Source organism: Sphingobium sp. SG1 (genome assembly GCF_057063145.1).
Genome location: NZ_JBVVOJ010000001.1, coordinates 436,782 through 489,173, shown reverse-complemented (window position 1 = coordinate 489,173; position 52,392 = coordinate 436,782). Strand labels below are relative to the sequence as shown.

71 protein-coding genes and 8 tRNA genes (1 of these 79 cut by a window edge) are annotated in these 52,392 nt (G+C 54.4%); 57 read left to right on the top strand and 22 right to left on the bottom strand.

The genetic code is table 11. The features are described 5' to 3' along the window. Window positions 1–227 precede the first annotated feature (227 nt). From AC0KVN_RS02905 to AC0KVN_RS02840, 14 genes are all read left to right on the top strand, one after another. Window positions 228–782, top strand: coding sequence for a hypothetical protein (locus AC0KVN_RS02905; protein ID WP_483655640.1), 555 nt, complete (start codon window positions 228–230; stop codon window positions 780–782). Further along, complete coding sequence (locus tag AC0KVN_RS02900; protein ID WP_483655639.1) at window positions 766–1,149, top strand: hypothetical protein; 384 nt, start codon at window positions 766–768, stop codon at window positions 1,147–1,149. The genes AC0KVN_RS02905 and AC0KVN_RS02900 overlap by 17 nt, the downstream gene beginning before the upstream one ends. Window positions 1,150–1,190: 41 nt before the next feature. Further along, a complete protein-coding gene (locus AC0KVN_RS02895) occupies window positions 1,191–1,379 on the top strand; it encodes a hypothetical protein (protein ID WP_483655638.1) in 189 nt (62 codons plus the stop codon). 1 nt (window position 1,380) lies between these two features. Beyond that, a complete protein-coding gene (locus AC0KVN_RS02890) occupies window positions 1,381–1,602 on the top strand; it encodes a hypothetical protein (protein WP_483655637.1) in 222 nt (73 codons plus the stop codon). Then, window positions 1,599–2,105, top strand: coding sequence for a hypothetical protein (locus AC0KVN_RS02885; protein WP_483655636.1), 507 nt, complete (start codon window positions 1,599–1,601; stop codon window positions 2,103–2,105). The genes AC0KVN_RS02890 and AC0KVN_RS02885 overlap by 4 nt, the downstream gene beginning before the upstream one ends. Beyond that, window positions 2,095–2,400, top strand: coding sequence for a hypothetical protein (locus AC0KVN_RS02880; protein WP_483655635.1), 306 nt, complete (start codon window positions 2,095–2,097; stop codon window positions 2,398–2,400). Before AC0KVN_RS02885 ends, AC0KVN_RS02880 begins: the two co-directional genes overlap by 11 nt. Continuing rightward, window positions 2,397–2,639 carry a hypothetical protein gene (locus tag AC0KVN_RS02875; RefSeq protein WP_483655634.1) on the top strand — a complete coding sequence of 81 codons (243 nt, stop codon included), beginning with the start codon at window positions 2,397–2,399 and terminating at the stop codon, window positions 2,637–2,639. The genes AC0KVN_RS02880 and AC0KVN_RS02875 overlap by 4 nt, the downstream gene beginning before the upstream one ends. Before the next feature lie 127 nt (window positions 2,640–2,766). Next, on the top strand, window positions 2,767–3,030 hold the full coding sequence (locus AC0KVN_RS02870; RefSeq protein ID WP_483655633.1) for a hypothetical protein: 264 nt from the start codon (window positions 2,767–2,769) through the stop codon (window positions 3,028–3,030). A 43-nt stretch (window positions 3,031–3,073) separates the two neighbouring features. Then, entirely contained in the window at window positions 3,074–3,418 is a 345-nt protein-coding gene (locus AC0KVN_RS02865; protein WP_483655632.1) for a hypothetical protein, read from the top strand. A 294-nt stretch (window positions 3,419–3,712) separates the two neighbouring features. Then, on the top strand, window positions 3,713–4,069 hold the full coding sequence (locus AC0KVN_RS02860; protein WP_483655631.1) for a hypothetical protein: 357 nt from the start codon (window positions 3,713–3,715) through the stop codon (window positions 4,067–4,069). A 34-nt stretch (window positions 4,070–4,103) separates the two neighbouring features. Next, window positions 4,104–4,508 carry a hypothetical protein gene (locus AC0KVN_RS02855; RefSeq protein ID WP_483655630.1) on the top strand — a complete coding sequence of 135 codons (405 nt, stop codon included), beginning with the start codon at window positions 4,104–4,106 and terminating at the stop codon, window positions 4,506–4,508. 14 nt (window positions 4,509–4,522) lie between these two features. After that, window positions 4,523–5,140: a hypothetical protein gene (locus AC0KVN_RS02850; protein ID WP_483655629.1), complete on the top strand. Its 618-nt coding sequence runs from the start codon at window positions 4,523–4,525 to the stop codon at window positions 5,138–5,140. Then, window positions 5,133–5,600, top strand: a complete 468-nt coding sequence (locus tag AC0KVN_RS02845; RefSeq protein WP_483655628.1) for a hypothetical protein — start codon at window positions 5,133–5,135, stop codon at window positions 5,598–5,600. Before AC0KVN_RS02850 ends, AC0KVN_RS02845 begins: the two co-directional genes overlap by 8 nt. Before the next feature lie 252 nt (window positions 5,601–5,852). Continuing rightward, on the top strand, window positions 5,853–6,203 hold the full coding sequence (locus AC0KVN_RS02840; RefSeq protein WP_483655627.1) for a hypothetical protein: 351 nt from the start codon (window positions 5,853–5,855) through the stop codon (window positions 6,201–6,203). Window positions 6,204–6,222: 19 nt separating this feature from the next. Here the strand turns inward: AC0KVN_RS02840 and AC0KVN_RS02835 are convergent, their stop codons facing one another. The 3 genes from AC0KVN_RS02835 to AC0KVN_RS02825 all read right to left on the bottom strand — a co-directional run bounded on the left by AC0KVN_RS02835 (window position 6,223) and on the right by AC0KVN_RS02825 (window position 7,597). Continuing rightward, window positions 6,223–6,720, bottom strand: coding sequence for a DUF7694 domain-containing protein (locus AC0KVN_RS02835; protein WP_483655626.1), 498 nt, complete (start codon window positions 6,718–6,720; stop codon window positions 6,223–6,225). Between the two features lie 3 nt (window positions 6,721–6,723). After that, entirely contained in the window at window positions 6,724–7,206 is a 483-nt protein-coding gene (locus AC0KVN_RS02830) for a DUF4262 domain-containing protein (protein ID WP_483655625.1), read from the bottom strand. A 172-nt stretch (window positions 7,207–7,378) separates the two neighbouring features. Then, on the bottom strand, window positions 7,379–7,597 hold the full coding sequence (locus tag AC0KVN_RS02825) for a hypothetical protein (RefSeq protein ID WP_483655624.1): 219 nt from the start codon (window positions 7,595–7,597) through the stop codon (window positions 7,379–7,381). Window positions 7,598–7,684: 87 nt separating this feature from the next. On the opposite strand from AC0KVN_RS02825, the gene AC0KVN_RS02820 reads away from it, so the two are divergent. Continuing rightward, window positions 7,685–9,160 (top strand): hypothetical protein, encoded by a 1,476-nt coding sequence (locus AC0KVN_RS02820; protein ID WP_483655623.1) that lies wholly within the window; start codon window positions 7,685–7,687, stop codon window positions 9,158–9,160. Window positions 9,161–9,309: 149 nt separating this feature from the next. Here the strand turns inward: AC0KVN_RS02820 and AC0KVN_RS02815 are convergent, their stop codons facing one another. After that, complete coding sequence (locus AC0KVN_RS02815; RefSeq protein WP_483655622.1) at window positions 9,310–9,561, bottom strand: hypothetical protein; 252 nt, start codon at window positions 9,559–9,561, stop codon at window positions 9,310–9,312. 792 nt (window positions 9,562–10,353) lie between these two features. Here AC0KVN_RS02815 and AC0KVN_RS02810 point away from each other — a divergent pair. The 6 genes from AC0KVN_RS02810 to AC0KVN_RS02785 all read left to right on the top strand — a co-directional run bounded on the left by AC0KVN_RS02810 (window position 10,354) and on the right by AC0KVN_RS02785 (window position 17,663). Further along, window positions 10,354–10,515 (top strand): hypothetical protein, encoded by a 162-nt coding sequence (locus AC0KVN_RS02810; protein ID WP_483655621.1) that lies wholly within the window; start codon window positions 10,354–10,356, stop codon window positions 10,513–10,515. A gap of 1,259 nt (window positions 10,516–11,774) precedes the next feature. After that, window positions 11,775–12,956: a PcfJ domain-containing protein gene (locus AC0KVN_RS02805; RefSeq protein ID WP_483655620.1), complete on the top strand. Its 1,182-nt coding sequence runs from the start codon at window positions 11,775–11,777 to the stop codon at window positions 12,954–12,956. A gap of 14 nt (window positions 12,957–12,970) precedes the next feature. Continuing rightward, on the top strand, window positions 12,971–13,459 hold the full coding sequence (locus tag AC0KVN_RS02800; RefSeq protein WP_483655619.1) for an NUDIX domain-containing protein: 489 nt from the start codon (window positions 12,971–12,973) through the stop codon (window positions 13,457–13,459). Window positions 13,460–13,466: 7 nt separating this feature from the next. Further along, entirely contained in the window at window positions 13,467–14,351 is an 885-nt protein-coding gene (locus tag AC0KVN_RS02795) for a hypothetical protein (protein WP_483655618.1), read from the top strand. Between the two features lie 94 nt (window positions 14,352–14,445). Further along, window positions 14,446–16,710: a DEAD/DEAH box helicase family protein gene (locus tag AC0KVN_RS02790; RefSeq protein ID WP_483655617.1), complete on the top strand. Its 2,265-nt coding sequence runs from the start codon at window positions 14,446–14,448 to the stop codon at window positions 16,708–16,710. Between the two features lie 5 nt (window positions 16,711–16,715). Further along, entirely contained in the window at window positions 16,716–17,663 is a 948-nt protein-coding gene (locus tag AC0KVN_RS02785) for a hypothetical protein (protein ID WP_483655616.1), read from the top strand. Here the strand turns inward: AC0KVN_RS02785 and AC0KVN_RS02780 are convergent. The 7 genes from AC0KVN_RS02780 to AC0KVN_RS02750 all read right to left on the bottom strand — a co-directional run bounded on the left by AC0KVN_RS02780 (window position 17,649) and on the right by AC0KVN_RS02750 (window position 24,080). Beyond that, window positions 17,649–18,431: a DNA-methyltransferase gene (locus tag AC0KVN_RS02780; protein WP_483655615.1), complete on the bottom strand. Its 783-nt coding sequence runs from the start codon at window positions 18,429–18,431 to the stop codon at window positions 17,649–17,651. The genes AC0KVN_RS02785 and AC0KVN_RS02780 overlap by 15 nt on opposite strands. A 138-nt stretch (window positions 18,432–18,569) precedes the next feature. Then, on the bottom strand, window positions 18,570–18,785 hold the full coding sequence (locus AC0KVN_RS02775; RefSeq protein ID WP_483655614.1) for a hypothetical protein: 216 nt from the start codon (window positions 18,783–18,785) through the stop codon (window positions 18,570–18,572). Between the two features lie 330 nt (window positions 18,786–19,115). Next, window positions 19,116–19,367: a hypothetical protein gene (locus AC0KVN_RS02770; protein ID WP_483655613.1), complete on the bottom strand. Its 252-nt coding sequence runs from the start codon at window positions 19,365–19,367 to the stop codon at window positions 19,116–19,118. Window positions 19,368–19,378: 11 nt separating this feature from the next. Then, entirely contained in the window at window positions 19,379–21,787 is a 2,409-nt protein-coding gene (locus tag AC0KVN_RS02765; RefSeq protein ID WP_483655612.1) for a helicase C-terminal domain-containing protein, read from the bottom strand. Then, complete coding sequence (locus tag AC0KVN_RS02760) at window positions 21,750–22,835, bottom strand: RAMP superfamily CRISPR-associated protein (protein ID WP_483655611.1); 1,086 nt, start codon at window positions 22,833–22,835, stop codon at window positions 21,750–21,752. The genes AC0KVN_RS02765 and AC0KVN_RS02760 overlap by 38 nt, the downstream gene beginning before the upstream one ends. A 31-nt stretch (window positions 22,836–22,866) precedes the next feature. Beyond that, entirely contained in the window at window positions 22,867–23,343 is a 477-nt protein-coding gene (locus tag AC0KVN_RS02755; protein ID WP_483655610.1) for a type I-E CRISPR-associated protein Cas6/Cse3/CasE, read from the bottom strand. A gap of 11 nt (window positions 23,344–23,354) precedes the next feature. Then, window positions 23,355–24,080 (bottom strand): hypothetical protein, encoded by a 726-nt coding sequence (locus tag AC0KVN_RS02750; RefSeq protein ID WP_483655609.1) that lies wholly within the window; start codon window positions 24,078–24,080, stop codon window positions 23,355–23,357. 190 nt (window positions 24,081–24,270) lie between these two features. Here AC0KVN_RS02750 and AC0KVN_RS02745 point away from each other — a divergent pair, with 190 nt between their 5' ends. From AC0KVN_RS02745 to AC0KVN_RS02730, 4 genes are all read left to right on the top strand, one after another. After that, window positions 24,271–25,032, top strand: coding sequence for a hypothetical protein (locus AC0KVN_RS02745; RefSeq protein WP_483655608.1), 762 nt, complete (start codon window positions 24,271–24,273; stop codon window positions 25,030–25,032). Beyond that, window positions 25,032–25,787 (top strand): hypothetical protein, encoded by a 756-nt coding sequence (locus AC0KVN_RS02740; RefSeq protein WP_483655607.1) that lies wholly within the window; start codon window positions 25,032–25,034, stop codon window positions 25,785–25,787. The genes AC0KVN_RS02745 and AC0KVN_RS02740 overlap by 1 nt, the downstream gene beginning before the upstream one ends. A gap of 375 nt (window positions 25,788–26,162) precedes the next feature. Continuing rightward, window positions 26,163–26,474: a hypothetical protein gene (locus AC0KVN_RS02735; RefSeq protein WP_483655606.1), complete on the top strand. Its 312-nt coding sequence runs from the start codon at window positions 26,163–26,165 to the stop codon at window positions 26,472–26,474. An 11-nt stretch (window positions 26,475–26,485) separates the two neighbouring features. Further along, the gene (locus tag AC0KVN_RS02730; protein WP_483655605.1) at window positions 26,486–26,914 is read left to right on the top strand and encodes a hypothetical protein; all 429 of its coding nucleotides are present in this window, start codon (window positions 26,486–26,488) and stop codon (window positions 26,912–26,914) included. Between the two features lie 245 nt (window positions 26,915–27,159). Here AC0KVN_RS02730 and AC0KVN_RS02725 read toward each other — a convergent pair whose 3' ends face one another. Then, window positions 27,160–27,384 (bottom strand): response regulator transcription factor, encoded by a 225-nt coding sequence (locus AC0KVN_RS02725; protein WP_483655604.1) that lies wholly within the window; start codon window positions 27,382–27,384, stop codon window positions 27,160–27,162. A 122-nt stretch (window positions 27,385–27,506) separates the two neighbouring features. Continuing rightward, complete coding sequence (locus AC0KVN_RS02720) at window positions 27,507–28,100, bottom strand: hypothetical protein (RefSeq protein WP_483655603.1); 594 nt, start codon at window positions 28,098–28,100, stop codon at window positions 27,507–27,509. Window positions 28,101–28,228: 128 nt separating this feature from the next. Here AC0KVN_RS02720 and AC0KVN_RS02715 point away from each other — a divergent pair, with 128 nt between their 5' ends. From AC0KVN_RS02715 to coaD, 4 genes are read left to right on the top strand one after another with little or no spacing between them, the layout of a single operon-like run. Then, window positions 28,229–28,699: a hypothetical protein gene (locus AC0KVN_RS02715; RefSeq protein WP_483655602.1), complete on the top strand. Its 471-nt coding sequence runs from the start codon at window positions 28,229–28,231 to the stop codon at window positions 28,697–28,699. Window positions 28,700–28,709: 10 nt separating this feature from the next. Then, window positions 28,710–29,039, top strand: a complete 330-nt coding sequence (locus tag AC0KVN_RS02710) for a hypothetical protein (RefSeq protein ID WP_483655601.1) — start codon at window positions 28,710–28,712, stop codon at window positions 29,037–29,039. 7 nt (window positions 29,040–29,046) lie between these two features. Further along, window positions 29,047–30,318 carry a hypothetical protein gene (locus tag AC0KVN_RS02705; RefSeq protein WP_483655600.1) on the top strand — a complete coding sequence of 424 codons (1,272 nt, stop codon included), beginning with the start codon at window positions 29,047–29,049 and terminating at the stop codon, window positions 30,316–30,318. Window positions 30,319–30,361: 43 nt separating this feature from the next. After that, entirely contained in the window at window positions 30,362–30,892 is a 531-nt protein-coding gene (gene coaD, locus AC0KVN_RS02700) for a pantetheine-phosphate adenylyltransferase (protein ID WP_483655599.1), read from the top strand. A gap of 26 nt (window positions 30,893–30,918) precedes the next feature. Here the strand turns inward: coaD and AC0KVN_RS02695 are convergent, their stop codons facing one another. The 6 genes from AC0KVN_RS02695 to AC0KVN_RS02670 all read right to left on the bottom strand — a co-directional run bounded on the left by AC0KVN_RS02695 (window position 30,919) and on the right by AC0KVN_RS02670 (window position 35,277). Beyond that, a complete protein-coding gene (locus AC0KVN_RS02695; protein ID WP_483655598.1) occupies window positions 30,919–31,731 on the bottom strand; it encodes a hypothetical protein in 813 nt (270 codons plus the stop codon). Beyond that, the gene (locus tag AC0KVN_RS02690) at window positions 31,724–32,152 is read right to left on the bottom strand and encodes a hypothetical protein (RefSeq protein ID WP_483655597.1); all 429 of its coding nucleotides are present in this window, start codon (window positions 32,150–32,152) and stop codon (window positions 31,724–31,726) included. Before AC0KVN_RS02690 ends, AC0KVN_RS02695 begins: the two co-directional genes overlap by 8 nt. Before the next feature lie 11 nt (window positions 32,153–32,163). Further along, window positions 32,164–32,472: a hypothetical protein gene (locus AC0KVN_RS02685; protein ID WP_483655596.1), complete on the bottom strand. Its 309-nt coding sequence runs from the start codon at window positions 32,470–32,472 to the stop codon at window positions 32,164–32,166. Between the two features lie 62 nt (window positions 32,473–32,534). After that, window positions 32,535–33,101, bottom strand: a complete 567-nt coding sequence (locus AC0KVN_RS02680) for a hypothetical protein (RefSeq protein ID WP_483655595.1) — start codon at window positions 33,099–33,101, stop codon at window positions 32,535–32,537. 19 nt (window positions 33,102–33,120) lie between these two features. Next, on the bottom strand, window positions 33,121–34,176 hold the full coding sequence (locus AC0KVN_RS02675) for a hypothetical protein (RefSeq protein WP_483655594.1): 1,056 nt from the start codon (window positions 34,174–34,176) through the stop codon (window positions 33,121–33,123). 609 nt (window positions 34,177–34,785) lie between these two features. Continuing rightward, window positions 34,786–35,277 (bottom strand): hypothetical protein, encoded by a 492-nt coding sequence (locus tag AC0KVN_RS02670; protein ID WP_483655593.1) that lies wholly within the window; start codon window positions 35,275–35,277, stop codon window positions 34,786–34,788. Between the two features lie 147 nt (window positions 35,278–35,424). Here AC0KVN_RS02670 and AC0KVN_RS02665 point away from each other — a divergent pair, with 147 nt between their 5' ends. The 3 genes from AC0KVN_RS02665 to AC0KVN_RS02655 all read left to right on the top strand — a co-directional run bounded on the left by AC0KVN_RS02665 (window position 35,425) and on the right by AC0KVN_RS02655 (window position 37,826). Further along, window positions 35,425–37,080: a hypothetical protein gene (locus AC0KVN_RS02665; protein WP_483655592.1), complete on the top strand. Its 1,656-nt coding sequence runs from the start codon at window positions 35,425–35,427 to the stop codon at window positions 37,078–37,080. 99 nt (window positions 37,081–37,179) lie between these two features. Beyond that, on the top strand, window positions 37,180–37,491 hold the full coding sequence (locus tag AC0KVN_RS02660) for a hypothetical protein (protein ID WP_483655591.1): 312 nt from the start codon (window positions 37,180–37,182) through the stop codon (window positions 37,489–37,491). Further along, window positions 37,488–37,826 carry a hypothetical protein gene (locus AC0KVN_RS02655; protein WP_483655590.1) on the top strand — a complete coding sequence of 113 codons (339 nt, stop codon included), beginning with the start codon at window positions 37,488–37,490 and terminating at the stop codon, window positions 37,824–37,826. The genes AC0KVN_RS02660 and AC0KVN_RS02655 overlap by 4 nt, the downstream gene beginning before the upstream one ends. On the opposite strand, the gene AC0KVN_RS02650 is transcribed toward AC0KVN_RS02655, so the two are convergent. Beyond that, the gene (locus tag AC0KVN_RS02650; protein WP_483655589.1) at window positions 37,796–38,215 is read right to left on the bottom strand and encodes a hypothetical protein; all 420 of its coding nucleotides are present in this window, start codon (window positions 38,213–38,215) and stop codon (window positions 37,796–37,798) included. The genes AC0KVN_RS02655 and AC0KVN_RS02650 overlap by 31 nt on opposite strands. 168 nt (window positions 38,216–38,383) lie before the next feature. Between AC0KVN_RS02650 and AC0KVN_RS02645 the strand changes: the two genes are divergently transcribed. Together AC0KVN_RS02645 and AC0KVN_RS02640 are read left to right on the top strand one after the other, a co-directional pair. Then, window positions 38,384–40,459, top strand: coding sequence for a hypothetical protein (locus AC0KVN_RS02645; protein ID WP_483655588.1), 2,076 nt, complete (start codon window positions 38,384–38,386; stop codon window positions 40,457–40,459). 57 nt (window positions 40,460–40,516) lie between these two features. Further along, the gene (locus tag AC0KVN_RS02640) at window positions 40,517–40,819 is read left to right on the top strand and encodes a hypothetical protein (RefSeq protein WP_483655587.1); all 303 of its coding nucleotides are present in this window, start codon (window positions 40,517–40,519) and stop codon (window positions 40,817–40,819) included. Here the strand turns inward: AC0KVN_RS02640 and coaE are convergent. Continuing rightward, on the bottom strand, window positions 40,816–41,397 hold the full coding sequence (gene coaE, locus AC0KVN_RS02635) for a dephospho-CoA kinase (protein ID WP_483655586.1): 582 nt from the start codon (window positions 41,395–41,397) through the stop codon (window positions 40,816–40,818). The genes AC0KVN_RS02640 and coaE overlap by 4 nt on opposite strands. Window positions 41,398–41,985: 588 nt before the next feature. Between coaE and AC0KVN_RS02630 the strand changes: the two genes are divergently transcribed. The 21 genes from AC0KVN_RS02630 (at window position 41,986) to AC0KVN_RS02530 (ending at window position 51,391) form a co-directional block, all read left to right on the top strand. After that, window positions 41,986–43,215 carry a hypothetical protein gene (locus tag AC0KVN_RS02630; RefSeq protein ID WP_483655585.1) on the top strand — a complete coding sequence of 410 codons (1,230 nt, stop codon included), beginning with the start codon at window positions 41,986–41,988 and terminating at the stop codon, window positions 43,213–43,215. A 70-nt stretch (window positions 43,216–43,285) separates the two neighbouring features. Beyond that, the gene (locus AC0KVN_RS02625) at window positions 43,286–44,953 is read left to right on the top strand and encodes an amidohydrolase family protein (RefSeq protein WP_483655584.1); all 1,668 of its coding nucleotides are present in this window, start codon (window positions 43,286–43,288) and stop codon (window positions 44,951–44,953) included. Between the two features lie 91 nt (window positions 44,954–45,044). Next, window positions 45,045–45,212 (top strand): hypothetical protein, encoded by a 168-nt coding sequence (locus tag AC0KVN_RS02620; RefSeq protein WP_483655583.1) that lies wholly within the window; start codon window positions 45,045–45,047, stop codon window positions 45,210–45,212. Continuing rightward, on the top strand, window positions 45,194–45,589 hold the full coding sequence (locus AC0KVN_RS02615; protein WP_483655582.1) for a type II toxin-antitoxin system RelE/ParE family toxin: 396 nt from the start codon (window positions 45,194–45,196) through the stop codon (window positions 45,587–45,589). Before AC0KVN_RS02620 ends, AC0KVN_RS02615 begins: the two co-directional genes overlap by 19 nt. 117 nt (window positions 45,590–45,706) lie before the next feature. Beyond that, window positions 45,707–46,072 carry a hypothetical protein gene (locus AC0KVN_RS02610; RefSeq protein WP_483655581.1) on the top strand — a complete coding sequence of 122 codons (366 nt, stop codon included), beginning with the start codon at window positions 45,707–45,709 and terminating at the stop codon, window positions 46,070–46,072. Between the two features lie 381 nt (window positions 46,073–46,453). After that, window positions 46,454–46,528 (top strand) — tRNA-Thr (locus tag AC0KVN_RS02605). Window positions 46,529–46,541: 13 nt separating this feature from the next. Beyond that, window positions 46,542–46,629 (top strand) — tRNA-Ser (locus tag AC0KVN_RS02600). An 18-nt stretch (window positions 46,630–46,647) separates the two neighbouring features. Then, window positions 46,648–46,724, top strand: a tRNA-Thr gene (locus AC0KVN_RS02595). Between the two features lie 55 nt (window positions 46,725–46,779). Then, window positions 46,780–46,866, top strand: a tRNA-Ser gene (locus tag AC0KVN_RS02590). A gap of 75 nt (window positions 46,867–46,941) precedes the next feature. Beyond that, window positions 46,942–47,595, top strand: a complete 654-nt coding sequence (locus AC0KVN_RS02585) for a group I intron-associated PD-(D/E)XK endonuclease (RefSeq protein ID WP_483655580.1) — start codon at window positions 46,942–46,944, stop codon at window positions 47,593–47,595. Between the two features lie 12 nt (window positions 47,596–47,607). Further along, window positions 47,608–47,682: transfer RNA gene (locus AC0KVN_RS02580), tRNA-Trp, on the top strand. A gap of 49 nt (window positions 47,683–47,731) precedes the next feature. Next, a complete protein-coding gene (locus tag AC0KVN_RS02575; RefSeq protein WP_483655579.1) occupies window positions 47,732–48,268 on the top strand; it encodes an RNA 2'-phosphotransferase in 537 nt (178 codons plus the stop codon). A 61-nt stretch (window positions 48,269–48,329) separates the two neighbouring features. Then, window positions 48,330–48,827 carry a hypothetical protein gene (locus AC0KVN_RS02570; RefSeq protein ID WP_483655578.1) on the top strand — a complete coding sequence of 166 codons (498 nt, stop codon included), beginning with the start codon at window positions 48,330–48,332 and terminating at the stop codon, window positions 48,825–48,827. Window positions 48,828–48,937: 110 nt separating this feature from the next. Further along, window positions 48,938–49,207: a hypothetical protein gene (locus AC0KVN_RS02565; RefSeq protein ID WP_483655577.1), complete on the top strand. Its 270-nt coding sequence runs from the start codon at window positions 48,938–48,940 to the stop codon at window positions 49,205–49,207. Next, the gene (locus AC0KVN_RS02560; protein WP_483655576.1) at window positions 49,200–49,403 is read left to right on the top strand and encodes a hypothetical protein; all 204 of its coding nucleotides are present in this window, start codon (window positions 49,200–49,202) and stop codon (window positions 49,401–49,403) included. The genes AC0KVN_RS02565 and AC0KVN_RS02560 overlap by 8 nt, the downstream gene beginning before the upstream one ends. 139 nt (window positions 49,404–49,542) lie before the next feature. Continuing rightward, a tRNA-Met gene (locus AC0KVN_RS02555) sits at window positions 49,543–49,626 on the top strand. A gap of 688 nt (window positions 49,627–50,314) precedes the next feature. Next, on the top strand, window positions 50,315–50,584 hold the full coding sequence (locus AC0KVN_RS02550) for a hypothetical protein (RefSeq protein ID WP_483655575.1): 270 nt from the start codon (window positions 50,315–50,317) through the stop codon (window positions 50,582–50,584). Between the two features lie 10 nt (window positions 50,585–50,594). Next, window positions 50,595–50,765, top strand: coding sequence for a hypothetical protein (locus tag AC0KVN_RS02545; RefSeq protein ID WP_483655574.1), 171 nt, complete (start codon window positions 50,595–50,597; stop codon window positions 50,763–50,765). A gap of 34 nt (window positions 50,766–50,799) precedes the next feature. Further along, window positions 50,800–50,889 (top strand) — tRNA-Ser (locus AC0KVN_RS02540). A gap of 130 nt (window positions 50,890–51,019) precedes the next feature. Continuing rightward, window positions 51,020–51,096 (top strand) — tRNA-Thr (locus AC0KVN_RS02535). Between the two features lie 34 nt (window positions 51,097–51,130). Then, window positions 51,131–51,391, top strand: a complete 261-nt coding sequence (locus AC0KVN_RS02530; RefSeq protein ID WP_483655573.1) for a hypothetical protein — start codon at window positions 51,131–51,133, stop codon at window positions 51,389–51,391. On the opposite strand, the gene AC0KVN_RS02525 is transcribed toward AC0KVN_RS02530, so the two are convergent. Further along, on the bottom strand, window positions 51,376–51,936 hold the full coding sequence (locus AC0KVN_RS02525; RefSeq protein WP_483655572.1) for a hypothetical protein: 561 nt from the start codon (window positions 51,934–51,936) through the stop codon (window positions 51,376–51,378). The two genes, AC0KVN_RS02530 and AC0KVN_RS02525, sit on opposite strands and share 16 nt — an antisense overlap. Before the next feature lie 72 nt (window positions 51,937–52,008). Here AC0KVN_RS02525 and AC0KVN_RS02520 point away from each other — a divergent pair, with 72 nt between their 5' ends. Both AC0KVN_RS02520 and AC0KVN_RS02515 read left to right on the top strand, forming a co-directional pair. After that, window positions 52,009–52,317 carry a hypothetical protein gene (locus tag AC0KVN_RS02520; protein ID WP_483655571.1) on the top strand — a complete coding sequence of 103 codons (309 nt, stop codon included), beginning with the start codon at window positions 52,009–52,011 and terminating at the stop codon, window positions 52,315–52,317. 73 nt (window positions 52,318–52,390) lie between these two features. Further along, window positions 52,391–52,392: a 2-nt sliver of a hypothetical protein gene (locus AC0KVN_RS02515; RefSeq protein ID WP_483655570.1), read on the top strand. 505 nt of this gene lie beyond the right edge of the window; a 2-nt sliver of its 507-nt coding sequence is all that appears in the window; its start codon straddles the right edge of the window (only 2 of its three bases are visible, at window positions 52,391–52,392); the stop codon falls past the right edge of the window.

The following is a 52,392-nucleotide window of genomic DNA, read 5'->3' as shown; positions in this document are numbered from 1 at the left end:
GCGCACGGTTCTCATGCTGGTCGCAGCGATGGCTTTGGTCTCGTGCGACGATAATACGACGAACGCCCGGCGCGTAACTCAGTTTTCCCATCGCGTTTGCGTAGGGGGCGAGGAATATGCCATCTCTGGGCAACTGACGAGCTATACACAATCGCGACCAGACAGGGCGCGATATAGTCCGTATGTGGGCGACGTCCACGCGGTGCAGCTTGGAAAGTGCCCAACGCATGTGGCGTGACCTCAAGACCGATCCACCAACTGGTGATCGTCCCGTTATCCTTTTCCCGATCAAGACCGATGTCGGGATTCTCTATCAGGCCTCCAATCCCGAATATGCGCGGGTCAATGGTATGAAGCACGGATACACCTCGTGGATGGAAATCCCCGAGCATCCAGAGGAGAGGGTGGTTGCGGATGGGATTACGAGGTGGAGTGATGAGTGCTATCGCGTGCAGCAACTTTATGACCCGCTGATCGATCGGCTTCATGAAATGCTCGCAAGTGACGATCTCCCCCTTCCTTTGGCTGTGATCGATACTGCCATGGAAGTCCTTGCGAGCATGGTCGGTTATGGGATCGCAGTTCCGTTGATGACATGGGATGCCGAGGCAATCATTTTGCTCTGGAAACCCGATGACGCCCACACCGTGGCGCTCACGATTACCGAGGATGAAGTGGGTATTGTTACCCGCCGCGATGGCAAGCGGGAGCGCATGGAGCCTTCTATTTCGATTTATGACTTCGCTTACGAGGATTTGAAGAACTATGTCGGACCTGCCTGATTTGAATTTCGATCCCCGCCCGCTGTCGGGTGCGCGTGTGCATGTTCCGGAGGAATTTGGTTGGTCGCTTGAAACTGCCAAAAGCTTCGGCCGACAGGTTATTGAGCAAGCCATTCTCGCCGCCCGCGAACTGACCTATCAGCACCGCAAGGTTTTCGTGTTGGGGCTCCATGAGGAACACATGGTCCCGGCCGTTCCGGATGCCCCGGTGGCGTCACTGATCGTTCGCTATCCCCTCAAGGCCGCGATGTGGTTCGCTGATGTGGTCGTGCTCACGATGAACGATGGTTCGGTGAAGGTTCTGAAGTCGCGGGGCGATGACTATCTTGAACAAACCAGTTTCGCCTATCTGTTGACTGAATCATAATTGGTGGTATGGTGGGTCTGCATTAGATGGAGGTAATTGATATGCAGACCTATCGTAACCGTGCACAGGCGGAGCGTGCGATCAATGATGCGGGCCTTTCTCAACTCCCGGCCACGTTCTACACCATCGCGGGGCGGGTCACGGTCAAGCTGACCTGTTGCAGGCTCTCGGACTACAACACCGTCATCGATCGCGGCTTCGACGCCGAACTGTCGGAACTGACCCACTGACATGACCGATCTCGTGCTCTTCCTCGGGCGGTCGATCCAGAAGCACGTCCGCAGGCTCAAGACCTTCGGCTACTCGCATCCCCCTATCATGGATGGGGGTGATGCGGTGTTTCGGGTGATGAAGGATGGCCGGACTTTCCGCGTCACCGTTCATGAAGTATCCCTCGATGAGGAATTGGATGCCGCACGGGCGTTCGCAGAGAGTAAAGGGATGGCGACGTGATCGAAGAGTTGCGCAAGCTCAATGAGCTTCTCACCGCGATGTGCGACACGGGGGCTGCGAAGACGGAAGCCATTTCGCGCCTCAATGTCGACTTCAGCAAAGAGGCGGATGCGGAAATCAATGATCTGACGCGGGCGAGGGAATATGCCATCGCTGCGTTCGCTCTCCATGCCGAAGAAATGCAGGAGGTGCTTTCGCGTCTCCTCGTTCGTGAGGCGGAACGGCGGGATGACCAACCTCTGATCCGGCAGCAGATCGATTTCGTCATGCCCACTCTGGAAACGACGAGCGAGCGCGGGTTCAAAATCGTCGACGTTGAGGATGGGGGCGCGGCGCGCATTTTCCAACCCGACGTCGACGATGGCGCTGTGATCACCGGCGATGACGATGGTCATCTCTTCGTTCGCATTCAGTCATGGGATGAGGAAACCAAAGAGCATCCGCTGTTCACGAAAATGATGGGGCGGCGGGTCCGTCTCATTCTGGAGGCATATGGTGACTGATCAAGAACGGGAAATTGCGACGCTGCGGGACGCCCTGAGCCTCATTTCGTCTGGCCCTATTGGTTTTCAGGGGAAAGAGTTCACTTGGGCGCAGGTCGTCGCAAACCGGGCTCTACGAGGCGAATGGACTGGGGAAGTCAGAGACATTGTTCCGGAAACTGCGGACACTGAGCGTCAGGCCATCGTTGCTTGGTTGCGTGGTCAGGCTGGAAAATGGCATGGCGTGCATCCGCACACGGGTGACTGTCTCGCCTATATGATCGAGCGCGGCCAGCATCGGGTGGAACCGTCATGAACGTCTATCTGGTTGAAATGTTCGACGACAATGGCATCGAAAAGGCCCGTTCGTGCGGGGTCCAAGCGGTTGCCGCTTCGCTCGATGCCGTCGATGCGTGGGCTCGTGAGACATACAAGGATGCCCGGCGTTGCGAGCATAACGATCGCGCGTGGAACATCTGGATCGATGGGAAGGAATCCGATTTCGTTCTCGTCGCCATGGAGCACACGGTTTACGGCATGGAGGAAGTCATATGATGGAACGGATCGCTGCCGCGCTGAAATCGGCTCGTTGTGGTATGTGCTTCGGTAAGCGCAAAGTTCGGGCCTATCGCGGCCCCACATCGACGCTTCCGTGCCCGGTGTGCAGCGGAAAGGACGACTGATGGTTCCGAAGCTCATGATGACCCGCGACTGGCGTGGTCGTGGTCAACTGGTCGTCCAACTGCATGTCTCGACGAAGGAAGCCCGGCGGTCGGGTAACCTCCAGTATGGCACGCCGGGTCGCTACCTGTTCAGGGGCTTCTGGTATGGCTCTGATGCCCGCGCTGTGGGCTCCTACGGTAAGTGCGTGGGGAGGGTAGGGCAGCCAGTCGGCAAGGTCGTCGGCAAGCGCCTGAGCGCCTATCAGCGCCGCAAAATCAACTAGACGTAACGAGGATTTGATGTCGAACTATTTGAGAGATCAATTGATGGAGCAGATGGCCAATCCGCATCTGGTCCTTTTCTACTGCATCGCGAACAACAAGGTCTTTCGGATCAGCCGCATTCCGACGCCCGGAGAGGTCGCGTGGGCGTTTCATGACATCGACTTCATGGGCTGCGCCAGCGGCGGGAACTACCTCTACGATCCCGCCGACGTGATCGAATACGCCGAGCGCCGCATCGAGCAGTTCAGGGCTGGTCGGCTCTATACCATGATGCTGAACCGCGCTGATCCGGAAGATGATTTCGGCTGGAAGACCGAGTTGCACCGCGATCCGGCCGTCACCCATGGCCGATCCGTCGAGCGGCTGCTCGATCAGTTCGATGCTTGAGCTTCTCCACCCCATTGTGTTCATGCGCCGCTATGCTCGCTGGCATAATGGGGTGTGTGTCGGCTGCGGTAGCGACGCGGTTCAGTGGATTCCTGAAGCGCCCGGTTCCTCTTCCGGGCTTCATTGCGACGATTGCCACACGATCTGGTCGAGGATCAGGGGTAGGGTGGTGCGCCTCAAGGGATATCGATGCAAGTGCCCGCGCGTGAAGCGCTTGCGGCATTTTTCTTGGCTCCTCGCGCACATTCGGCTCAAAGGCTGGCTATAGTGTGATGAACACGATGGAGGAATGCCATGTCACGCACTACCAAGCATGTCGAAAAAGTCACTCTCACACCGGCGCAGATTAGCGCAACGATCAATGCGATCGAGTTTGTCCTCGCTGGTGATTGGGACGAGCATAGCCACGAGCATGCGCCGGAGGTGTATGAACGGGCCGCAACGGCTCTGCGATCTCTACAGGGGAAGGTCGTGACGTCGAGCCTGCGCTCGGCTCTCGATGCCGCGAATGAGGCATATCGCGCTAGCGACACGCTCGCGCGGCAATATGAAAGAGAGCGGGCTGGTCTGTTCGCGCGCATCCGGGAACTGGAGGAAGACCTATACCGAGCGGAACAAAAGAAATTGCATGGGGATGAGGTGGCATCCTAAACCAGTTGTGGATTTGACAAACTGGATTTGAGATTTGGACGACAGTGACATTGAATGGGACGCGTTGATCAAGAGCCAGAGAGCGAAGAGACTCCAGCGTCTATATCGTGAAAAATCTATCCATCACTCCCTCTTCGCCATGATCATTGGCGTCGACGATGAGACTTTGGATGAAATTCTCGCGGGAAACACGGATCGGGTTAATCGACACCAATTGGGGGACGGCGCTGACAATATCGAGCAACACCCCAGAGAATGGTCTGCTGACACTCGCAAGCTCATGGACATTCTGTTCAGTATCGTTTCAACCATTCATTCAGAGCAGAAGTGGCTCGCCGATACCGATCGCGAAGTCCTGATGGAGTGGGTCAGGCAGCAGCTTCGCGGTTGCGGCTTTCCGGTCTATCCCGTTGGATCGTCGTGGGGTAGCTTGATTTAATTGAGGAATTTGAAGTGACATATTTGAGCTTTGTTCGATCGCATGATCTCACGTCTTGGGTTCCGAACGGCGCGAACTCGGAAATCGCGATCTATGAATTCGAGGATGATGACAGCCAGTGTCTGGGTAGCATTTCTATTCGCTGGTATCCGGGATCGGACATGCCGCGCGTGGAAGTAGGACAGGACAGTTGGGCTCTTCTCAAGCGCGTTGCTGACAATCTCCATGCGATTGATATCTTCAACGACGGTCTTCCCTTGAAGCCGGAGGAGGCCGTGACGCAGTTGCTCGATATCGGCGTTGTTGATCACACTCCGCTCATGATTATCCGGCCGCCATCGTCGGGCCTGTTCGATATCGTCCGCTGGTTTGGCCTGCGGGTCAATGATGGGCGCAGCAAGCATAAGGTCATGCGTCATCTCAAGACCGAGGTGCGTGAGCTTCAGGACGAGGTCGACGGAGCTATGGGTGTCGATGGCATTCTGGGAGAAGCCGTCGACGTGATGGCCTGCTGCTTCGATCTCATCCATCTGGACAATCCCGCGACCACCATGGCGGACATTGAGCGCGTGATGGTGGCAAAGTGCCAGAAGTGGCTCCGCAAATATGGTCGGGATCAGGCCAGTGCCTGACGCGAACGAAATCATGGAAGCAAGGGCGCGGATCAATCCGACTGCGCCTTTACTGTCTGATCAGCAGCATCGGGAGGCGGCAGTCCGCTACTATTTCGACGAGTATATCGGCGACAGCCTCTATGCCGTTGATATCGCGGTAAAGCTGCTGGCGCGCTTCGCTGACCAGATCGCGACCGATCCAGAACTGGAAAAGGACTATCGCTACTTCCTGCGTCGTGCGGAGGGCGCGGCAGCCCAGTTCGAGATCGAGGATATCGTTGCGCATTCGGTCGAGAAGGTCGGCCCATACCTGCGTAATGGTCTGATGGCCTCACATTGTGGTGACTGCACGGCGCATCCGGCGACTTGCACGCGATGCTGGGCCGAAGGCTATTATGACATCCCGTCGAGCAAATCGTGGAGCGGTAAGCACGAGGGGTGGCGGCTGTTTCATCTGGCCCAAGCAGGTGAGAAATGAGCGCGTGCGACACATGCCCATTCGATTGTAGTGATGCAGTCGAGCAAGCGATCAATCTCGGGTGCGTCCCATCGGTCTACGAGATCATGAGCATCAAGCGGGATAGTGGCAGGAACTGGGGCTGTCATTCGGCCGAGAAAGGGGAGCAGCGCATGTGCTCCGGGTTCGTTCGCGCCTGCCGGGAGACTGGTCTGAATTATCGAGAGGGTGATCTTCTCACCTATGATGAATGGTATAGCGTAGGGGTTTGATATGAAGACGAAATTTGAAGTTGAGACCTCGCTGGTCGATCGCCTGCGTGTCGCGGCGAAGAATGTCGAGGGTGCCCGCAATCATGCGTCAACCGGTCATTTGGCCGGGTGGGAGCATCATACGATGCTTGAGGCGGTCGACGCGATCGAGGCGCTGAACGACGATATGGCTTCGCTCAAGCGCACGCTGGATCGTATCCCGCCGTCGTGGGCGCGCGCGATCGCCGATGAGAATGATGGCCCGCGTGAGCAGCGTTTGCTCAACCTGCTCGGCTGGGCGGCGCGCCGTCTTCCTCAGCCCTATCGGGATTATCTGAGCCGGGAAGTCCCTGATCTCGTCATTGATGCCTGAATGATAGTGAAGGGGTGGCTTAGGCCGCCCCTTCTTCTATCGGCCGTTGGACAGCACCGGCGCGGCTATCATTCACCTTCCCACCAATGGTCCACCCAAACGGCGCAGTGACTTCTGGGTCGGCGAACACGAACAAATGGTAGGAATTGGCCGTGTCGACAACGCGGCTCTCGCGCGGATACAGTTCCAGCGCCTCATGGTCCGTCCCAACCAGTTCATTTTTGATCCGCTGGAGGTCCCGCCAATCGTGAACAGGCGCACGATCGACGCGCTTGATCGACAGGTGGATCATCGGCGGCCAGTTATCGCCCACCACTGGGTTGCGATCGATATTCACCTGATAGCGGCTGTTGAGCCATACCTCGTTGGTTTCGACCCACGCCATGGCCTTCTTCATCTCAGCATAGGACACGCCGAGTTCTCGGGCTCGCTGCTGAATGTCGGCCTTGGATAGCTTGGGTAGCGTACTGCGCTCGAAACTGGTCCAAGCCCGAAGCTCAACAGGGATGTCGTTCATGGATCACCCGTTCAGCAAGGGTTGTCGCGCGGAGAAGCGGTCTTCAAACAGCGGATCGCCGGGGAAGCGGCCTTGCGTGTCTGGCCAAATGATCTGAAGCGCATAAGGGGCTGCCACCTCGGCTTTGACGCGTTCGATACGCTCGAATGCAACCTTGAAGTGTTCGACCACATGCCGATCATGAACGGCACCAATTTTGGTCGGCATGGTGGCGATATCGTCGAGCAGGTCACCATCTTTGATCATGCCATTGGTCTTGATATGATCGACCACCCGATTGAGGATAGCCATCGACGTCGGGCCGGAAAGGCCGAACATGATTAGCTCAGGCATGCCCTTTTCCCACAGGCCTGCCGTATATGCAAATGGGGGATCGGCCTGAATACCCATGACGATATGCCCCGCACCATCGATGACCTGATCGATGTGCGCATCAACCTCTGCTGGTTCACGCCCGCAGCTAAAGCAATCGTCATTATGCATCATCGGCCCACTTCTATCACGCCATTGGGTCCATAGACAAAAATGCCCGCACGAGGCGGGCATTTGAGACAAATCGATCAGCTATTCATAAGCCATAGAGAGAAGGAAGCACGATCATGCGTCTCTGAAACTGTATTTAGTGTAGAGCCGTGATGGTGTCAACCCGAATTATGAATTATTCCGTTTCAACGGCGGTGAGCATTTTGTCGAGTTCCTTGTCGCTGCCGCTGATGAACAGGTCGGCCATCCGCGTGAGCGGGAGTAGCATTTGTTCAAAGTGGCTCAACATGTCGTAGGCACGCATCAGTTCCTGTTCGAGATGTTCCCGAGGGGCTTCGGCGACCGGGATAGACTTGCCCTCGAAGACTGTTTGATATTCCTTGGCATCGCGCATTGTTGTTCTCCAGATTGACTTGAGCCACCATATATAACGGACAATCCAACGCAAACATTAATGCGGCTGCCATCTGATAAATAGTGCATGCGCCTTACCGAACTCGAAACTCCGAATATTTTGGTCCGTGACCTGATCAACGCCCTCCGCTCCAAGTTCAACCTTGAGCAAAATGGTGGCTCCCGGCGTGTCTACACGGTTGGTGGCACCGGCGATCTGGGTGTCGTGTTTGCAGTGAACCAGTCGACGCGCGCAATTGGTGTTTCGTGGACGCGGGGTACCAAAATCGCGCAATCGGTGTATATCTGGAACATCCTCGATGTCGACAAGTCGCCAGACTATGTGATCGATCTGCCGGTAGATGCTGGATTGGAAGAGACCGTGAATCAGCTTGAGAAGTTCATTCGTTCACCTCGGATCGGAGTGATCGAGAGCGCGCTGCGTGAAGCATCTGCGCCTGCACCGGAGAATGACAACAAGAATGCCGCCGACAATGGTGAGCAGCAGGAACTGGAGACTTTGAAGAAGGTCGCCAAGAAGGGTGGCGTTGTTCTGATGGCTCGTCGTGCCAATGGCACTTTCTTCCAAATTCCCGGTCTGGAGCAAATTCTCGCACGCGTTGAACGCATGGTCCGTGCCGACGAAGTCGATACCGGTAAGGGCACCATGGAAGAGCAGTATCTCGACATGGAGGAGAAGGTGCGGATGGTCGCCAGTGGCGGCACGCGCCATGCCAAGTCTCTCATCATCACTGGTGCGCCGTCGGCTGGTAAGACGTTCCGAGTCATGAAGGTGCTGAAGGAACTCGGCTATAATGTTGGTGACGATTTCATCAAGAAAACTGGCTCCCTGACGGCCGCAGCGCTCTATCGGACGTTCATCGAGCAGATCGACGGCCTCACGGTTCTCGATGACTGTGACTCTGTCTGGGGCGACCCCAATGGCGTCAACATGATGAAGGGCGCGCTCAACACCGAGCCGGTCCGCGAGGTCAGCAACGATAACAAGCACACAGTCAACACGGCCGCAATGAAGCCCGAGAAGCGTATGCGGCTGGTCGACGCCATGTCGCGCATCCTTCGCAGTGAGCCGCTGTTGGGTGATCTCGAACTGTTCGCGCATCAGATCAAGGGCGGGCTGCTCAGCGACAAGGATGAAAGTGAGGAGGCGTTCGACGCCGATATCCAGAACGTCCAGCGCATCATCATGAACCGACTTCCGAACCAGATCGACTATCGCGGTCGGATGATTTTCATTTCCAACCTCGATGCGTCGGAACTGGATCAAGCCATGCTCAGTCGATCATTCCATATCCACATGGAATTCGGTGATGATGAGATGCTCGACTTCATCGAGACGATTTCGGACAAGATCGAGGAGAACGGGCTGGAAGATGGCGCACGGCCGCTGACGCAGATGGAACGTGATGAAGTGATTGGCTTTGTGCGTGAGCGTCTCGCGACCCATGGCTTCAAGAGCCGGGTCAATTTCCGCTTCATCCAGAAGGCATTCGATTATCGTCGCGGCCTCAGTGTATGGAAACGTAATATCGCTGCGATGTGATTGACAATGCGAGAGGGTTTTGCGAAATGCGCAAGCGTGTCTCGTTTTAAATGAGATGGCGGGAAATTTCTGATCTCTATCAGGCGTTTTCCGAGGCTATTTCAAATCGTTAGTAGATGATCAGATGAGGGTGCCCATGAAATGGGTGCCTACGACAACCGATTCAAGATCAGCACCTTCGCGAGCGGGATGAGGGTGCCCATAAAATGGGTGCCTACGACAACGAGCATCCGCTGGGCCGTATGGGCGCGGGCGATGAGGGTGCCCATGAAATGGGTGCCTACGACAACAGAAATCTCGGAGTGACAAACCTCTCCCCGGATGAGGGTGCCCATGAAATGGGTGCCTACGACAACATGTAGGCGGTAGCCGCGCTGTCTGAATACGGTGAGGGTGCCCATGAAATGGGTGCCTACGACAACTCAAAGCGGCAAATGCGGCTGCGGAAGAGGGGTGAGGGTGCCCATGAAATGGGTGCCTATGACAACTCGATCGTTATGGCGGGATCGTGGATGCGCAGATGAGGGCACTCATGGAATGGGTGCCTACCACCACTTCCCAGCCCCATCAATTCGTCGACGGAATGATGAGGGTGCCCATGGAATGGGTACCTATGACAACAGATCATCTCCGACCGGGTTACCGTCGTAGGATGAGGGTATTCATGACGTGGGTGCCTGTGATAAATCTGTAGGCCGACCAGCAACGATGCCTGATATATGAGGGCACGCATTTCATGGGTGCCTATGACAACTCGACATTCGACGAAGGTGCGAAGCACTGGGATGAGGACACCCGTGAAACGGGTGCCTACGACAACTGAAGGATCGCACGCGTCGCGCGCGATATGATGAAGGGTGCCCATGAAATGGGTGCCTACGATAATCCATAAACGATCTCTCCCGTGGGTTTGGGAGATGAGGGAACCCATGAAATGGGTGCCTACTACAACTGAACGTTTGTTCCTGCCTTCAGGCCGCCGCATGAGGATACCCATGAATTGGGTGCCTACGACAACTATGTAAACGGCCAGTTTTTCAGTGGCAGCGATGAGGGTGCCCATGAAATGGGTTCCTATGACAACAGAAAGCCGCGTCAACCTGATGGCGCTCGGGATGAGGGTGCCCATGAAATGGGTGCCTGCAACAACTTGAATTCGACCGACCCGGCACAGCCTTTTGATGAGGGCACCGTTGAGTGCCTACGACAACCGCTCGGACGAAGGCCCACATATTGCCGACGATGAGGGTGCCCATGAAATGGGTGCCTACGACAATGGGAGGGATCGCCGATCGCTTCCCGCGTATGAGAAGGGTGCCCATGAAATGGGTGCCTACGACAACGTCATCTATTGATCATATTGAGGTCTGACCGATGAGGGTGCCCATGGAATGGGTGCCTACGACAACCAATTCGGCCTCAACCTCTTCCATGGTCAGATGAGGGTGTCCATGAAATGGATGCCTACGACAACTGCGGATCGATCCATGACTTCGTCCGGATGATGAGGGCAACCATTCCATGGTTGCCTACGGCAACAAACGTCCCCCCGCATGGTCATGGTCGTCGGATGAGGGTTGCTCATAAAATGAGTGCCTACGACAACTAGCGCTTCGATCGACCGGAAATACTTTCGTATGAGAGTGCCCATGAAATGGGTGCCTGCGACAACGTCTCGTTTGATCCTAGACTTTCGTTCTGAGATGAGGGGGCAATGTTTGGCTCCTACAAAAATGGATAGGTATATGGGTCATCGTCGACCGTTGGGAAGGGCACGTTGAATGTGCCTACAACAACTACACGGCTAAGCCATCGGCCTGTGAACTGATGAGGTTACCCACGAAATGGGTGACTACGACAATTTCTTGGCCGAACGGGCCATGCCAGCTATTGATGAGGGAACCTATGTTTGGTGCCTACGACAATGACACGGCATTAGCCTGCTAATATGCAGCAGATGAGGGCGTCCATGAAATTGGTGCCTATGACAACAACGACATCCACACATCATATGCTTTCCGCAATAAGGGTGCCCATGAAATAAGCACCTACGACAACCATTTCTTTCCATAGTTCGGCTGGTCACTGATGAGGGTGCTCATGAACTGGGTACCTACTACAACTCTCGCTGATCGCGATCCGGGCAGAATAGCGATGAGGGCACCCATAAACTGGGTGCCTACGACTACTGCGGGCCGAGCAAAACTGGCATGAGATGAGATTGGGGCACCCATGAATTGGGTGCCTACGACAACAATCCTATCCCTGTCCTCTGCAATAATCCCGATGAGGGTACCCATGAAATGGGTGCCTATGACAACGTGAAACGCACGGTCTGTGCGGTATCGGACGAGGAGGACACCCATGAAGCGGGTGTCTACAGTAATTAGAAAAGTTTGGGTGGTAGGCCAACTACGAACCACCAAATATAATTGACATGCGATCTGATCATCTACTAAAAGGTGGTATCACGGGTGATGGGGTCGAACCCATCAGGTCAAGACGGCCGTCTGGGGTGCAGGTTTTCTAGGAGCCAAACCCTTTCCACGCTTGGTGACAGCGGTTCGAATCCGTTGGCGTAGAGACCAGCCCGTGTCACTATTTGAGGCACGATATGAAACCCCGCAGCAAACTTCAGATGATCAAAGCACGCGAAGCCGAAGACGCTCAGGCTGTGATGCAATCTCTGAAGAGTGGTTCGCAGCGGATCGATGAAGCCGCTCGTGCGGCTGCCCGCACGCCACTGGAGATCGGTCGGGCGCTGGCAGACAAATTCCCCGATCGTCTTGTGCGCTCCCCTGATACGTTCAATCGCCCGCTCAAAACACGCGATCATGATGCGATCGGGCTGGCCTATGCGCAGCATATGTTCGAGAGCTTTCCCGTTCCTCGCCATATCCGTAAGGTGTGGATTGACCGGCAGCCTGCCGGGCTCAAACATCCCATGCATCGGAAGCAGACGGGACGTCGCCGCTCGATCAGCGCCGGTGAAGTCGATGCCTATGAATTGATCTTCGAGAGTTATTTCGCGATTGCGCAGGGTCGTTCGCTGTTCAAGGATATCTTCAAAGGCATTCTGACTAAGAAGGAGACGCATGTCCTCGCGACATGCCCCTATGACCTCGGTTACTCCGAAATGCTGGTCTATGCCGTTGCGCGGACCAATGGGAGTAATTCTGTCGCGCGATCGGTTGCTGCAACCAAACTCTCCAGTTTTACGATCTGGTCGGATTTCTGGCGAAGCGTCATTCGCTATTTTGCGGCAAATCCTCTACCGGTTCGCGAGGTCAACGATCTCGTCGATTACATCCAGCATCGCTATGATCTTGACCGGAATTTCTCCCTCAAGGGGCGGTCGATCCTCATGCTGAAGCGCGGCCACGAAGAGTGGGTTCGCGAGATGGCGCGCACCAAGGCTTTGGGTAACGCAGTGTGGGCCGGTATCGATGTGAAGGACAGCCAGTTCAAGACACGAAACGATAAGCACGAATGGCTCGTGCGGGAAATCCTGTCCACTAAGGAACTGGCTGCCGAAGGCACCAGCATGCGGCACTGTGTCCTGTCCTATAAACCGCGTTGTATGGCGGGCAACTGTGGCATCTTCACCATGAAGGTGCGTGACGGTCGCAAGGGGCATGATTGGGAACGCGCCCTCACGATTGAGGTGGATGCACGCAATGACCGGATCGTCCAGATCAGGGGCTTTGCGAACCGTATGGCCCGCGATTACGAGATGGAGGCGGTTCGTATCTGGGCCAACGACAACCAGTTGCAGATCAATCGCTACGCTGCTTAAGACCAAGGTGACATATGATCGTCCATATCGAATATGACCTACCCTATCTGCCTTTGCCCAACCGGGCTGAGTTCGTTCTCACTGCGGAGGAATCCCCGGCCGATTTGACCAGCACTGCATTCATGCTGGCGGTCTCTGCTGATGGGGTGGTGATGGCGAATAATGCGCGTCGCGGTATGGAGTGTTCCGGTGGCCATATCGAGCCGGGGGAGACGGCGAGGCAGGCGGGTCATCGCGAATGCGATGAAGAGACTGGCTGCACTGTCGAAGATGATCAGCCAATCGGCTTCATTCGCATGATTTCCGAGGGGGAAGCTCCGGAGGACTGGCGCTACGCCCATCCCGTCTCCTATCAGCAATTCTACGCTGGCAGGATGGTCGCTCAGCGTCCTTATGAAGACAATGACGAATGTGCGCAGCCGATCGTGGTGAGCGACTTCACGAACATCGAGCGGGCTGATATCAGGGTCTTTGGTGAAGCAGCTTTGGCTATGTTCCGATAAATAACCCATGGACCTCACTGCCCTTTTTGAAGCCCCGATCACCAATTGGACAATCGATTCTGATTTCGATCAGAACGAAGCCGAGATGATTTCCAAGTTCACCGGCTATGAAATGGATGGAAAGCATTTCTCCGACGTGGATAAGCGGGCGATCCGTGACCCCGGCGTCATGCAGGCCGTGAACAAAGCGTTCGGGCGCACGTCCGTGAAATTCTCGCTCTATTTCTGGCAGAGCACGACGCCGAACTATGATCCCACTTCATTCATCGGCCACGTCGATGATGCGTGGATCGTGCGGAAGCTCGGTGAGAAGGCCGCCACTGCAATCAAGGCACAGCAGACGTCAGATGCCATTACGATTGTCCTGACGAACAATCTGTCGGACGAGCACAAAATCACTCTCAAAAGCCCTTGGGCGGTCGCGCATCGCATTGCTCACGCATTGATGGGCGGCAAGCTCGGCAGCGATGCGGGATGGGAAGTGATGGCCATGTTCAAGCGCTTCATCCGCACGCTGGTGTCTCAGGCTTATGGAACGCAGTGGCCCGATGAGAGCACGGAATATGGCCGGATTTTCGCCAACGACTATGAGGAAATCTACGGCAAGCTGATCGGTCATCAGCTTGGGACCATGGCATCGGCGCGCAAGGGGGCGCTCGTGAGCCAATATGAATGGTTCTACGAAACGTTCGTCCAATATATCATCACCGGAAGGGTCACATTGAACCCGCTGCGGGAGGTGTTTGACGAACTCGACCCTGACAGCAAACTGGTTGCCGATCCTCGCAAGCGTGCGCGCGTCCAGCAAATTTGGAGCAACTTCCCCAGCAAGATCGAAAAGGCGTTCGATCTCATGCTGGAGAGCGCTAAGGGCGAAGTATTCGTCTGCTGATTTTAGTGAATAAAGTGTATTGAACACTTCATCAAACGTGGTATAGCGGGCTCACATTTGAGCAATACCACATTTGATGAAGAGAGATTTGATAATGAGGAAGGCACCGGAAGCCCGTCGCGCAGTCTCCGAAGTTGAAGCCGCACCCAAGCTCGATCCCAAGCTGCTCTCGAACAGCCCTTTTCGTAACCCTCGCGCAAAGTTGCTGGGCGATACGGTGAATCGCCCAGTCATTAGTGAAATGCTGGAAGAATATGATACCCGTATCGTAAAGGTGTTGAACGATGCCGCCAAGCGACACGGTCTCGATGATCGCTTTGAAATTCGGAAGGCACAATTGCCGCCGAAGGGGCCGGTGCTCACGCACATGTGGGAAGCATACAATCAAACGCGGGATGACGGCATGTTTCGCGTTCTTCCGGGTTCTCTCGTTTATTCGGACAAAATCGATGCGGCTTTGCGTCTTAGTAAGGCCGTTCGAGAGAACCGCGACGTGCTGTTCAGTGCCCCGACCCAATCGGGTAAAACCATCACGGTGATTACTGCGGCTGCGCATCATGCAATGTGGTGCGCCAAGTTCCGCCCCGAAGAAATGTCGGTGATCGTCAATCCCACCCGCCTTACTGGCGACACTGAAACCCAGCGGGATTTTGAATACTTCAAGGCTCTGCACGGCTCGATCCAGATCAAGGGCTGCGAAAGCATCTATGATCTCGTTGGCGCAGACGATTTCGTGCCGATGATCCGCAGGTCGTCGGTGCGCAATCTCGATCTGGTAATCGAAGCCGCCGTCCAAAACGGCAAGACGTCGATCGTTCTTTTCGTGGATGAAGCCGACGAGGCGATCGGCCGTAATTCCATCTTGGCGCGTATGATCGCGCGCCTCGAAGGCGAAGGCTTTGACGTTCGGTTGGTGTTGATTACTGCGACGACCTATCATTTCGATCGGCTGCGTGCGCAGGGCACCTTCGCCGAAGTTGAAGTCAAGATGGCGGCGAACAGCGGCTATTTCGGCTATTTCGAAGGCAAACAGTTGCCAGTAAACAGCTATTCGAAGCTCGCGCGCTTGACCAAGCATTCCATTTGGGAGGATTTTACCCTTACCGATCTCCGGACCCATCTGAAAAAGGCATCCAAGACTGTGCCGGTGCAGATGGTGCGTTCACTTGGAGTGGCGCTGGCGGACTTGCTTCTTGCCCCTCCGACATGCAAAAATGCCAAGAGGCTCGGCCTCAATGGTATGGCCTTCAACGGCGGGCAGGGCTCATTCGTTCGGTTTGACACTGCTGAACGCACGAATTTCTTCAACAAGCATGCCGTCCCTATTCTGGAGGAACGTGGCATCAAGGTGCTGCAATTCTCTGAGCGCGATAATTCGAAGCAGACCCTGTCTGCATTCATCGATGCTTATCTCGAAGAAAATCCTGACAGCTATTTTATCGTGGTGGTCAAAGGTGCCGGTCGACGGGCAGATCGTGTGCCTCCGGTCATCAAGATGTTTTTCGACTTCACTTTCAAGTCCAGCCAAACTGCCGCCGAGCAGGGCACGGTCGGCCGTGCGACCGGATACACGCCTGACCGCGTAGTTTTCCTTAGCGATTACAACGCCGAAGCTGTTGCCCTCAATCGTCATGACTATGCGACCAAGGGGCGTCGGATTTCCCGTCCGTCCATCGGTCCCAACACCCGCCACGCATCGGAGTGCAACCACATGGTTCGTCGTAGCACCGCCTACCTCGATATCGCCGCCGCTTCCTATCCGACTCTCAAGGCGCGCCTTGAGGCCGCGATTCTCGCTAATATCACCACCGAAGAGGGCGGCATCAACAAGACCAAGCGCGCTGTGGCGACGTCGCGTCTCCGGCAGGCCAAGGGGATCGCCAACCCTGAAAACCCGTATGTTGCCTTGTTCGACGGCAAGCCGACCGCATTCTTCGATTTCGTGGGGCTGTTTGCTCCTGAACGTGACGCGATCAACCGCGATCTCCGCCGTCTGCACGGCCCTGATGCCGAAATGCTTCTGCCGGGTGATTCCCAGCAGCGGAACGACCTCGAAGGCTACGAGTGCTTCGATCACGGCTTTGGTCGGATCGAGTGCCGCAACGACGGCCTGTATCAGACCAAGGGTAAGATGCAGGAGCGGATCAAGTCGCGCACCAATGATCGCTGGACCGAATGGGACGGCAAGGTTCGCCGCCTCCAGATCGGTTTCAACCAACCCGACGGCGGCAAGCTCGAAATCGCTCGTATCCGGTTCCTCACCACCAAGGTGATCGATGCCTATTCGATCGAGATCGACAGCGGCACCGCGCTCACCGAAGCCGACTACAACAGCTACTTCCACGATGCTCAGGGGTGATCGGCATGTTCGACAATCCAGCCAAGGCCGGTGCGCGGGCGATCCTGCGCACCAATCTCCCCAAGCCGCCCTATTCTAGCCTGTTGGCGCTTTCCGGTCCCGAAGCGCTGTGCGTCAAGGATATGCTTGAGAATGATGTCATCGTGCCGTCGAGCAGCATTGATCTGGTCGAACGTAATACCAATGACATTTTCTCGATGGCGCGGCTACGTGACGAGTTGGTCCACTCCGGGCGCTCTATGTCCGGCAGGATCAACATCTACGGGTCGGACATCGAGGAATTTTCACCTCAGCGTTTCTATGACCTTGTGAACCTCGATCTGATGTCGACTTTGACTCGGGGCATTGGATTGTGGGCAGAACGCAGCCTCACGCCCAATCTGCTTCCCGGTGCGGTGGTGATGTTCACTTTCACTTCGTGGTCGCGCGGGTGTCCATTTTTCAACTGGTTCAAGGACCATTACGCCGAGCTTTTCCCGACGGAAGCCGAAGTGGTCGGTGAAATTTTGAGCGATCACGCGCCGTCACCCGAGGAGGTCGCGTTGGCTATGCTGATCTCGTTCATTTTCTCAGCCCATAAGTTCGATGATATGTCGATGTATCGCTATGGAGGCAGCGGAAAACGGTTCAATATGGTGTGCTTCCGTGTCGACGGCATCACGAAGCGTGGGCCATCGATCTGGCCTCGTTTCAGCCACTGCGTCGAGCTATACGAGGAGCACAAGCGTGCCAAACGGAAGCCTTCGATTGTTCTGCGTGCGCTCCCTTCCATCCGTGATCGTTTCAACGCATGGCTGTCGGAGAGCCATATGACGGTGAAAGAGGAGAATGGTCGGGAAGCGCTGTATTACTATCGCTCCCGTGTCATCCTCTGGCGGAAATTCCGCACGCTGCGTGAGGTCATGCACTATGTGGGTTATCCGCATGTAAGCGGCCCATCACGCAGGCGGTAAATCATCGGAATAGTCCGTTTTGAACGCTTCTATCCGCTCACGCGACTGTGCGAAATAGGCTTCGTCCCGCTCGATGCAAAGCCATTTGCGGTTCGTTTCCATGCAGGCAATTGCAGTCGTTCCGCTTCCTGAGCAATTATCAAGAACCAGTGCGCCTTCGTCCGAGTATGTCCTGATGAGATATTCAAACAAGGCCACTGGTTTTTGCGTCGGGTGAATGATGCCCTTTTTCGATGCATTCGAAATCGTGATGATCGAGGTCGGATAATACTCGTTGTTGAATGTCTCATGCTCAGCGATGGGATTGTAACATCCCTTATCGTCGCGCTTCCCGCCTTTTTTTCTCGGTTTCCCCCTCACCTCCATAATGGGGTTATAGGTCGATTTGGCCTTCGAAAAGACACAAATGTCCTCATGCCGACGCAGCGGTCGGTTCTTGGCGTTCTGAAATCCGGTCGTCCCGACTTTGTCCCACACAAGAGAATAGCGGAATTCCTTCGGGTTCGACGATATCAGCGCGCTTGTGAACGGTTGCGCTGACGTGAGGACAATTGGGGCATTTGGTTTGCATATGCGCCGATACTCATCCCAGAGGGCATCGAATGGGATCACCGCATCCCATTTGTTTTGTGTCGTGCCATAGGGGAGATCGCAAAGAATAAGATCGACGCTCTCGGATGGAATTTCTGCCATTAGCTCAAGGCAATCTCCCAGCCAAAGTTCACCGCTATTGTGTTTGAATTTCGTGCAGCCAGTATTATCGTCCATTTAGTATTTATTGCGATGGGAAACTCCGATCTGGTTCCGGAAAAATGTCAGCTAACGTCACAAAACGGGTTGTCTATCGCGATTTTCGTGCTATTTTGGCGGCAGAAATACAGGCTCTTTCAAAAGTTTAGGTAAAGATCAAATGAGGGTGCCCATGAAATGGGTGCCTACGACAACGCCCGTTGCGTCGGGCAGCGTGTCGGCACGAATGAGGGTGCCCATGAAATGGGTGCCTACGACAACCGCCCAGACGGTCACGGCCTTGGTCAATGCAATGAGGGTGTCCATGAAATGGGTGCCTACGACAACCCGCGCCAGTTCTGGCGAACTGATCGTCGAAATGAGGGTGCCCATGAAATGGGTGCCTACGACAACTATATTGCAGTGAAATTGATATTTCTGCGGATGAGGGTACCCAAGAAATGGGTGCCTACGACAACCGCAGCCATTCATTGCAACCGATCCAGAACGATGAGGGTGTCCATGAAATGGGTGCCTACGACAACAACAAGGACCGTTGGTCGCTACCGTCTCCAGATGAGGATACCCGTTTCGCGGGTATCTACGGTAACAAAAGGGTCGTTAGCCCTCCGAATATGAGGGAACCCTATCTGGGTTCCTATGCTGAGAGAACATGGGATTGATTTAGAAAATAGCCCGCTGGAATGATCCAGCGGGCTATTTTTAGTGCTTGCGATAAACGCCGCGTCTAATTCTGGTGATCGGTCCATCCCCGGCCTGATGACCGCGCTTTCGCGCGGCGTTCTGGAGTTCGACCAAGGCCCATGACATCGTGTTCGTGGTCAGGCCTTCATAGTCCGCCATCAGATAGGCATGGATGTCCACTGATTGGTAATCCCTGCCCGGCCGCATGTAGGCGAGGATATCGGCGTGAATATCGCTGGATGACCATCTATCCAGATTGGTTTCTGCCATGATCGTTCCTTTCAGTTTGCAATGTTAAGGGGACTGATAGTGCGCACCACATTGATCCGCGATTTTCGGAACAGATATTCCGGAACTGCTTGCGACAATTTCTGCCAAAGGGCTTTGTTGCCTTGGTTGGTGTCGGGGATGACTGGCGAAATGCGCATGCGACGCAGTTCGTCATGCAGGTCATCGAAGACCGGCATGCGAGGATCGCAAAGCCAGACGTCCGGTCGATCCTTTGCTGATCGGATTCCACGGAAAATCCCCTGAATAAGCTTAGCCGCCCCCTTGTCGAAATCATCCTCGCCAGCGTTTGTGGAGCGCCCAGCGTTTTTTGCAGGGCTTGGTGGCGGAATTGGAGTTTTCGTTACGACAATGGTCTTGACCATCGTTTCGTTTGTGACGTCGTCGACAAGATTCACGCCATACCAGTTAGCTCCGAACCATATTGCCGTCGGGTCCTGTTTGAACTTGGCCTTCAGCATGGCAACGGACATACCCGCAGTCTGAAGGATGACTTTCTTGCGCACATGTTCTGGCAAGGCGTCATGCGCCATTTGCAGAGCCAAGAAGCTGCTAAACAGGAACAGCGTTCGCCCGTTGCCCTCTTCGGTCAGTCGCGTCGCGATCTGAGCCAGCATTTGGCTGTGCTGGGGGTTATGGTTGGTCATCGAGCTATTGGGGCGAGTTCCCTCAGTCGGGACACGAGTTCCAAGGCCGGGCGACAGTTCGATCCACTGTTTTGGGTCGACGATGGTCAGAGTGTCAATCGCTCCATGGTTGGTCGATTTCACGCGCAGGCTCTCGAAGAGAATGTCATTTCTCCAGATGCCGACGAGGCGCTGAAACCGCGTGAACTCGACCGTTCGGGCAGCGTTCTGGCTGAACCCTTCGATGGTTGCCGACCAGAAGGATATGCGCCGATAGCTGCGCGATTTCGAAAATTGCCATGCGAGATTGATCGCGCCGCTGGAGCGGGTTGGCTTGGTCCCGAATGCCTTAATGAATATTTCGCCATCGATGCGTTCGCTTTCAACCAGAAGGCGAACGCTCAGTGCTTCCTGCGCGTTTACGCGATTGCGCGGACCACTATGCGTGAGAAAGCTCTGGATGTTATGAAGGGCTTTGGCGACACGCGCATACCATTCCGTGATTTCGAAGGCGTCCGCGTCCTTCTCTTCGACGGCTTTCATAGCATAATGCATGGCGTCGAAAAGTCCGTTGACATGCAAAAGGGTCGCATCCTGCTTCTCGTCAGTGTCGATCTCGGTAGTGTCACTGCGGACTTGCGCCGCAATGTAAAGGAGCAGGTCATCCAGTTTCTTCTGAGCGACATTGGATTTGCGGCGATCGCCGAGTTCACCAAGTTGCCATATCAGTTTCGAGATATCCTCGATTTTGAGCATTATGTCGCCCATGTTCTCCGCCATTTCATGCAAGAGATCGGCTTCGTCGATGACGACAAATTCAATGTCGCCGCGCGCCGAATAGAGCGTTGGTCGGGTGCCGCGAATGTGATTGCCCTGCTGGTCGAAGCGTTCGATCCGCATACCATCGTTGAGAAACATCGCATGCGTGATGACGAGAATATCGGCCAGCGGGCTGCCCGTAGTGAGCATGCTTGCGTTCCGCGCGGCGATTTCGCGTGCGATCGCGGCGTCTTCATAGGACTGAGTATCGCCCGACGTCGGTGCGGTCGCCCTGAGTTCTTCAGATGTTATTGCGTAGCTGGAGCGCTGTGCCATATGACCCGGCGCGGACGGCAGGCGGTCATTATAGTCGAGCCAGTCTCGCAGGCGGGGCATCCGAACGTTTTCGCGTGCAGATGCATATCCGGCCTCAACCCATTCCAGATATTCCTTTGCCTTGCGCGCCTCATATTCGGGCCACTGATCTCGCTTGCTGTCCTCCGCGATAGCGCGAGCGGTCTTCAGCGAAGGCCATTCCGACGCTGAACTATATTCGGCAAATTTGATCTGCCGCTTGAAGGGGAGGTTGGCTTCATTAGCGAGGTCACCGAGGATTGCGTCGATCTTCGCCTGATTTTCGGCGATATCGTGCCGCAGCGAGATCGAATAGGTCGAGATCATACCACGTCGACCAGTGAGCAAGCACATAATCGCCAGCGTGAGACTAATCGCGAGGGTCTTGCCGGTTCCTGCTGGGCATTGAGCAATGCCCAGCAGAGCACGGTCCGCCGCCGCCGCCTTGATTCCGGGCTGCTCGCCTTGAAGAAAGCGAGCATGCCATACGGCAGCGGAATATTGTTCCTTCCGCCATTTGCCGCCCATGACCCTATGGACAGGACCATTTTCACGGAACGCCATTTCAGTGAGATGAACGATCTGATCGCGAGCATCGGAGGAAGGAACAATATTCATCGGAGGATCAACCCAAGAAAGCGAGGTCGGCGGTAGCGACGCCATTGCGGAAATCTTCGTGGCACTGCGCTGCGAAGACGGCCCACTCTTCGTCGGTGAACTTCACCCACTTGTTGTCGACGAGCTTTTCGAATTCGTATTCGCCTTCGAGGAACCCGCCCGCGCCCGAAGCGGCCTTGCCGCCCACGATACCCATGGCTGCCCACGACTTGATCCCGGCCAAAATGAGACCAATGGTCTTCGTCGGCGCATCGTTGATGTGGATCAAGTGGTCGTATTCCAGTTCGCTGGGGAACGCCATGGCATAGTCGCTCGGATGCGTGTGGACATAGGACAGTGCTTCTGCCGGTGCCGCGAGCACATCATCCTTGCGTTCGTCCGCCTTCGCACTCTTGTTGTTCTTCACCTTTTCCTTGGCGTTCTTGAGGTCCTCCCCCAACTTCTCCTTTTCAGTGGCATCGGTGGCGGACTTCAGTTGCTTGGTGAGCGAACGGACTTCAGCGCTCGCATCCGAAGTTGCACGACCACTTTCCTCCCATTCCCGGATGGCTTCCGGGTCGGACAGGCGATTGAACAGGTTGGGTTGTTCACGCAGCGGATTCTTGCGATTCACCGGCAGGGGGGTGAGCTTGTAATTGTCCGTGGCGGGAAAGAGACCGCCGACCATGAGGCGGCCCGCGATGAACCCCGGCGTGTTACAGCCGAAAGCGTCGATCATCGGACGGTTGTCACGGATGCGATCGATCGCCTCATAGGTCATGCTTTCCGACGCCGGGACGGTAACGCCACCCTTGGTATCGATGACCATCTGGGCGAAGCGGACTTTCTGGTATTCGCCCTTCATTTCGTCGGCGGTTTCCAAAAGGACCTTGTAGGCGTGACCCCGCAGGGCACCGCGAATGGACGAGCCCGGAATATAGGGCTTGCCATTGCTGATAGCGGGAAGGAGCAGATGTTTGCGCAGTTCAGTCAGGCTCTCCGGAATGAACTTTTCATCGCACGTCGGGAACCGGCACGAGTCCGGCTGGCTGACGAAAAGCAGAGCCCGGCTGGTGAACTTTGCCTTGGCGCGGATGGTGTAGGTGTCAGTCATGTCTCTAATCCTTCTATCAAATTGAGTTCAGTTAAATGATCAGCATTCCATAGCCGTAGGCTTTGGAGTCACCCACGCCATGCTGTAGCGCGTTTTCAAGGCGGTCAGGGAGAACGACGAAGGCAGTCCCCTTGAACCGATAGCCGGGCTTGAAGAAATCCTTCACATGGGTGTCGAGAGACGTGATCCGAACGTTCTCGACCGCCAGTCCCGCATGATCGAGCAGCGTGCGGCGAATCCACACCTGTTGCTCTGCCTTGTCGGTCAGATACAGGCGCTGGCGATCCCGACCGGGGCGGGCACCGCGCGTCCGCATTGGGATAGTATCGATCTGGAATTCGATGTTCTCGCCGACATGGGGAAGCTCGAACTGCTCATCACGAAAACGAATGATCGCTTCGGTGCCGAGATGACACCAGATGTAGTTGCGGCCTTCGTCGGAGTGCAGGATTGCCTCCAGATCACGATGCGCCTCATAGCGATCGTTAGAGCACGGAATGCGTTGCATCGCGACGATCCTTAAATGATGTTACGGAGCCAGAACTTCTCGGAGAGGCCGAGCAACGTCGTTTCGTGGACGATGTCGTTGCCGAGTTTGTGCCTCAACGCCTCGATTTCCGCACTGTCCGAATTGAAGTTCTTTGCCAGCGTGAGGACTTCCTCGGCGCGTGCGCCGACATCATTGGCCCCCCGCAACACCGACCGGATTTTCTTGAGCGAGAAACGATCGTGAAGAGCGTTTTCGATCGCATCCATGAAGGGCGCGTTGCTGGAGTAGAAATAGTTTGGGTCGATGTTGAGGACCATTTTTTCCGCCGAAGGACGCGATTTCGAAAAGCCGACGAAAACAAACGGGGTGGGCAAGTCCATCGTCGTGAGATCGCGCAAGACGTGTTTCTGAAGACCGGCACCCTTGCTCACTTCAACGAAATGTTCGGGTTCGATCATGGGAAACGCTTCAGCCCGATATTGGGTCGTCCAAATATGGGTGAAGGCTTCGGTGATGAGGAGGAATGTCCCACCCAGCATCCGGACGCGGCTCGGTCCGGTCGCGTCGACGGCATATTCGCTGGCAAACGGGAAACAGGTCGCACAGTAACCGGGCTGGTTCGGTTTGGACAGGTCGTTGATCAGCGCAACATTGTCCACGTTGCCGCAGCACGGACAAAGCGCAGTCTTCGAGGATACTTCCGCCGTATAACGGAGACGGGAATGCTGATTGCAGAACGCGAGCGCACTCGTCATTTCAATTTCCTTTATCAAATCGATTGTTCAAATCGTCGTATCGAATGTCTGCTCTGCTAACGACCCTTTTGGGAATGATCAACCGAAAAAAGTGCCGCAGCAAATTTTTATACTCCCTATTGTCAAACCTCAAGCGCTGAATTATCAATCCACTCATATTTGACGAAGTGAATTTGAAGGAGTGATCAGCATGTTCGAGAATTTTCATCTCTGCGTTCGTCTGGGTGCGCCGCTCGCTGCCACGCATAATATGTCGCTGGATGCCATCCTTGGCGGAATTCTGTTCCAGCGCGGGATGTCAGGTCCGGAAGCGGCAAAGGTGTCGATGATCGATCGGTATAAGGGTATTCCGATGGCGTCGGATGCCCTTACCAAGAGTGGTTCATTTGTCGGCAGCGTTGTCCGCAACCGTTCGACAAGCCGCCTTGCCGTGAACACCGATCTCATACGCCGGGTAGATCATTCACCGGTCAGGAAGAGCAAGGCGCTCAGTTTCAACGGGAATTTGGGGAACATCGGGCTCCCCAAAAAGCGCAATGACTCGAAGGGGATCGACTACAGCTTCGGGACGGTCGGCCGCGTCGTCCATACGCCGGAACTTCATTTCCTTGCGCGGGGCAATCCTGACGAAGTAGAGAACATCCTCAATGCTGCGGGCTTCATCGGAGCATGGCGAGGCTCGGGTCACGGAGAAATTCTGGAACTGGAGGTCGAGGTCGTCGACAGCGAGAATCCGAAATTCGGTATCGTCGCCGGAAATCGACTGTTGCGCACGGTCCCGGCCGATATGGATGATTTCGCCGAATGCGATCGGCGAGCAATGATTGGCCGATATGAAAGCCCCTATTCGCCATCTCTGGCGCAGAAACTCGGCTATGAAATTGCGCCGGTGTGGTGCATCCCCCCGATGTCGCCGGAAGAGAATATATTCAACGCGAAAGAGCTTCTCTAATGGCACGCGGGCAATCGATCCGATACGCAACCCCTATCGGGTTGCGTAAACGGGCAGCGGAAAAGAAGGCTAGCGGCAGCAAGCGCGTGTTTACTTCTGATATCAAGCAAGATGTCCGCGCACAAATTTCCGATATCGTTGGGAATTATCTGTCGACCGTTCCAAGGATACTAACCCTTCCAGACCGCGAAGGCTTATGTGCGATCCATTTTCGCGCGCATCTCGACGGCATCGAGGAGATCATAGGGATTTGCGACAAGGAGCGAACCGTTCGGGAAAATACCCTCACGGAGAGTAAGGGCGGCAAGCCAGTGGTAGATCGCTATTGTAAAAATAGCGTCGCCAATGTCGTCACGATGGGGATGCTTGATGCAGGGATTAGCACTCGACGCGTAAAGCCGGTCGCAATTGAAGTCGAAATCGTCGAAAATATCTCGATGCATCCGACACGCATTTGCCGACCAAGTCCTTTCAGGTTCGGCAAATTCGATTTCGCGTTCCTCGACTATTGCCGCCAGCCAAGCCACGCGGCTTTGGCCGAGGTCAGTTCGTTCATCCGTTATTGTACCATGGAAAAATGGGCTGTAGCGGTTACATTCAATCTTGGCGGTCGAGATAAAACCGCATACGGGAATATCCTCGCCGAACAGATTGTTGCGCCCATATTGGAAATGACCGGCGCACGGCTGATCTGTGCAGAAAAATACGTGAACATTCAATCTGCGATGATGTTTGCGGTGTTTTTCAATCCGTGAAGCCGGGATTTTCTTTCGCTCTTTCAAACTGTTAATATCGGATCAGGTGAGGGTGCCCATGAAATGGGTGCCTACGACAACTGCGTCGCGCCGGGTTCGTCCTGTCGAGGGGTGAGGGTGCCCATGAAATGGGTGCCTACGACAACACCTTGTTGACCGTGACCGCACCGGTCGCGGGTGAGGGTGCCCATGAAATGGGTGCCTACGACAACCTTGCATCCCGATTACTGAACCCGGTGAGGGGTGAGGGTGCCCATGAAATGGGTTCCTACGACAACTTTGCCACTTCCTCAATGATCCGCTCATCAGATGAGGGCACCCTCAAAAGGGGTGCCTACGACAATGTCACCAGCGTCCGCCTAAGGTCGTGCATCGATGAGGGGTACCCTCAAAAGGGGTGTCTACGACAACTTCAATTATCTGACAGGTGCCGATCGCCATCGCGAGGATACCCATTTAATGGGTGCCTATGACAACGGCCGTATGCAATTCGCTCGTGCGTCTGGCGGTGAGGGTGCCCATGAAATGGGTGCCTACGATAACAACACCGCCAACGGTTCACTCAAACTGACTGATGAGGGCACTACAATTCTGGTGCCTATGATTAACTCAAAAATATATGCGTTTTTAAATTGCATCTCAAAAAACTCATTTGGTAACTCAATCTTACTCAATGAACACATTTGATGGAGCAATTTATGAATATCTCGCAGGCAATTGATTTCGTTAACCCGGCTGCCCAGATCGCGGCAATCACCGTCCTCGTCGATGGTGTTGAACGCACCATTCGTTTTTCTTCAGACGAAGCCATTGCGACCGTCGCAGCGCCGACCGTGCGTCAGAAGCCCGGCCCCAAGTCGCTGCCGAAGACGAAGATGAAGTCGATCGATCTTCACGATGCGGTTCTGGATTATCTTTCGCTGAATGGCCCGAGCCGTAGTGAGGACATTCAGGCACACGTCGCGGAAAAGTTTGAATCTGCTAATCTGCGCAATACCACCGCGTGGGCGCTGGTTGAGCTTCAGAATGTGGGCCGTAAGCGCAGCAAAAACGCACTGAAGCTTGGCCCGATCGTCAACCTTGGTAATAGCGTCTATGCGTTGCGTCAGGGCAAGTTCGCGAATTAATTTGCACTTCCGATAGGCCAACCCTTATTAGGATTTAGATCGGTTCGGAACTGAAAGGTTACGAACTATCCGCCGGGATGAAGACCTGCCATCCCGGCCGTGAAGCTTTTGAACTGGCAGGCCATCTCTATCCCGTAGGGGATCGTGGAGGGGAGACCCGTAGAAGCGCGAAAGGGTGATGAGTGACGGTGGGAAAGCCCACATTAGAGCCGGGCGGGGTAGGGGATCATTCTCCTGCCCCGCTTTCACTTCAGGCGTATCAGGCCCATGTCCATGCAGAGAGCGATTGCGTGTGTGCGGTTGCGCGCCTTCAGCTTGGTCCGAACATTGTCTATGTGACGCTCGACCGTGCGGTTGGCGATATCGAGTTCGATCGCGATTTCCTTAGCGGAAAGTCCCTGAGCGGTAAGCTGCATGATGGCTGTTTCGCGGGGGCTCAGTAGCCTATTACTTTCGCTATCATCCGACAAAACAAACGCCCCCCAGACCAAATGTTGTCGGGCGATTACAATAATCCACAGGACAGGGAAAGGCTTGAAAACTCGTTTCGTAAAACTAACGACCTTTGTAACGGTAAATTTACGTAGGTAGATTACCCATAGGCGGCGAAGAAACCGTAGAGATTTCGGGATATCGCGAATAGTTGCTTGGGCGGAACATTGTGGAATGCTTCGGCCATATCTCCAATCGATCCGCTATGATTGAGGGCATTCAGGCGGCCATTGAAGCAGGCGCGATCCATTTCAGGGGTGCGCTCGCCTTTGAACTCGGGAAGAGTGAAGCCGCTCGCGAGGGGATGACGAACGAGAGAAACGCCCTCATCGAAATCGGCGAAATCATATTCGAGGTGGAAGCCCGAACAGATATACCAGATCACCAGTGCTTCTGTTGAAGTGTGGGCATAGCCTTTGGCAACAAGCTGAAGGGAGACCCCATGCGTATCGGCCAGATCGCAGATGAAGTGTAGGGCCGCCTTGCCGCCCCCGCTTTTGAAAGAGGCGATATCGGTGATGTGGATGGCATTGGATGCGTTGAGGTCTTTCGATAGTTCGACCTTAGCGCCATCGAGGACGGTCTGGCGGGGGTTGAACGGGCTGGGCTTACCAACGGTCTTGAACGCTGCGAGGAAGCGGTCAGCCGGAGTTTCCCTTGGGCCTGCGCCAAAACCTCTGAGTTTGATGGTCATCGGTTCGCCCGATCCTTCCGTAATATCGATCCACCTACGCATAGAATATTTATCACGAATGAATACTTCAAGCCAATTGACCGACCTCATAAAAAGTAGTAGAGCGGTTTCAACAGCAGGAGGTTCTCATGACGCACATGGCATTCAACGTTCGCATCAAGGGCGAAAAAGTCCGTAACACGCTCGTCGACACCCGCGCCTTCGAGGACGAAAGCTGCCATGGCGGTCCCGATATCAAGGAATTCATGGCCGACCTTCTGGCCGAACGTTTCCTCGATCATGACGAGCCCACCACCGATGTCGAATTCGACGTGCGCAAGGTGAAGCCGGTTCGCCTGCTCGGCGTCGTCGCCATGACCGTGGTGAGCCAAGAACGCTGCTACGGTGGCCCGGAAGAGGGCGGCTGGTATTACAACGACGTCACGCCGGTTCGCGTTTTCTACGTCAGCCGGGCGCGCGCCGCGCGAATGAAATTGCTTCTGGAAAACTGGTGCCGTAATCGGAACCCCGAGCCGGGCTCCTCGCGCGGCTACGAACAGAGCTATTTCAAAGTCCGCAGCGGTGTGGTCGAGAAGACTGCCCGGCCGCATTATTGCTAGGAACGATTTGATGACGAACATTGCCCTTCTGTCGGCGGAGACGGCCGCTCAGCCCCTCAATGGGATCACTGGCCTCTCCATCCTCAATGACATCGTGATGCTGCTGACGGACCGTCTCAGCGCCGTTATGGAGGGCAAGGGTTCGGCCATCAGCCTGTCGTTCGATGCCACGGGCCTCCATGTGAATGTTGACCTGCGCGGCCGGGACGCTGTCGTCACCGCCGAACTCATCATGAAGTCGCAGCCCCTGTCCGTTCTGGGGATCAGCATCGGGGCGGTGAATCGCGCCCAGACCCCCGGCAGCAGCTTCCTCACGAGGATTACTGCTGTTTTGACATAAATAGCCTATGCGCTATCAAGACATCATGGAAGCCGTCGGCACCGCAAACATCTTCAGGGCGGCACGCGCCGCCCTCCATACTCGGTTGAACGAGTATCTGCTCCGGCAATGGGACGAGTTCCCTGATACCGGCCGTGATGTCCATGACAAATATGATGCATTCTATCAGGCCAAACAGGCAGATCGCGAGCGGTTCGTCAAGGTAACGCTCAACTATGCATCTGAGGCATTGCGCCATGTCGCCCGTGAAGGGTTGCAGGCGCGCTTTGGAAATAAAGTTGAGATCGATGGTCGTGTCATCTACCCCTCTGACGTCAGCGTGTTTGTAAGCGCACGCGAGTATTCCAACGACGAATACAAGCACTCCGGCGGTTATTTCATGTCAGCGACGTCGAGGATCAGAGTGTTCGTAGAGAGCGATCGGGTGTTCTACGCCGCGATGTCGATGATCCAGTTGGCGATCATGGGTGACGCCGAGGATGCTGACGCGCTGGTAGACGTTATCACGCCGGTGTTTGTTCACGAATATGTTCATTTCGTTCAGCATCTGGCTGGTGGTCACAACGAAAAAGCCTCTGATTATGGATATACGACCGTTGGGGGCGGCAAACGCGGGAACCGACGGTACCCCCGCAAGGATACGGTGCATTATCTACGATACAAAGGCTCAGCAGGCGAGATTGAGAGCTTCGCCGCCGAGGCCGCATCAGAGATCATTCAGGACCTAGAACGGCACCGCAGATATGGCGTGACCGACTATGACATTGAAGTTGCGCTTCAGGATGTAGCGCAGGGTTATGGTGGCAACCGCACGGTCGATCACTACCGTGAACTCGTCTATAATGCCCTAGAGGGATATTATGCCGAAACTGGCCTCAATCCAGCCGAAATGCAGACAGTCTACAAGCGGTTCCTGAAGCTGCTTTATCAATCGCTCAACGGTTATCTGAAGACGAAGATGGGTAAGCGCCGGACGACCGATGACTTCAAGCGTTACCCCAATACGTGGATTGAAGCTGCCAAGCAGGGATTGCCGCGTGCTGCTGCCGTGATCGCCATGGAAATTGCGCCACAAATACTTCACGGGTATGAATGGCAAGATACCGCAAGGCTTATCCAATATGCAGAGCCCATTTCCGAGGCGTCCCATTTTCTTCAGAAAATGTTTTTCAATGATGAATGGGATGCGGGACAGGCGGAAAAAATCGATCGCGTGATGAAGACTCTCGTGGGGCGTCAGATCGACGCTCTACGGGCGGCACAGCGGGATGCCGCATAACCGAATATTGAAACGCTCATGGGTATGTCGGTAAAGTCTGCCCATGAGCACACCACTTGATAGCAGAAAGACCATCGGCTTCTACGCTGGTTCTTTCGACCCCATCACACTCGGCCACCTTGATGTCGTCCGCAAGGCGCTCAAGGTGTTCGATTATGTCCACATCGCGATCGGCCGGAATCCGAAGAAGAAGGGCACGTTCAGTGAAATTCGACGGGTTGGTTTGATCGAGGCATCGTTGAACGAAATTTTCCCGGCCGAGCTAAAGGAGCGGATCACGATCGGGACTTTTCAAGGCAGCCTCATGGATGGCGCGCGCCATCGTGGTGCCACGGCTATCGTTCGCGGCCTGCGACAGATCAGCGACTTCAACGACGAGTTTGCGCTCCACGGGATCGTTGAGCAGACCGCACCGGATATCCCGGTCACCTATTTGATCTGCCAGCAGCAATATCTGCATGTCAGTTCGAGCAGCGCCAAGGAACTGGCTTTCCTTGGTCACGACACTTCATGGATGGTTGCCCCATCGGTCAGTGAAGCGCTCAGGAACGTGGTCGAGGCCAGCAACCAATAAGAGAAGCCCGCCATTGGCGGGCTTCTTCATATCTTGAACTCCACACCATCCACTAGGATGGTCCGGGTTTCCCGCTCGAAATGCTCGATGCTCTCTCCGCGATGGCGATCGCGCTCAACCTTGGAGCCATCGGCGGAGAGAAGAGGGAGATCGCGCACTGCCCGGCGGGCATAGTCGATCGCACAATTCTTCTGGCAGAAATCGGGGTCGACATAGGTGGTCCCGTCCCATGTCGAGAAGCTCTCGATGTAGGGCCATTTCTCGCGGTCATCCCGCACGGCATAGCCCCGGATCGCGTATATGGGCACGTTGGTGAGGCGCTGACAGTCCTCCACCGTGCGAGGATGGTTCTCCCGAAGCTTGGGGCCTAAACTGTGCCGGGCTGTCACGTCTGGCGTCAGAGGGGCTCCACACTGCTTGCACGCGGCCACAGTGACGTCGAGGACATGCGTGGGGGTGATGGCCTCGTAGTCAGCTTCGGTAGCCAGCCGCTGATCGATATAGGGCAGGGGGAGGGCTGCGCCGCCACCGTCGACGAGAACTGTTCCGGTTCCCCGGCGTGTCAGAGCGAGGAGCGCTTCTTCGGCCGCTCCCTCTCCGAACAGCCGCTCGATTGCCTCAATGGCGCGAGCACTCCATTCGTCGACTCGGCTTTCTCCACTCAAAGAAATGATGTCCGCGACACCAAGGTGCTCACTGCGCAGATGCGCCCGAACACCATAACCGATGAACATGACGGCAGTCGGGGAGCGCATGACGATCCTGATCTTCTGACCATAGATCGCGCCGCCATAATGACCATCAGCATATTCGGTCTTTACACGCTGAAACTCAGCCAAAATAACCTCCCATGAGATTGACGGCATCCGCTCCGGGCTCACCGCGCTCGCGAGCCTCCATGATCTCTCGGTCGCGGAAATAATAACCGGCGTCGAGGCCCTGATAGGCGGCCGATCCATAGGCGGGATCAATCTCCACCCAATGATTTTCGAGATCGAGCGACGTGCCATTTGCCACCGCTGCGGTGATCCGGTCACATACGCGCTGCGCCTTGGCTTCAGCCTCACCTTCGTCACGACGGAAGAACCAGATGCCGTCTTCGTCGTCGAAATGTTTGGTGCCATTGAGATAGGTCTGGCGATGCGCCCAGCGGCGACCGCTTTCATCTTCGGCCCGCACGAAATAGGACAGCCCTTCGATCGGAGTGCCGCATTCATCTTTGCAGACTTCGATGATATCGGAAGTGACAGCGAAAATCATGGCGGTTCCCTTCAAAGATGAATGTCGAGGCCGGTGTAGCTGACAAACTGATCCCGGAGCATCTGCGGCGAGAGGAAATCCTTTCGCGCGATCTCCGTCAGATTGATGCCGCGCTGCCGGTAAAATTGGATCATATAATAATCATTGGCTTCAAGCCGGATCACGACAAGGTTGATGCCATCATCGGTCATACGACCGTTGAGCTTGAACTGAAGATAATTCTCACCTCGGACGAAATCGCGCGCACCGGTCATTGCGATGAACCGGTTGCCACCAAGCTGCTGGAGGATGGTGCTGGCGACGGTGTTGTCCGTAGTCATGAAAATAGGCTCCCTCATTGCTGAAGGAGCCTATACTACTTTTTATGACATGCCGTCAAGCGTTAGATAGCGTTCAGGTCGACGCCATCATCGATGCCGGTATTGAAGGCGTCATTGGCGTGGCCGCTGACGACGATCTTGCTGTATTTGTCAATGAAGCCCGGCGTCGGGTAGCCAGCCAGCTTGATGAAGAAGCCACCCGGAATGGTGCCGATCTGAGTCTTGTAGGCGCGGATCGCGTCGATCTTGGCCTGCTGGCGTACCGAGAAATCGTTGCGACCGGCGCTGATGAGATCGATGATCTTGCCATAGTTGGACTGATCCAGCGACGGATTCTGTTCCTGAATCCACTGCATGCTGGCCTTGGAGCCATCAGTGCCATAGCGGCTCTCGTTCGCACCGGTGATGATGTCCTCGACGGCCTTGGCCTGAAGTTTGGTCACGCCAAGCGCTTCCTTCAGCTTCGGCGCATACTGCCCCAGAACGTTGCGGGAGTCCTCGTGCTTGGCCACGATTTCGGCTTCGGCGCGGGTACCGGCGTTGTTGCCGCCGATATAGCCCATGACGAACACGGCGATGATGAGGCAGACGATGCCCAGCACGACCCACAGGGGGTTCAATTTCTTCATGTCAAATGTCCTATTCAAATCAGTTGGTTGCGAAATAGCGCGAGAGGAAGAACGATGCTGCCGCGCCGATCAGCATGAACAGAACGAGCGCCCAACCCGGAGGTGATACGTCGCCCGCGAGATATTCGAATTCCTTCATCGAGCGGCGCTGATAATGCTGCATGACGTTGCGCTCGATGATTTGGGTGGTGATGATGGGGTCAGCGATCTTGGTAGCGAGCAGGTCGCTACGGATCGAGACGTTGACCAGATCGAACTTGGACCACGAGAATACGCGTACCCATTTGATCTTGGGATAGGGATCGACGCCGATCACCACAATGACGTCATTCTTTTTGCCACCGATCCACTGCCCGCGCAGAACCTCGGCAAAACTATCGCCTTCGTTCGTCAGCACGATGACGGCATTGGCCTGTTTCGGCGCGCCGATGCGGCTCAGAACGTCTTCCAGCGCGGAATTCCACAGCTTGATGTCCGGGACGGACACGCCATGGGCGATGACCCGATCGGCATGATAATAATCATGGGTGGTCGGATAATCCGGCGCGGGCGTTTTGAGATGCACTTCACCGATTTTGGTATGGTAGAGGCTTTGCGGCGCGGCTTTGATCCAGTTGGTGTAGCCATGCGTCACGGTGGCCGGTTCACCGATACGGACAGCCGACCAACGCTCAGGTTCCTGCGATCCGCTGCTGTTGACGCGGTCGATCGTAAGGCGGCCGACGGTCGTGTCGACATTCCAGTCATAGTCACTGCTATGCTTCCGGCATGTGTCGCACGCTCTGCGGGTGTGACGGTGCTTGCCGCTCCCGCTCGTCACCGAACGGCAGTTGCAGCTATAGGTGTGCGAACAGGTCACGCTGTCGCGTTCCTTGCTGACGACGCGGCCGTTCAGAAATTCGGTATCTTGCGTCTGAACCGACAGGCTCATCGAATAGAGGCCACCGACCAAGGCGAGGCAAATCAATGCCTGAGCGCCAAGTTCGAGCCAACTCACTTCTGGCCAATGGCGATAGGCCATCACGATCGCAATGATCAACGACGGCAGCAATACAAGCAGCAACCATGCATTCATGTCAAATCGGCTTTCTCAAATATGGTCGTCAAATACTACTTTTTATTAGTCCTCGCAATGGAAATCTCCCATCCGAGATTGCAGATCGCGTTTCGCTAGCAGACGGCGATACCGCCGGTCTATTTTTTTGCTGAGCCGCGTGCCATTCATTCTCTGCCTGCGGCACGATCCGTTACGATAGATTTCGTGATGAATTGCAAAGGCGACGCGGGCTTTCCAATAGTCAGGGTTGGCCTCGGCATATGCCACCGTGACCACGCTGAGTATCGCTTTACCTTTCCATGGATAGTCGCGGAAAAGTGCGACCTGATGATGCAGATACGTATTTCGGTACCACTTTGCGGTTGACGAACGTCCTACCGGGACGCGCCGAATTGTGCGAGACATAGCTCACCTCTCTAATGAAATGGGGGGAAGGTTTATGAGTTATCTCGTTGGGTTCAGTAGAGACCCAAAACCGTAACCACATCAGTAGAGATTATGATCTAATCTCGGTAGGCAATCATATTGGGCATTATGCTAAGTCATAATCCAACATATGTGCTCTACACCGTTAATCGGACCGACACCTTGCCGTCAAATAAAAAGGGCACCAGCGGTGCCCTTTAGTCAATTGGTGTATCCGCGTGAGCGGGCATGATCGATCAATTCAGTTTCCGACATCACGATGTCTCCGACCATATAGGTTCCAGCCATGCTACGATCATGGATGACGCGATGATATACCTGAGAATAACCGATCGTCCGCAAGAACAGGCACGCCGCGCCTGCCACCGGATCAGCGAAGGCCAACCCAATGGACTGTCGACGCGGTGCCAGAATTCTCTTGCGTCTGATGCCGCTTTCGGCGCGCCATCGCGTGATGACCTTTTCCCCGACGCAGTAGCGACGTTGAAGTTCGATGTTCGTTTCGATCAAAGCAAATTGCGCCCAGTCGGACGGAATGTCGGTTCCCATGGTAATGGCGGAAATGTTCGGTATGTCAATTTGCTTGCGCATACGGCGCACCACCTTGAGGCTCAAGTCGAAACGCCGGGAAAGCTGCGTGTCGTTTTCGATCACTGCCCAATGGGCGAAATTATCTGGCGTCTTGGTAGTCACTCAAATCCCCTGCGCTCAAATCCGGTGCTTGTGTATGGACCAGAATCCAACATTACAAGGCCTTAATGCTCTTTTTGCTAACGCTTCGTCGCAGAGTGTTGCTACACTTTAAGTTATAAATAGGGGATGCGGTTCAACGATATCATCATGGAGGCCAACCATTGGCGCTCCCTTCACTGGTTTTGGTTTCATCCCGGCAACAACCTGCTTGTTGAAGTGGATGGAACGCACAGTCTCACTGCTTTTTATGACCTCGGATACGGGGACGGGGAAGAGCGTGATGAAGAGGAGTTGATGAACGATCCTGAAGTGATTTCCATGGCCATTGCCGATGGATGGGTGCGCGGCCGATATGGCGAGGCGACCCATGAAAATGGTTCGACCGCGTGGCGAGCACCGTCCGGAAAGGGACGGGACGCCTTTACCTTGGCTCTTCAAGGTAGACCGCATGACGTCCTTGTGACCGCGCGCGAGATCAGTCGCCGACGTCGGGTGTCGGACCTGTTCATTGACGCTGATGCCCGGAGCGTGCATTTGAGCGGAGCATCCAAGGAACATTATCTGGAAACTGGCCAGATGGAACAAGAAGCCGCGCTTGCCGAGGCGCTCTCCCCACGGATCAACTGGGGGGCCGATCTGCCGAGTTGGAACCCGACAAATATCGATTTCGCGCTGATGACGTTTCGCGAATTCATGGACGTCACGGACAAAGATCGAAAGTCACATCCCTCTTCGGCGTATCAGACCACTGTTGCCAGCTTGAGCGAATATAGAAAGGCCACTGACTATCCTCGCATCATTCGCCAGACGACCATTCGCGGATTGAAATTCACCTTTCGGATGAACGAGGAGAAACTCCGTTACGCCAAGCGCTCCAATGACGACTTCAATCCATGGGAACGCGATGCCGACGGCAAAATCATCTATCACTCCGATGAAGAGATCGCGGCTATGAACGTGCCAACACACGACCAGTCCGTCGCGGTATTCGACGAGGATGGGCACGCCGTTGCGTCGATCCAAGATGAGTGGGGTTGCGTCCTTGTGATGGTTGCTCAACCCTATAAGGGCTTTGGGTTCGGTGCTGCTCTGTTCCGTCTATGGGCGTCCCTGTTTCCGGGGAAACCATCAGGTGGTTACACCCCTGAGGGTTTTAACTCTGCGCGCAAAATGCATCGTGAAATCGTGCGGGATGCACTGGCGTCCGGTCGCTATTCCAAGATGGTGCGCGCGGGCGAGATCACGATGGAACGAGTGCAGGAAATTCTAGCCTCGGTGGATTTGAGCAAGAAAGCATCGAAGCCAAGCGCTACCTCACTGTCCAATACGAACCCGAAGGATTGGCTCTTCTATTCGGCCGGGCATGGCGACTTCATCATCTATGATCGTAAGCTCAAAGACCTTTGGGACGAGGAGGGGGATGCAACGATCTGGGCGGATCGCATGCTGCTTGCAATGGTCTATGTGGCGATCGACGGAAATGATTATGGGCGCATCAAGGTGTTTGGTGGCGAGAGTGAAAAGCTCAAGGCCCTCGTAATGTCGTTTGCTGTTCATTATGCTCTGGAAAATAGCGCCAAGCTGGTGGTCGAACCGGAGGATATCCGCTATCTACCCAAGGGCACCAGCTATGATGAAGTGAGCAAAGCGCGCGGCTATGATTCCGTCACCGTGACGGGGACGACGCATCGTTCACTTGACCTGCGTCCATTCCTTGCGCTGGAACAGCAGTTCCGAAAATCATTCGATCGCCATGATGAGTTTCTGCATCGCATGACCGAGACCGCATATGCTAAGTTTTGACTTCACCAAAAGTGGTGCGTATAAAGGCGGCTAACAAAGAAGGAGGCCGATTATGAAGGTCAACGATCACCACTAGGCAGTCTAGCTTAGGAGTGAACAATGTCGAAGACGACACGACGCCTTCCCCACACTGTGCGGAAGGAGACCGAAGAGGAAATCATCGCCTTCTGGGGCGAGGGTTCCAACTACATCCCCCGTATGATCCGCTTCAACAATCGTTTGGGTCGGGATGGCGGGTGCCCCAGCGATATCCGCGAGCCTTTTTCGAAAGGGCGTAATGGTCTTGGTTGGGATGGTGCCAGCGGGGAGACCATCAAGCGCAGTTGGAAGCGGCAGGTCAGCCGTTTCAATCGGCGCGGTGAGAAGGCCATGATCAATCGTAATCTCCTCGACTGGGGAGATGACGCATGAGCCGGACCAAGCGCACGCCGGTGCGGAAATATTACGGACGCAGCGCACCGCCGAGCGAGTTCGATCGCCGACGGGAAAGTGTTGTGGGCAGCGATCATTATCGCTGCCGCTACTATCACGGCTATGATGGCGGCCATCGCGGGCATATCCGCGATGTCCACCGGGCCGGTGATAAAGTGGCTTATGGCTATGGCGAACGAGGCCGTGGCCAAGATGGACGAGCCTTTTCCAAGGCTCGCGCCGCCCGCATGGAACGACGGATCGCCAAGCATACCCTCAGGGATCAGCTTGGCGATCCCGACCCTCAGGCCGCTTTCTTCCAATATATGTCCTGATCGAGCATATTGCGCGCCTTGTCGTGCTCCCAGAAAGTCTGGCCCGCCCAATGTTCGCGATATCCAGTGCGCGATGGAACGCCGTGAGGAAAGAGACCGGTGAAATCCGCGAGAGTGAGCGGACCATGGCGACGGGTCGCTTCCACGATTGTGTAGGCCCACGCCACGCACGCGCCAGTGCTTGGTGCAGCGGCAGCGGCGAACAGCACGACGCCGGGATCGATGAGAATATCCGGAGCCTGTTTCAGGCGCTGGATGATCACGGCGATGGGGAAATGGTTGGCGGTTTCTGGTCCCAGCACGTAGGCGAGCGCATCTGGCGTCACCATCCCGGCGCATTGCGTTCCGATTTGAAGTTCGATCATGACGGCGATCAGTTCGTCGTCCATGTCCTCATACGAATTGGCAGGGAGATCGATCAATGTGCTGGGTCTCATATAGCGCTCCTCAAATGATGTTGCATTCTGTCTCATCGATTTTCTAAGCTGTCAATCACCGGGTGTTGCATATCTCATAAAAAGTGGTATTGAGGTGTGACACCGTTGAGAAAGAATGACATGAGCATCGTCGACAAGTTCAACACTGCCGTCCAGCTTTGGATCGACCTCACCGAAACGGACAAGAATGTCCGGTCGCTGTCGATCAGCGGTTATGAGGTGCGCAGCATCAACGATATGCTGAAGAAGTCGATCACTCTGGATGAAAGCCTCGTCACGACCTTCATGCTGTTGCAGCATTTTTCGAAATCCTATTTCGATCAGCGTGTCGTGTCCGTCGCCGATATTTCGGCCGATCCCGAGAGCGTGCTTGCCTATGTCCAGAAGGTCAGCGAGTTCAACGCAATCGTGAAATCACAGGAAGTGCAGGACGTCGCTGAGCAGTTCACGAAAACGCTGCGCGCTGCTGTCATGCACTATGGTGTCGACGCTGAGAAAATCGACGAAGTCCTTTCCAAGCCCGCCGCCATCGGTTTTCTCCGCTGGGACGCGTTCAAGTCCATGGAGAAGCTGCGCGTCGATCAGTTTCTCGCCGGTGATGTCGAGCCCGAGGGCTATCGTCCCCTCTATAACCCGGCGCTCTACCAGTATTGGAACATCAACTCCCTGATCGAGCATGCCTGTTCGATGCCTTCGGGTGTTTCGATGAACCTCGTGCGCGATCCGGACGAACTGCACAGCTATTTCTGCTTCTCGATCCGCAACGGCGGCAATGTCATCGTCCTAAGCGATGTCCCGCAGCATGCACACCCGATGGCCCGATCGATGATGCGCCGCCCGGACACGGCTATGCTTGCGCGCGCAGATCAGAACTGGTTCCCCTATGATCGCCTCAATATCAAGCATAGCTTCGATGAGGACGGCGATTATCTCGGGACGTTTCATGACAAATATCGGGAATCGGTGGAAACCGGCATGGTCCCACACCATGCCAATTTCTTCCGCTATGCCGAACTGGTCGATCTGCGCGCTGAACAGGTGATGTGGGCCGTCATGATGTTCGACCTCATCAAGGATCGCTACTGGAACCGTCCGATCGAGCACCGTGCCCTGTCCTATACCGGGGAAATGATCCGGCTGGATGATCAGCATCGCGTCATTGGTGCTGCGGCCGGAACCAACCTGCCGGTGGTGGGATATCAACCGCTCAATCTCCAGCCTCTCACGACCGCCGACATGACGTCCGATGCATTCGGCGGCGCAGGCCTCAGCGACTTTTACGCGAAGTGGCAGGGGATCAACCGCTGGATGGAAGATCGCTATGGCGACCGGGTTTCTGAGAACCTGTTCAACATGATCGACATGGACGTGGAGCGCATCAAATTCCTGACTAGCGAAAACGTCGATGAGAAGCATTTGACGCACGCGGGTAAAGGCCTTGTAGTCCATGACGGCCTTAATCGCCTGTCCAAGTCGGAATATGACTCATTCACATGGTGGAACCGGAGTGCCTCTAACAAGTCATTGCGCATCTATCAGATGCACGCAGTTGATCCGACCAGTTTCGGGACGCGGGAGAAGATCGATGCTGATCGCAAGTTCATTGCCCGCCATAATTTCGCCAAGGCCATTCAGCGCGAAGCCGATGCTGAGTTTCATGCACGCGAGGAAGAAATCAAAGCGTGGTTCCGAAAGCGTGTGCGCGCCAATATCTCTGCTCTGGAGAAGCTGGCGCAGGAAGACAAAGTGATGAAGCCGATAACCGCTTTGGGCGGCGAAAATACGGAAAAGAACTATGTCTTCCAATTCGCCGGAATTCGGGACCTAAAGAGCAGAGATGCCTATGGCTTCGGTAGCGGGATGTTCGCAACCTGCACCATCAGCGGCGTGGATCATGAGGAATTCCCTCGGGCTGACCCCACTTGCTATTACGATGACGTGAAGCCCAGCTACACGCTGGAAGTCTCTCCGCGATCGCTGGGCGACCTCATGCTCCTCACTGGTTGCACGAGGGAGGAGCTTCCAGACGTTCTTCAGAACTGGTGTCTGGAAACCCGACACGCGGGAAATCACATTCTCGATCGGATCGATCCGATGGAGTGGGCTCTGCACAACCCGTGGACGAAGATTAACTTTCACACTCGCCTCTACCTGTCGAAGCGCGCGCTCAAGCGTATAAGGAAAATGCAAGCGTAACCAGATGGTTACGCTTATTTCCTAAGATCGTTTGATAAATAGTCCATGCGAAACTTCATGGACTTGGTCGAGGCTCTAATTCACACGCTGCGCGTGCCAGCCAACGACAACAAAACGGTAAATCCCATGTCGGAACACGACTGGGATGATGTCAGGGCTCTGGTTCAATCCATGCGCCGCGAGATCAAACGGAATAGCGCACCGGCACCGAACGCAACAGCGTTCTTCAAAGGCCAGCAGATCAAAATTGCTGACCGCCCGGCTAAGGTCATGCGGATCAATGGCACGCGCTTGGCTGTTCAATTCGAAGATGGCTCAATCGGCCATGTCGACCAAGCCGATCCCCGGATCACGCGCTAAATCGCTTCCAAAATAGACACGACCCATTCTCGTGTTGCCTCGATCGGCAACTCGGTATCGACGATGTAGCGACTGCGTTGACGACGCTCACTGTCGCTATATTGACGTCGCAGAAAATCGTCGAGCAGGGCAGGGGTCATTCCCGGTCGAGCAAGCACTCTCTTGCGCTGCGTCTCGGCAGTGCAAGAGACGGTCACCGTGGTGGAACACATACGATCGAAACCCATTTCAAACAGAAGCGGGACGTCGAGGATCACCAGTGGCGATCCTTGATACCGCTGAGCCGCGATGAATGTCGCCGCCGACACTTCGACGTAATAATTCACCTCACGGGTCAGCTTGGCCATTTCCGTCGCATCACCGAATAGGATGGTGCGCAACTGCTTGCGATCGAAGTCGTTTCCGACCCAGCATGACGGGTAGTTTACCCGCAGCCAGTCTCGTAGATGGTCATTATGCGCATAATGAGCATGCACTTCAGCATCGGCATCCCAGACCGGGATACCCATTTCGATTGCGATTGACGAGACTGTCGACTTGCCCATTCCGATACCACCGGTGAGACCGACTACATGCATATGAGTTTCCATAAGCTATGGTAACCAGAGCCCAATATCAGAGCTATAAAAAAAGGGGGCCGTTAGGCCCCCTTAGTATGCTCTTTCCTTACCTTCGCGGGAAAATTACCGAAACAACCTACATCACCGCGTTGACGCCATTTGGCGCAGGTAAGGCTTCCACGATCGCGAGCTATATTCGAACGCCGAAAACGACATAGGCTGCCTTACCCGCGCAGATATACCACCATTTATGAATTGGTCAACTACCGGATGCTATTATTTTTTCGAGAAAGGAAATGACCTCCTCTTCTGTTTTGAAGGTCCCGATGCTGGTTATCGGATGGCGTAGCGCGACATGGATATCATCCCCATAATGGCGGATGGTCCCGAAACCGGGAAACCGACCCTGTCCAGCGCGACGATTGTTCCAACGCGTTCTCTTGTATGAAGTGAACGCTTCTCCCTCATACTCGCAACCCAATATGCGAGCACATTCCTCATAAAATTCTTCTCTTAACATTCAATCTTCATAGCAGAATGGCAATCAATCTACAATTATCGCGTTTGAAATTGAATTCATGACATCGATTTCACTACCATGCCGATATGAAGAATTTAGATATCAGTCTCCCCGAAACGCAGTATGTCGGTCGTCGCAAAGACGGCGATGGTATTCTTGGGTTCATGGTCCCGGAAGGATCGGATGCTGCGCGACGCAAAGAGCAAGTGGATCGATGGGCGCGAAAGAGCGGTAGCTATGGATGGCAGGACCTCGATGAGGCTGATCGGCTCGAAGCCATCACGATCAAAAACGATCCCATGGATGGTTTCACGCTCGGCCGCATCGTTCAGCATGGTCACGGGCGCTATCAGGGGGACATCAAATGGCGCGTTGCCGATCCGCGAGGATTTGAGCTTGAGATCACGGCAGCCAATCTCGTTACCATCATAGCCCATTATGATATTCTCAAAGGCGGCCGTATCAACGGCGTATGCCATTGGGCACGCAGTGGGCAGGCCAATATTCTCGTTCCGGTGGTGAGCGAGGAATATCAGACCGTTATCGAGAATACGACACGGAAGTCAAAATCAGCCGACGTCAAAAATCTCAAGCCGGGTGACGACTTCGTCCTCCAGAATGGAACCAAGGGGCGGTACCTCGGTAGGTTCCACCCGCTTGATACCTCCTACCCGTATGGTGCGATGGCGTGGAGCTACGCGGTTCAGTGGGAGGTAAAAAAGACCAAAAAACATTACTACATGGTCGAGACTGACTACGATCCGCTTGTCTATCATCAAGGGACGCTCAAGCTATCTGAGATCATTGAAGGTCAGCCTTTAACTGAAAAGGAAGCCATGGACATCGTTCTGGGGAGCAGAGAGCGCGCTGTTATCAACAAGAATGATCATTGGGGGTTCGCTCTGAAACCCATTGACTACGGCGCGGTAACTGAAGCGATCGCCGATGGTGGCGACATTTCGGTTATCGTGAAGCAAGATGGGAAATGGTTTTCGGGAACTTTCTACAACGAGGAGGAGGTATCATGGCCGGGGCGTTACATCGATCATGATGTGTCGAAAAAGAAAGACGATCACCGCTTCGTCTTTCGTGAAATTGATATGGATGCGTTGACGAACCAGCAGTGCATCCGTGCGATGACATGGCGGCCCGATCATTATAATAATGATCCGAATTGGGGCTGGGGGTATGCAACCAGACCGCCGATCAATTCAGAATATGTCGAGCTATCGCCTTTCGTCGAAATGTTCACATGCGTCATGTATATCGAGCATGGGGAACAGCGCTGGGTGATGCCGCATAATGCCCATAGCTAGGAAGCTGTTGACGGCACCGGCATAGGCCGGTAGCCGTAACGCGATTTGATAGCAGCATTTGAGTGGTGACATGACTGAGCGTAAGCGTAGCGGCCTGAGTGATATGGCCGTTCGGAAGACAGCCGAGAAACTGGCTGAGGCCATGTGGGCGCAAATCAAAATTTGTTGTGATACGCTCACGGTGGCCGATCCGAATGGAGACCGGCAATTGATCGCTCGGGGATATGATGTCATCACCAATGTTTCCCGCCAAAAATCTCCTCATGCTATCGGTGATTATGACAAGCTATATGCTGCGGAGAACATGATCCGCCATCTATCGAGCTATGACCCGACACCCAACGGAATCTACACGCGCTGGATCGCAGCACGCTATGCTGCTGGTGATTTTCGTTTTTTTGAGGACGTCTACAAGGTCGAGGAGCCTCTCGAACTGTATCAGGCGCTTAAGCCTCAGTTGCCTATCGACAAGCGTAACATCGACCACTTCAAAACCTTCCAAGAATTCGATTCCTACATGGGACAATTCCATGGTGTCGAGACGGAGAGCCAGCGCGCGGCAGGTCGTCGTCGAGAAGCTGAAATGCTGGAGAACGGCGAGGCTGAACTCCTCCACGATGACGATGAGATCAAGATCGTCATCCCGCGAACAATTGAGGCGTCAATTCACTTCGGCCGCAACACGAAATGGTGCACCGCCGCGCGTAAAGCCGAGAATAACATGTTTGACTATTACCAGCAGCGCGGCGATCTGATCATCATTCTGTTGAAGAAGGAGAACCGCCGCTGGCAATTTCACTTCGAGGATGGCCAGTTCATGGACGAGGAGGACGATGATGCCGACATTGGTGGGATGATTGACCAGTACCCGTGGGTGCTCCAGCATTTCAGGGGGCGCTTCGTCGCGAATGGGCAGGCGGTTGAGCATATTCCTGACTTGACCGTAGACGAAATGCTTACGCTAGTCTGCCGCGATGGGCTTAACCTTGCTTATTTCGATGGTCCACCAGAACTTATTATCAGGGCGGCAGTGCGACAGTCGTCCTATGCGCTGCAATATCCTGTTGCGCGAACGGTCTTCGATGATGCCTTTATCGCAGAGGTGATTGTGAAAACGCCGACCGTGCTTGCACATTCGGGGTTTCCGCGAGTACCACTGACCAAAGAGCAACAAATCGATATTGCGGAGCGCTATCCGCGTTTCGTCACGCATTATCGTGACGCTTGCGCGGAAGCGGTAAAAGTATGTGCGTGGATCAATCAGGACATATTCAAGCGAGCAGGCTGGAGGCACAACTACGAACATTTCGGGCTTCGCGATTTTTTTGAGACAATACCACACCCCCGCTTTGATGAGCCTCATTGGAAGAGGCATCGTGAGTATAAGTTCGATGGTCCATATCCAGACTTTGAGGGGTATGAGCCGTCGGCTGAGGTGCTTCGTCTGCGCGACGAAAGTGATGCGATTTTTAAGCGTGTCGGTATCGTCCAGAAATCAGCAGATGCACCGAGTTTCGGCCGAATGTCCCAGTGGATGGACGCGTATCAGGCTGTGCCATCACTACCATCACTATCATATAAGGCTCGGGGACGGGCTTGGGATGAAGGCAAAGAGTGGCACTTCGATTTTGAACGCGGAATTCTCGATTTTGAAAGTAGCTCAGATTTCAGCCATGTCATGATAACCAGACCAAATGTTATCGTCATTGATTCCATTCCGGATGAGCTTAAATCGTAAAAAGTAGTATAGAGTATTGTCCTCTCGTTGCAGTTGCCATATAAGGGGGCATTCTGATAAATATCCTCATATGAAAAAGGATGCCCAACCCATGCTGACCGAGGAACCCGCTCCGATGTTGACGGAAGCTCGCGCGGCGGAAATCGAAAGCGCGATCAGCCACGATGCTGAATTGGCTGCGATGTGCCGCAAGTCGGTTGCGACGATGGGCAATCCGATGACCAAGGATGAATTTCTCACATGGCTTTCCCGACTTTAAGGCACTTCATCGACCTTATTGAGGGCAAAAAGCAGAGCGGGACCAAGGCCCAAGAACCATGGTCCATCGCATATGCTCCTGTTTTTCAAGAAAGCCTAGTCGAGTGCATGCGCATTTTCCCGGACATCAGGGAGAAGCTGGCCAAGTTCATCGAAGTGAAGCTCGCCGATCCTCTGACGGCGCGGTACGGCAAGCACGATGGTCCCATGACAGCCCTGATGACCGGTTTCATGCATTGTCATCTGCGCGATGACGCGGTGCTGATCTACAATCGCAAGAACCGTGTGTTTGAACTGGTTGCGATCGTCGCACACGCAGAAATCGAAGGTAAGCGGCTGAAACAGACGGCTAAACGGCTGGCGGCATACAAGAACTAATATTGTCAGATACTGAATTAGTATATATGATCGCTTTCAAATCTCAGAAGGGGGCTTTCATGCTGAAGATTGCTGGCGGGATCATTCTCGCAGTTATCATTCTCGCGATTTTCTGATTTGATAATTCGCGTCGATGTATTGATTGGTTCAGCAGCTTGGTCACTCTATCTGCTGAACCATTTCATTCTTAAAGCCCTCTGGGTCAGCGGTTTCGTGCATGATCATCTGAATGATTTGATCGCGCCTTTCCTGCTTCTTTCCTTTGCCGGGATCATTTCACATGGTCACTGGTGCACAAACTGGCTTCATAGTTTCATCGGCGTCGTGTCGATAATCAGCGGGGCAGCGTTCGTTTGGGAAGTCGTGACACCCATGCTGTTACCCCGATCTGTCGGTGATCCGGTAGATGCGATGTGCTATATAGTCGGAGGCATCATATTCTGGGCACTTCACTATTACCATCGGCCGATTTCAAAAAGCTGAATTTTCATAATTGACATCTGAAATAACGTCCGAGTATAAATAAAAACATGAACAAGCTGTCCACCATATCAAGCACAAGTTGGTCGTCCACCACTACGTGGTGAAGACGGGCGTGCTTGATCGCCCGTTGAATGCGGGCGATCTGCCAAAGGACAAGCCGGGACCAGAGGTCCCAAATTTCCTCCCCAGATTCTAAAGCTCGCACAAAACAGGCATCGGATACAGGTTCCGGGGATTGCCTTTGCGATCCGACCAACTGGTAACAGTTGGGGCTATTTGACACCGAAGGTTGCGGCCGGAGGAATGAATATGAATATTGCTTCTCTGCGTTGTGATGGCGCAGAGAGGAGGGGAGGCGTTTATCCAGCGTCTCCCCAAAGGGCCGGAGTAGCACAATGGTAGTGCAACTCCCTTGTAAGGAGAAGGTTGGGGGTTCAAGTCCTCTCTCCGGCACCATGTTTATCATAGGGGAAGGGTGGCAGAGAGGCCGATTGCGCTCGTCTCGAAAGCGAGAGGACCGAAAGGTTCCGAGGGTTCGAATCCCTCTCCTTCCTCCATGATAAATATGGTTACACGCCCGCATAGCTCCAGTGGTTAGAGCGCGTCATTGGTAATGACGAGGTCGAGAGTTCGAATCTCTCTGCGGGCACCAGTTTCCATTCATCACGAACTCAGAATGACGTCGCGCAGGCGTTATTCCCTTATGCGGAACGGTGGGTGAGTGGATAAACCAGCACACTGCTAACGTGCCGAACCTTCGGGTTCCGAGGGTTCGAATCCCTCCCGTTCCGCCATTAAACTCCAACTCTAGCGGTCGAAAGTTCCATGCGGGCTCAACTTTTGTCTCTGAAGCCATTCTAGAACCCCAGATGATAAATATTCGAACATATAATTTGGTGTTCGAATTGAGAAAGAAAGAAGAATTACAAGTGGAGGCTGTTCGACTGAGACAGGAAGAGCGGCTGTCACTAAAGCAAATAGTAGATCGACTTGGCGTGGCGAAATCATCAGTGTCTTTATGGGTGCGAGATTATCCATTGTCTCAAGCCGAAAAGACTAAGATGATGTCTGATGGCCAGAAAAGGGCAGCTAAACGACCTTCTATTCAAAAGGCTAACCCTGAGGCATATGGTGCTCTTCCGCCAATAAAAAAGGGAAAAGCGGCTGAGTTGTTTTTCAACATGCAATGTCTTTTGCGAAATCTGAGTTGCTTCTCTCCAACCACTGAAGATGGCCGCATCGATTTCATCGATGGCAAATCTATGCACAGGATTCAGGTAAAGGTCGTGTCTGGAAAAACAGGCACAATGCCCGTTCGTAAGATATCTTGCAATAGCTCAACCAACGTGAAACAATACCGATATTCCAAAGATGATGTCGACTTCATGGTTGGTGTTCATCTAGAAACGCTATCTATATATATTTGTCCAATTGAAGAATTAGATGGGTTCGCTACTTGTGTATCCGTATCAACGATGGTGGGGATGGGATTTGAGGATAATTTCGGTCCATTGTTTGAATAAATTTTTGCTCACAGGCGTGTCATCTAAAGGCTAAGATGATGGTTTCCAAGTCCATTCATGGGAGTTCGATTCTCTCCACGCCTGCCAGTTCTTAAATATGGCGCAGAACCTTACGTTCTGATATTTCCGCCGCATTATGAAGAAGTATAGCAAATTCATGTCGCTGATCCTGCGGCACAAGCCCGAAGCTGGGAACCTCACTCTCGATCATCAAGGTTGGGCCAAGGTCACGGACGTTCTCGCTGCTCTGCGCGCACATGTCGGACCGATCTCCCGAACCGAATTCGACACGCTGGTCGCTGAGAATGACAAGCAGCGTTTTGCGTTCAACGATCGCCGGGACAAGATCAGGGCATCACAAGGGCACAGCCTTGCAGTTGAACTCGCCTTGCCTGAGGCGACACCACCTGATCGCCTTTACCATGGCACGAAGCGTTCGGTGCTTGGCTCGATCATCAAGGATGGTCTGAAGCCGGGCAAGCGGCAGCACGTCCATCTCTCGACCGATCTCGATACCGCCAACATCGTGGCGGCCCGGCGTGCCGGTGAAAGCGTCATTCTCGTCATCGAGACTAAAGCCTGCCCACACCCATTCTTCCTCAGCGAGAATGGCGTATGGCTCACCGAAGCGGTTCCTCCGAGCGCCCTTGGTGTTTATTTCGAGGGGCAGTAATCACCTATTGCGCGCATCATAAAAGGTGGTATAAGGGCGGCATTCGATAGAGGAAATCAACATGCTCAAGTGCGACATTCTCATCTCGACCACTACCGAAGAAGCGATGTGGATGTCGACGCCACCCAAGGGCACGATCTGGAACATCCACGCGGCGTCCATCCACGGCGTTGACGTGGTTTCGCGCATCGTTGGTGAAGCTCCGGCTGTTTGCGATCATAAGCAACTGACGTGGTTCTTGGGACGCGCTCGTCGCATTGATCCAGACCTCACGATCAACACCCATCATATGGATGATGCCATCGCAGCAGTGAATGCCCGCTACCTAATCAATCAGGATGAGCAGAAAAAGATCATTTCCGAAGCAGGCGATCTGTTGATGCCGCTGATCGATGCGGCCATCGAAGCTCGGGACAAGTCCCGGCTTGCTGATCTGCATCGCCAGTTCCCCGACCCGGTGACGCGCGCATGCCTGATCGATCGCTATCGGCAGACGTTTCCCGAACTGAAGTTGCCCGGCGTCACGCTGGATAACTGGCACGAGGTCGAATGCGAATGAACACCAATGCGCAAAATGGTGGCGGCTGTTGTGGCTGCGTTACGTTGATCCTCGCGATCATCGGGCTGGTCTATCTACTGGGTCTGCTCCACTGAACAAGGAATATGGGTATGTTCATTCCCTCGACGCCGAACCTCATCACACAGGCGGCAGACTTTTATGTCAGCTACAATCCGGTCGACGTCAGCATCTATGGCGACGTCACCACCGCGCTGGTCGTCGGTCAGATGGAGCGGTTCTACATCCTGAACGGCGATCATCAGGCGGCCTATCGCAACCTTATCTCGCAGGGGTTCAACGCCTGTCTGGATTACTTCATCGAGCATATCGGTGAAATGAACCACCGCAGCGATCGCCCGGAGGCTCTGGTCAATGGGTAAGCTCACGCAGCAGGCCAAGGATACGATGAAACTGATCCAGCGCTCACCCGACATAGGTGATGGCTGGCGTGCGGTGTCGGAAATCCTCCGGCCCAATATGACGACGTGGCTTCGGTCGGCCGAAGAACTCTATGAGTTCGACGGTGAACGCATCCGTCTGACGCTAGACGGTGAATTGGCCCTGCGGTATATTTGAATATTGCGGTCAAGCAGGTCGCTGATCTACAGAGAATGAATGAGGGGCGGCTCAGACCGCTTCCGGGTCCGACGCTCAGAGCGATCGGATAACAGGGCTGGCGACGGGGTTGATCACCTGATCGTCAGTCCTTCCCTGTCCAAGCGAAGGCAAATGGGGAGCCCGCCCGCTCATAACGGGTCTCCGAAAGGACGAGTTGGTTCGATTCCAACCGCTTGGACCACCTCTTCGAACGCAGTCTGGGGCGTATATTGATTGTCCTCAAATACAAGCACACGCCATCCAGCCCGCTCTAAAGAGTGCTTTTTCAATCGATCGCGTGTCTGAACTTGCTTTAGACTGTGATTTGAGAAGGATAGCTGCTCGCGATGCCATATACCATTCCATAAAATTGCAATTTTATGATCGTGCAGAATGATGTCGGCGTCCCATCCGTCTATTATCGGCAAATTGTGATAGACGTTGTCGAAATTATTCGCACAAAGATCATGTAGGATAATTTCGTCGCGTGATCGTCGAACTTGGATAGATGCGGATTTTCTGCCACCCATGCGTGATAATTGTGCATGGTGGTCAGATGAAAATTGGCAGGCGCTTGAGCAAAATTTACGGGCTCGCTTGTTTCCACGGACTTGAAAGCTGCGGTTGCAAGCGCAACAATCGAGTTCAATGATCCGATCTTTCTTTAAGGGGCCGTTTGATCTAGCGCGTGCTGAAACGCTTGCAGCGATCGATAGTCTGGTTTCCGGTGACAATGTTCGTCTTCGGTTGTTAAATTTCGCAGAACAACTTCTATCGCAAAACTTTCTGTTCTCCGATGGTGATGACTTAGGTAGTTTTAGTTCGCAAAATAAACATGAAGGCATCAAATATTTATTTGATGATTTTCGACCGTATGTTATTTGGTAAAAATGAAATTTGAGATTGACCAAAAGCAACAAAACAAGATCAACGACTGGTTGCGCGAGACTGTCTATCCGGAAATCATCGAGAAGCAGAAGACTTCTCAAATGATCACTTCGGCAGTCGCACAGAGTTGCTGGGACGAAGGTTTTCCCTATGGCGGCGCGATCGGCGGAGGGTTGACGTATGAATTTTCACCGACCAGTCTGGGACTGGTGACGAAAGTTCGCTATCATGGCGGATACGAGCTTGATCTAACTGATTATGAAGACTGGTGAGACGTCTCCGATGAAACAGTTTGAAGTAGAATATTTGGACTGGGACGGAGCAACCTGCACCATCAAGGTGACGGTTAGAGACGACGCCTCTCCCCGTGATGCCGAGGAAGCTGCTCACAAAAGGCTGGAGCTTGCTGGTCCGGACGGCATCATGAAGATCAACGCTGTTCGAGAAATTTAAGTCTATTCAGAGGGGAGCAGTTCCCCTTCCATGCGGAGCCGTGGCCGAGCGGTTTATGGCACTCGTCTTGAAAACGAGCGAACCTGAGAGGGTTCCGTGAGTTCGAATCTCACCGGCTCCGCCAGATATTCGAGGTAGAGGACGTCGTAAAGTCCACGGCCCAAGGGTGCGTGGCTGCTATAGTTAGGTTAGGGGCGACCCCGGACCGAACACAGGCGTGACCAGTCGGGAGAGCAGCGACACTGTCATGAAGGGCCGCTATAGCTCAGTTGGTAGCAGCGCCATACTCGTAATATGGAGGTCATCGGTTCGAGTCCGATTGGCGGCACCATGACACACCCGGAATAGCCTGATATGGTTCGCGGATGACCGATCAGGAAATCGTTGACGAACTCACCGTCCAAGCCACAGCCGCGATCAAGCTTGCGAAAGTCTCGCTGGAGTTCATGATGAATTTGGCGGCAACGCAAGGCCTTTCGCTTGATCTCAAGGGCGCGGCCGATGCGCTGGTCAGCAGAAACATGTTGAACACTGTCGATCGACCCACGGCCGAGCTTGAGCACCGCAGCCGGGTTATCGCTGCATCGATCCTGCGTGAAATGGATATCGATTATCGTCGCGGTTGAGCCTCGAACCAAGCTTCGAGTTCGTCCCATTCCTCATCTGACATTGGCGCTACGGGCTCTTGAGGTACCGGTTCGGGTTCCGGTGCGACAAATGGGGTAGGGGGGCGCTTGAAGCCCAGTTCGGTGTGCCCACCGCTGATTTTTGGTGGCTCCTGCGTAAACTGCGGAAACTCGCGCGCAAACTGGCTGATCAGTCGGGAATATAGCTTGAGCCGAGAGGGCTCGTCATTCTTCGCCGCGAAATTGAAGAAGCGAGGATTTTTCTCGCGGATGAACTCCCGTGTGGCGCGGATGACCGTTGAGATGACCTTCATGGCGTCCCCGGTGCCGGTCATGTCGAGCGTGCCGTTACGGACAAAGGACAGCGTCCACAGGCCGGGGTTGTAGTAGCGGTTGATGAACTGAATGATGAAGTGTCCATCGTCGATCTGAAACTCAGCCTGTAGCAGGCTCTCGTCCTCACTGCTGCGATCAAACCAGTGGATTTGAGCGCTGCTGTCAAAGGCTTCGGACAAAAAGTCGGGCATGATATCATCGATAAGCATGTTCCTATTTATTGTTCCGGTATAATATTGACGGGGATGATTCCGCATCAGTAACGTCACTGTATGAACATAATGGCGATCATGCAAAGCCCGGCTTTCATTCTTTTTTGTGCCGGAGTTCTATTTTTCTTTGGCGGGCAGATGACCCACCGCTGCATGCTGCATGTCATATGGACGATCAGGAATTGGCGAACGATCGCAGCAGAGACCATCATGATCGACATGATGATCTATCTGAGCGGGTTTTTCCTGTTCATCGTTCCCACCATCATTGGTGCGATGATGATCTACAATGGCGTTCTCTACCTGCTGGAGAAGGCGGCAGTGATCAACGCGGTCACCCGTCTCCATTATGCCAATCTGCTGATGGTGGGGGGCTGAATGGACGCGCGCGATTGGATACCGCCGCTGGCAGCGGTGCTGTTTGCAGGTATGGCATGGCTGTTTCTGCTGTAT

Coding starts and splice junctions, on each gene's coding strand:
- AC0KVN_RS02760 (WP_483655611.1), bottom strand. CDS start 22,835: ATGACTGACACCTACACCATCCGCGCCAAGGCAAAGTTCACCAGCCGG.
- AC0KVN_RS02615 (WP_483655582.1), top strand. CDS start 45,194: ATGGCTTTCCCGACTTTAAGGCACTTCATCGACCTTATTGAGGGCAAA.
- AC0KVN_RS02895 (WP_483655638.1), top strand. CDS start 1,191: ATGCAGACCTATCGTAACCGTGCACAGGCGGAGCGTGCGATCAATGAT.
- AC0KVN_RS02655 (WP_483655590.1), top strand. CDS start 37,488: ATGAGCCGGACCAAGCGCACGCCGGTGCGGAAATATTACGGACGCAGC.
- AC0KVN_RS02825 (WP_483655624.1), bottom strand. CDS start 7,597: ATGCGCGATGCCAAGGAATATCAAACAGTCTTCGAGGGCAAGTCTATC.
- AC0KVN_RS02865 (WP_483655632.1), top strand. CDS start 3,074: ATGGAGCAGATGGCCAATCCGCATCTGGTCCTTTTCTACTGCATCGCG.
- AC0KVN_RS02710 (WP_483655601.1), top strand. CDS start 28,710: ATGACGAACATTGCCCTTCTGTCGGCGGAGACGGCCGCTCAGCCCCTC.
- AC0KVN_RS02745 (WP_483655608.1), top strand. CDS start 24,271: ATGTTCGAGAATTTTCATCTCTGCGTTCGTCTGGGTGCGCCGCTCGCT.
- AC0KVN_RS02750 (WP_483655609.1), bottom strand. CDS start 24,080: ATGACGAGTGCGCTCGCGTTCTGCAATCAGCATTCCCGTCTCCGTTAT.
- AC0KVN_RS02640 (WP_483655587.1), top strand. CDS start 40,517: ATGGACTTGGTCGAGGCTCTAATTCACACGCTGCGCGTGCCAGCCAAC.
- AC0KVN_RS02565 (WP_483655577.1), top strand. CDS start 48,938: ATGTTCATTCCCTCGACGCCGAACCTCATCACACAGGCGGCAGACTTT.
- AC0KVN_RS02880 (WP_483655635.1), top strand. CDS start 2,095: ATGGTGACTGATCAAGAACGGGAAATTGCGACGCTGCGGGACGCCCTG.
- AC0KVN_RS02795 (WP_483655618.1), top strand. CDS start 13,467: ATGGACCTCACTGCCCTTTTTGAAGCCCCGATCACCAATTGGACAATC.
- AC0KVN_RS02770 (WP_483655613.1), bottom strand. CDS start 19,367: ATGGCAGAAACCAATCTGGATAGATGGTCATCCAGCGATATTCACGCC.
- AC0KVN_RS02550 (WP_483655575.1), top strand. CDS start 50,315: ATGAAATTTGAGATTGACCAAAAGCAACAAAACAAGATCAACGACTGG.
- AC0KVN_RS02525 (WP_483655572.1), bottom strand. CDS start 51,936: ATGCTTATCGATGATATCATGCCCGACTTTTTGTCCGAAGCCTTTGAC.
- AC0KVN_RS02705 (WP_483655600.1), top strand. CDS start 29,047: ATGCGCTATCAAGACATCATGGAAGCCGTCGGCACCGCAAACATCTTC.
- AC0KVN_RS02680 (WP_483655595.1), bottom strand. CDS start 33,101: ATGAAGAAATTGAACCCCCTGTGGGTCGTGCTGGGCATCGTCTGCCTC.
- AC0KVN_RS02790 (WP_483655617.1), top strand. CDS start 14,446: ATGAGGAAGGCACCGGAAGCCCGTCGCGCAGTCTCCGAAGTTGAAGCC.
- AC0KVN_RS02785 (WP_483655616.1), top strand. CDS start 16,716: ATGTTCGACAATCCAGCCAAGGCCGGTGCGCGGGCGATCCTGCGCACC.
- AC0KVN_RS02870 (WP_483655633.1), top strand. CDS start 2,767: ATGGTTCCGAAGCTCATGATGACCCGCGACTGGCGTGGTCGTGGTCAA.
- AC0KVN_RS02860 (WP_483655631.1), top strand. CDS start 3,713: ATGTCACGCACTACCAAGCATGTCGAAAAAGTCACTCTCACACCGGCG.
- AC0KVN_RS02780 (WP_483655615.1), bottom strand. CDS start 18,431: ATGGACGATAATACTGGCTGCACGAAATTCAAACACAATAGCGGTGAA.
- AC0KVN_RS02755 (WP_483655610.1), bottom strand. CDS start 23,343: ATGCAACGCATTCCGTGCTCTAACGATCGCTATGAGGCGCATCGTGAT.
- AC0KVN_RS02665 (WP_483655592.1), top strand. CDS start 35,425: ATGGAGGCCAACCATTGGCGCTCCCTTCACTGGTTTTGGTTTCATCCC.
- AC0KVN_RS02625 (WP_483655584.1), top strand. CDS start 43,286: ATGACTGAGCGTAAGCGTAGCGGCCTGAGTGATATGGCCGTTCGGAAG.
- coaD (WP_483655599.1), top strand. CDS start 30,362: ATGAGCACACCACTTGATAGCAGAAAGACCATCGGCTTCTACGCTGGT.
- AC0KVN_RS02545 (WP_483655574.1), top strand. CDS start 50,595: ATGAAACAGTTTGAAGTAGAATATTTGGACTGGGACGGAGCAACCTGC.
- coaE (WP_483655586.1), bottom strand. CDS start 41,397: ATGCATGTAGTCGGTCTCACCGGTGGTATCGGAATGGGCAAGTCGACA.
- AC0KVN_RS02650 (WP_483655589.1), bottom strand. CDS start 38,215: ATGGACGACGAACTGATCGCCGTCATGATCGAACTTCAAATCGGAACG.
- AC0KVN_RS02900 (WP_483655639.1), top strand. CDS start 766: ATGTCGGACCTGCCTGATTTGAATTTCGATCCCCGCCCGCTGTCGGGT.
- AC0KVN_RS02720 (WP_483655603.1), bottom strand. CDS start 28,100: ATGACCATCAAACTCAGAGGTTTTGGCGCAGGCCCAAGGGAAACTCCG.
- AC0KVN_RS02620 (WP_483655583.1), top strand. CDS start 45,045: ATGCTGACCGAGGAACCCGCTCCGATGTTGACGGAAGCTCGCGCGGCG.
- AC0KVN_RS02820 (WP_483655623.1), top strand. CDS start 7,685: ATGCGCCTTACCGAACTCGAAACTCCGAATATTTTGGTCCGTGACCTG.
- AC0KVN_RS02585 (WP_483655580.1), top strand. CDS start 46,942: ATGATAAATATTCGAACATATAATTTGGTGTTCGAATTGAGAAAGAAA.
- AC0KVN_RS02815 (WP_483655622.1), bottom strand. CDS start 9,561: ATGGGCACCCTCACCGTATTCAGACAGCGCGGCTACCGCCTACATGTT.
- AC0KVN_RS02560 (WP_483655576.1), top strand. CDS start 49,200: ATGGGTAAGCTCACGCAGCAGGCCAAGGATACGATGAAACTGATCCAG.
- AC0KVN_RS02530 (WP_483655573.1), top strand. CDS start 51,131: ATGACCGATCAGGAAATCGTTGACGAACTCACCGTCCAAGCCACAGCC.
- AC0KVN_RS02630 (WP_483655585.1), top strand. CDS start 41,986: ATGAAGAATTTAGATATCAGTCTCCCCGAAACGCAGTATGTCGGTCGT.
- AC0KVN_RS02890 (WP_483655637.1), top strand. CDS start 1,381: ATGACCGATCTCGTGCTCTTCCTCGGGCGGTCGATCCAGAAGCACGTC.
- AC0KVN_RS02715 (WP_483655602.1), top strand. CDS start 28,229: ATGACGCACATGGCATTCAACGTTCGCATCAAGGGCGAAAAAGTCCGT.
- AC0KVN_RS02830 (WP_483655625.1), bottom strand. CDS start 7,206: ATGATGCATAATGACGATTGCTTTAGCTGCGGGCGTGAACCAGCAGAG.
- AC0KVN_RS02905 (WP_483655640.1), top strand. CDS start 228: ATGTGGCGTGACCTCAAGACCGATCCACCAACTGGTGATCGTCCCGTT.
- AC0KVN_RS02730 (WP_483655605.1), top strand. CDS start 26,486: ATGAATATCTCGCAGGCAATTGATTTCGTTAACCCGGCTGCCCAGATC.
- AC0KVN_RS02840 (WP_483655627.1), top strand. CDS start 5,853: ATGAAGACGAAATTTGAAGTTGAGACCTCGCTGGTCGATCGCCTGCGT.
- AC0KVN_RS02740 (WP_483655607.1), top strand. CDS start 25,032: ATGGCACGCGGGCAATCGATCCGATACGCAACCCCTATCGGGTTGCGT.
- AC0KVN_RS02805 (WP_483655620.1), top strand. CDS start 11,775: ATGAAACCCCGCAGCAAACTTCAGATGATCAAAGCACGCGAAGCCGAA.
- AC0KVN_RS02520 (WP_483655571.1), top strand. CDS start 52,009: ATGGCGATCATGCAAAGCCCGGCTTTCATTCTTTTTTGTGCCGGAGTT.
- AC0KVN_RS02685 (WP_483655596.1), bottom strand. CDS start 32,472: ATGACTACGGACAACACCGTCGCCAGCACCATCCTCCAGCAGCTTGGT.
- AC0KVN_RS02775 (WP_483655614.1), bottom strand. CDS start 18,785: ATGGGCACCCTCATTTCGACGATCAGTTCGCCAGAACTGGCGCGGGTT.
- AC0KVN_RS02575 (WP_483655579.1), top strand. CDS start 47,732: ATGAAGAAGTATAGCAAATTCATGTCGCTGATCCTGCGGCACAAGCCC.
- AC0KVN_RS02800 (WP_483655619.1), top strand. CDS start 12,971: ATGATCGTCCATATCGAATATGACCTACCCTATCTGCCTTTGCCCAAC.
- AC0KVN_RS02675 (WP_483655594.1), bottom strand. CDS start 34,176: ATGAATGCATGGTTGCTGCTTGTATTGCTGCCGTCGTTGATCATTGCG.
- AC0KVN_RS02735 (WP_483655606.1), top strand. CDS start 26,163: ATGAGGGGTACCCTCAAAAGGGGTGTCTACGACAACTTCAATTATCTG.
- AC0KVN_RS02765 (WP_483655612.1), bottom strand. CDS start 21,787: ATGGCGTCGCTACCGCCGACCTCGCTTTCTTGGGTTGATCCTCCGATG.
- AC0KVN_RS02660 (WP_483655591.1), top strand. CDS start 37,180: ATGTCGAAGACGACACGACGCCTTCCCCACACTGTGCGGAAGGAGACC.
- AC0KVN_RS02875 (WP_483655634.1), top strand. CDS start 2,397: ATGAACGTCTATCTGGTTGAAATGTTCGACGACAATGGCATCGAAAAG.
- AC0KVN_RS02690 (WP_483655597.1), bottom strand. CDS start 32,152: ATGATTTTCGCTGTCACTTCCGATATCATCGAAGTCTGCAAAGATGAA.
- AC0KVN_RS02835 (WP_483655626.1), bottom strand. CDS start 6,720: ATGAACGACATCCCTGTTGAGCTTCGGGCTTGGACCAGTTTCGAGCGC.
- AC0KVN_RS02570 (WP_483655578.1), top strand. CDS start 48,330: ATGCTCAAGTGCGACATTCTCATCTCGACCACTACCGAAGAAGCGATG.
- AC0KVN_RS02645 (WP_483655588.1), top strand. CDS start 38,384: ATGAGCATCGTCGACAAGTTCAACACTGCCGTCCAGCTTTGGATCGAC.